The 56247-nt window shown below is 62.2% G+C and carries 57 protein-coding genes (1 of these 57 only partly in view); 25 read left to right on the plus strand and 32 right to left on the minus strand.

What is annotated here, in order from left to right; genetic code table 11:
* Positions 1-345 precede the first annotated feature (345 nt).
* From rarD to A8B82_RS07530, 10 genes are all read right to left on the minus strand, one after another.
* Positions 346-1266 carry an EamA family transporter RarD gene (gene rarD / locus A8B82_RS07485; protein ID WP_067290293.1) on the minus strand — a complete coding sequence of 307 codons (921 nt, stop codon included), beginning with the start codon at positions 1264-1266 and terminating at the stop codon, positions 346-348.
* A 68-nt stretch (positions 1267-1334) separates the two neighbouring features.
* Positions 1335-3779 (minus strand): GcvT family protein, encoded by a 2445-nt coding sequence (locus A8B82_RS07490; RefSeq protein ID WP_067290295.1) that lies wholly within the window; start codon positions 3777-3779, stop codon positions 1335-1337.
* 11 nt (positions 3780-3790) lie between these two features.
* A complete protein-coding gene (locus A8B82_RS07495; protein ID WP_067290297.1) occupies positions 3791-4672 on the minus strand; it encodes a homocysteine S-methyltransferase family protein in 882 nt (293 codons plus the stop codon).
* Positions 4669-5304 carry a LysE family translocator gene (locus A8B82_RS07500; protein ID WP_067290299.1) on the minus strand — a complete coding sequence of 212 codons (636 nt, stop codon included), beginning with the start codon at positions 5302-5304 and terminating at the stop codon, positions 4669-4671. Before A8B82_RS07500 ends, A8B82_RS07495 begins: the two co-directional genes overlap by 4 nt.
* Positions 5301-7748 (minus strand): GcvT family protein, encoded by a 2448-nt coding sequence (locus A8B82_RS07505; protein ID WP_067290301.1) that lies wholly within the window; start codon positions 7746-7748, stop codon positions 5301-5303. Before A8B82_RS07505 ends, A8B82_RS07500 begins: the two co-directional genes overlap by 4 nt.
* On the minus strand, positions 7741-8124 hold the full coding sequence (locus A8B82_RS07510) for a GFA family protein (RefSeq protein WP_067290304.1): 384 nt from the start codon (positions 8122-8124) through the stop codon (positions 7741-7743). The genes A8B82_RS07505 and A8B82_RS07510 overlap by 8 nt, the downstream gene beginning before the upstream one ends.
* A gap of 3 nt (positions 8125-8127) precedes the next feature.
* Entirely contained in the window at positions 8128-8748 is a 621-nt protein-coding gene (locus A8B82_RS07515) for a LysE family translocator (RefSeq protein WP_067290306.1), read from the minus strand.
* A 9-nt stretch (positions 8749-8757) separates the two neighbouring features.
* Positions 8758-9330, minus strand: coding sequence for a helix-turn-helix domain-containing protein (locus A8B82_RS07520; protein WP_067290308.1), 573 nt, complete (start codon positions 9328-9330; stop codon positions 8758-8760).
* Between the two features lie 65 nt (positions 9331-9395).
* Positions 9396-9854 (minus strand): GAF domain-containing protein, encoded by a 459-nt coding sequence (locus A8B82_RS07525; protein WP_067290311.1) that lies wholly within the window; start codon positions 9852-9854, stop codon positions 9396-9398.
* Positions 9855-9872: 18 nt separating this feature from the next.
* Complete coding sequence (locus A8B82_RS07530) at positions 9873-11045, minus strand: thiolase family protein (protein ID WP_067290515.1); 1173 nt, start codon at positions 11043-11045, stop codon at positions 9873-9875.
* 93 nt (positions 11046-11138) lie between these two features.
* Between A8B82_RS07530 and A8B82_RS07535 the strand changes: the two genes are divergently transcribed.
* From A8B82_RS07535 to A8B82_RS07545, 3 genes are all read left to right on the plus strand, one after another.
* A complete protein-coding gene (locus A8B82_RS07535; protein ID WP_067290314.1) occupies positions 11139-11477 on the plus strand; it encodes an STAS domain-containing protein in 339 nt (112 codons plus the stop codon).
* Between the two features lie 10 nt (positions 11478-11487).
* Positions 11488-11964, plus strand: coding sequence for an ATP-binding protein (locus A8B82_RS07540; protein ID WP_067290517.1), 477 nt, complete (start codon positions 11488-11490; stop codon positions 11962-11964).
* A 402-nt stretch (positions 11965-12366) separates the two neighbouring features.
* Complete coding sequence (locus tag A8B82_RS07545) at positions 12367-13944, plus strand: gamma-glutamyltransferase family protein (RefSeq protein ID WP_067290317.1); 1578 nt, start codon at positions 12367-12369, stop codon at positions 13942-13944.
* A 115-nt stretch (positions 13945-14059) separates the two neighbouring features.
* Here A8B82_RS07545 and hspQ read toward each other — a convergent pair whose 3' ends face one another.
* Complete coding sequence (gene hspQ / locus A8B82_RS07550; protein WP_067290320.1) at positions 14060-14386, minus strand: heat shock protein HspQ; 327 nt, start codon at positions 14384-14386, stop codon at positions 14060-14062.
* 281 nt (positions 14387-14667) lie between these two features.
* On the opposite strand from hspQ, the gene A8B82_RS07555 reads away from it, so the two are divergent.
* Positions 14668-15252, plus strand: a complete 585-nt coding sequence (locus A8B82_RS07555) for a transglycosylase SLT domain-containing protein (protein WP_067290323.1) — start codon at positions 14668-14670, stop codon at positions 15250-15252.
* Between the two features lie 67 nt (positions 15253-15319).
* Here A8B82_RS07555 and A8B82_RS07560 read toward each other — a convergent pair whose 3' ends face one another.
* From A8B82_RS07560 to A8B82_RS07575, 4 genes are all read right to left on the minus strand, one after another.
* The gene (locus A8B82_RS07560) at positions 15320-15919 is read right to left on the minus strand and encodes a LolA family protein (RefSeq protein ID WP_201120764.1); all 600 of its coding nucleotides are present in this window, start codon (positions 15917-15919) and stop codon (positions 15320-15322) included.
* A gap of 222 nt (positions 15920-16141) precedes the next feature.
* Positions 16142-19129: a DNA translocase FtsK gene (locus tag A8B82_RS07565; protein ID WP_067290326.1), complete on the minus strand. Its 2988-nt coding sequence runs from the start codon at positions 19127-19129 to the stop codon at positions 16142-16144.
* Between the two features lie 17 nt (positions 19130-19146).
* A complete protein-coding gene (locus A8B82_RS07570) occupies positions 19147-20334 on the minus strand; it encodes an aminotransferase class I/II-fold pyridoxal phosphate-dependent enzyme (protein ID WP_067290329.1) in 1188 nt (395 codons plus the stop codon).
* A gap of 117 nt (positions 20335-20451) precedes the next feature.
* Positions 20452-21780, minus strand: a complete 1329-nt coding sequence (locus A8B82_RS07575; RefSeq protein ID WP_067290332.1) for an amidase — start codon at positions 21778-21780, stop codon at positions 20452-20454.
* An 80-nt stretch (positions 21781-21860) separates the two neighbouring features.
* Between A8B82_RS07575 and A8B82_RS07580 the strand changes: the two genes are divergently transcribed.
* Positions 21861-23087: an FAD-dependent monooxygenase gene (locus A8B82_RS07580; protein ID WP_082899184.1), complete on the plus strand. Its 1227-nt coding sequence runs from the start codon at positions 21861-21863 to the stop codon at positions 23085-23087.
* A 12-nt stretch (positions 23088-23099) separates the two neighbouring features.
* Here the strand turns inward: A8B82_RS07580 and A8B82_RS07585 are convergent, their stop codons facing one another.
* From A8B82_RS07585 to A8B82_RS07605, 5 genes are all read right to left on the minus strand, one after another.
* Entirely contained in the window at positions 23100-23282 is a 183-nt protein-coding gene (locus tag A8B82_RS07585) for a Trm112 family protein (RefSeq protein ID WP_067290337.1), read from the minus strand.
* Positions 23279-23923 (minus strand): LON peptidase substrate-binding domain-containing protein, encoded by a 645-nt coding sequence (locus A8B82_RS07590; protein ID WP_067290339.1) that lies wholly within the window; start codon positions 23921-23923, stop codon positions 23279-23281. Before A8B82_RS07590 ends, A8B82_RS07585 begins: the two co-directional genes overlap by 4 nt.
* A 27-nt stretch (positions 23924-23950) precedes the next feature.
* Complete coding sequence (locus A8B82_RS07595; protein WP_443069331.1) at positions 23951-24889, minus strand: tetratricopeptide repeat protein; 939 nt, start codon at positions 24887-24889, stop codon at positions 23951-23953.
* Between the two features lie 31 nt (positions 24890-24920).
* Positions 24921-25709: an exodeoxyribonuclease III gene (locus A8B82_RS07600; protein ID WP_067290342.1), complete on the minus strand. Its 789-nt coding sequence runs from the start codon at positions 25707-25709 to the stop codon at positions 24921-24923.
* A 263-nt stretch (positions 25710-25972) separates the two neighbouring features.
* A complete protein-coding gene (locus A8B82_RS07605; protein ID WP_067290344.1) occupies positions 25973-26659 on the minus strand; it encodes a response regulator transcription factor in 687 nt (228 codons plus the stop codon).
* A gap of 165 nt (positions 26660-26824) precedes the next feature.
* Here A8B82_RS07605 and ribA point away from each other — a divergent pair, with 165 nt between their 5' ends.
* From ribA to A8B82_RS07615, 3 genes are read left to right on the plus strand one after another with little or no spacing between them, the layout of a single operon-like run.
* Complete coding sequence (gene ribA / locus A8B82_RS07610; protein WP_067290347.1) at positions 26825-27913, plus strand: GTP cyclohydrolase II; 1089 nt, start codon at positions 26825-26827, stop codon at positions 27911-27913.
* Between the two features lie 9 nt (positions 27914-27922).
* Complete coding sequence (locus A8B82_RS24765) at positions 27923-28066, plus strand: GFA family protein (RefSeq protein ID WP_443069332.1); 144 nt, start codon at positions 27923-27925, stop codon at positions 28064-28066.
* Entirely contained in the window at positions 28063-28557 is a 495-nt protein-coding gene (locus tag A8B82_RS07615; protein WP_067290349.1) for a L,D-transpeptidase family protein, read from the plus strand. The genes A8B82_RS24765 and A8B82_RS07615 overlap by 4 nt, the downstream gene beginning before the upstream one ends.
* A 9-nt stretch (positions 28558-28566) precedes the next feature.
* On the opposite strand, the gene A8B82_RS07620 is transcribed toward A8B82_RS07615, so the two are convergent.
* Positions 28567-29220, minus strand: a complete 654-nt coding sequence (locus tag A8B82_RS07620; RefSeq protein WP_067290352.1) for a YggS family pyridoxal phosphate-dependent enzyme — start codon at positions 29218-29220, stop codon at positions 28567-28569.
* Positions 29221-29323: 103 nt separating this feature from the next.
* Positions 29324-30250, minus strand: a complete 927-nt coding sequence (locus A8B82_RS07625) for a porin (protein ID WP_067290355.1) — start codon at positions 30248-30250, stop codon at positions 29324-29326.
* Between the two features lie 289 nt (positions 30251-30539).
* On the opposite strand from A8B82_RS07625, the gene A8B82_RS07630 reads away from it, so the two are divergent.
* The 5 genes from A8B82_RS07630 (at position 30540) to A8B82_RS07650 (ending at position 35525) form a co-directional block, all read left to right on the plus strand.
* Positions 30540-31028: a DUF3576 domain-containing protein gene (locus A8B82_RS07630; protein ID WP_067290358.1), complete on the plus strand. Its 489-nt coding sequence runs from the start codon at positions 30540-30542 to the stop codon at positions 31026-31028.
* An 84-nt stretch (positions 31029-31112) separates the two neighbouring features.
* Positions 31113-33659, plus strand: coding sequence for a leucine--tRNA ligase (gene leuS, locus A8B82_RS07635; protein ID WP_067290526.1), 2547 nt, complete (start codon positions 31113-31115; stop codon positions 33657-33659).
* Entirely contained in the window at positions 33646-34128 is a 483-nt protein-coding gene (gene lptE / locus A8B82_RS07640; RefSeq protein ID WP_067290360.1) for an LPS assembly lipoprotein LptE, read from the plus strand. Before leuS ends, lptE begins: the two co-directional genes overlap by 14 nt.
* Positions 34125-35123 carry a DNA polymerase III subunit delta gene (holA, locus tag A8B82_RS07645; RefSeq protein ID WP_067290363.1) on the plus strand — a complete coding sequence of 333 codons (999 nt, stop codon included), beginning with the start codon at positions 34125-34127 and terminating at the stop codon, positions 35121-35123. Before lptE ends, holA begins: the two co-directional genes overlap by 4 nt.
* A 117-nt stretch (positions 35124-35240) precedes the next feature.
* Positions 35241-35525, plus strand: a complete 285-nt coding sequence (locus A8B82_RS07650; RefSeq protein ID WP_067290365.1) for a hypothetical protein — start codon at positions 35241-35243, stop codon at positions 35523-35525.
* Here A8B82_RS07650 and A8B82_RS07655 read toward each other — a convergent pair.
* From A8B82_RS07655 to A8B82_RS07670, 4 genes are all read right to left on the minus strand, one after another.
* Entirely contained in the window at positions 35515-36693 is a 1179-nt protein-coding gene (locus tag A8B82_RS07655; protein WP_067290368.1) for a TIGR03862 family flavoprotein, read from the minus strand. The genes A8B82_RS07650 and A8B82_RS07655 overlap by 11 nt on opposite strands.
* Positions 36690-38021 carry a mechanosensitive ion channel family protein gene (locus A8B82_RS07660; protein ID WP_067290529.1) on the minus strand — a complete coding sequence of 444 codons (1332 nt, stop codon included), beginning with the start codon at positions 38019-38021 and terminating at the stop codon, positions 36690-36692. Before A8B82_RS07660 ends, A8B82_RS07655 begins: the two co-directional genes overlap by 4 nt.
* A 228-nt stretch (positions 38022-38249) precedes the next feature.
* Positions 38250-38864 carry an enoyl-CoA hydratase/isomerase family protein gene (locus A8B82_RS07665; protein ID WP_067290370.1) on the minus strand — a complete coding sequence of 205 codons (615 nt, stop codon included), beginning with the start codon at positions 38862-38864 and terminating at the stop codon, positions 38250-38252.
* Entirely contained in the window at positions 38861-39610 is a 750-nt protein-coding gene (locus A8B82_RS07670) for an SDR family oxidoreductase (protein WP_067290372.1), read from the minus strand. The genes A8B82_RS07665 and A8B82_RS07670 overlap by 4 nt, the downstream gene beginning before the upstream one ends.
* A gap of 149 nt (positions 39611-39759) precedes the next feature.
* Here A8B82_RS07670 and A8B82_RS07675 point away from each other — a divergent pair, with 149 nt between their 5' ends.
* From A8B82_RS07675 to lpxK, 7 genes are all read left to right on the plus strand, one after another.
* Positions 39760-41286 carry a hypothetical protein gene (locus A8B82_RS07675; RefSeq protein WP_067290374.1) on the plus strand — a complete coding sequence of 509 codons (1527 nt, stop codon included), beginning with the start codon at positions 39760-39762 and terminating at the stop codon, positions 41284-41286.
* A 255-nt stretch (positions 41287-41541) separates the two neighbouring features.
* Entirely contained in the window at positions 41542-42417 is an 876-nt protein-coding gene (locus A8B82_RS07680; RefSeq protein WP_161489433.1) for an alpha/beta fold hydrolase, read from the plus strand.
* Between the two features lie 113 nt (positions 42418-42530).
* Positions 42531-43877 (plus strand): TldD/PmbA family protein, encoded by a 1347-nt coding sequence (locus A8B82_RS07685; protein WP_067290379.1) that lies wholly within the window; start codon positions 42531-42533, stop codon positions 43875-43877.
* The gene (locus A8B82_RS07690) at positions 43864-44640 is read left to right on the plus strand and encodes a 3'(2'),5'-bisphosphate nucleotidase CysQ (protein ID WP_067290388.1); all 777 of its coding nucleotides are present in this window, start codon (positions 43864-43866) and stop codon (positions 44638-44640) included. The genes A8B82_RS07685 and A8B82_RS07690 overlap by 14 nt, the downstream gene beginning before the upstream one ends.
* A 51-nt stretch (positions 44641-44691) precedes the next feature.
* Positions 44692-44934: a DUF4170 domain-containing protein gene (locus A8B82_RS07695; protein ID WP_067290391.1), complete on the plus strand. Its 243-nt coding sequence runs from the start codon at positions 44692-44694 to the stop codon at positions 44932-44934.
* Between the two features lie 7 nt (positions 44935-44941).
* Positions 44942-46168, plus strand: a complete 1227-nt coding sequence (locus A8B82_RS07700) for a 3-deoxy-D-manno-octulosonic acid transferase (RefSeq protein ID WP_067290394.1) — start codon at positions 44942-44944, stop codon at positions 46166-46168.
* Positions 46168-47157, plus strand: a complete 990-nt coding sequence (gene lpxK, locus A8B82_RS07705; RefSeq protein ID WP_067290396.1) for a tetraacyldisaccharide 4'-kinase — start codon at positions 46168-46170, stop codon at positions 47155-47157. The genes A8B82_RS07700 and lpxK overlap by 1 nt, the downstream gene beginning before the upstream one ends.
* A gap of 57 nt (positions 47158-47214) precedes the next feature.
* Here the strand turns inward: lpxK and A8B82_RS07710 are convergent, their stop codons facing one another.
* From A8B82_RS07710 to A8B82_RS07720, 3 genes are read right to left on the minus strand one after another with little or no spacing between them, the layout of a single operon-like run.
* Positions 47215-48327, minus strand: a complete 1113-nt coding sequence (locus A8B82_RS07710) for a CaiB/BaiF CoA transferase family protein (RefSeq protein ID WP_067290398.1) — start codon at positions 48325-48327, stop codon at positions 47215-47217.
* Entirely contained in the window at positions 48327-48998 is a 672-nt protein-coding gene (locus tag A8B82_RS07715; RefSeq protein WP_067290401.1) for a DsbA family protein, read from the minus strand. Before A8B82_RS07715 ends, A8B82_RS07710 begins: the two co-directional genes overlap by 1 nt.
* A gap of 22 nt (positions 48999-49020) precedes the next feature.
* Complete coding sequence (locus A8B82_RS07720; protein ID WP_067290403.1) at positions 49021-49527, minus strand: DUF721 domain-containing protein; 507 nt, start codon at positions 49525-49527, stop codon at positions 49021-49023.
* 83 nt (positions 49528-49610) lie between these two features.
* Between A8B82_RS07720 and mutY the strand changes: the two genes are divergently transcribed.
* From mutY to A8B82_RS07735, 3 genes are all read left to right on the plus strand, one after another.
* Positions 49611-50696: an A/G-specific adenine glycosylase gene (gene mutY / locus A8B82_RS07725; protein WP_067290406.1), complete on the plus strand. Its 1086-nt coding sequence runs from the start codon at positions 49611-49613 to the stop codon at positions 50694-50696.
* A gap of 48 nt (positions 50697-50744) precedes the next feature.
* Positions 50745-51896: an alkane 1-monooxygenase gene (locus A8B82_RS07730; RefSeq protein WP_067290408.1), complete on the plus strand. Its 1152-nt coding sequence runs from the start codon at positions 50745-50747 to the stop codon at positions 51894-51896.
* Between the two features lie 176 nt (positions 51897-52072).
* Complete coding sequence (locus A8B82_RS07735) at positions 52073-52798, plus strand: DUF1194 domain-containing protein (protein ID WP_235604639.1); 726 nt, start codon at positions 52073-52075, stop codon at positions 52796-52798.
* 127 nt (positions 52799-52925) lie between these two features.
* On the opposite strand, the gene A8B82_RS07740 is transcribed toward A8B82_RS07735, so the two are convergent.
* The 3 genes from A8B82_RS07740 to A8B82_RS07750 form a co-directional block, all read right to left on the minus strand.
* Complete coding sequence (locus tag A8B82_RS07740) at positions 52926-54026, minus strand: site-specific DNA-methyltransferase (protein ID WP_067290533.1); 1101 nt, start codon at positions 54024-54026, stop codon at positions 52926-52928.
* 115 nt (positions 54027-54141) lie between these two features.
* Complete coding sequence (locus A8B82_RS07745; protein WP_067290540.1) at positions 54142-54747, minus strand: ribonuclease HII; 606 nt, start codon at positions 54745-54747, stop codon at positions 54142-54144.
* Positions 54748-54899: 152 nt separating this feature from the next.
* Entirely contained in the window at positions 54900-55418 is a 519-nt protein-coding gene (locus A8B82_RS07750; protein ID WP_235604640.1) for a hypothetical protein, read from the minus strand.
* A gap of 166 nt (positions 55419-55584) precedes the next feature.
* Between A8B82_RS07750 and A8B82_RS07755 the strand changes: the two genes are divergently transcribed.
* Both A8B82_RS07755 and A8B82_RS07760 read left to right on the plus strand, forming a co-directional pair.
* On the plus strand, positions 55585-55875 hold the full coding sequence (locus tag A8B82_RS07755) for a hypothetical protein (RefSeq protein ID WP_067290413.1): 291 nt from the start codon (positions 55585-55587) through the stop codon (positions 55873-55875).
* A 1-nt stretch (position 55876) separates the two neighbouring features.
* Positions 55877-56247 carry the 5' portion of a winged helix-turn-helix domain-containing protein gene (locus tag A8B82_RS07760; RefSeq protein WP_067290416.1) on the plus strand. The gene runs 304 nt beyond the window's last position, so only the first 371 of its 675 coding nucleotides appear in the window; the start codon lies at positions 55877-55879; the stop codon falls past the right edge of the window.

The following is a 56247-nucleotide window of genomic DNA, read 5'->3' on the forward strand; positions in this document are numbered from 1 at the left end:
CGCTGCAGCTCCCGCTGACAGCAGCCACAAACCTTGGACTTTGCTGCCGTTCGCAAAGCCGCGCATCGTTGGGCCGTGGCGCGGCGATCCGACCTCAGTGATTGGCAGTTTATGGCAGCCACGCACCTCCTAACTATCTGTCAGACACTACAGAAGCCAAATCGCCGTGCCGCGGGACGGCCCGTCATGTCGCAGACATGCCTCTGGCATGATGCGCGGCGGCCTGTGGCCTTGATTCCGCGCGGGTGGAATGCGGCAAGGGCTCCTCCCCGCCCATCGCCGCGATCTGCGTGAAGGTCCGGTTTCCCAGCAAAAACCTGAACCAGGCATTTCGGTTGCCACCGCTCAGCCCGCATTCGCCGCCCGCATCTGGCGCAGCATCGCCGTGGAGTAGATCACCAGCGCGAGCCAGATCATCGGAAAGGCAATCGCGCGGGCGCGGCCAAAGGGTTCTTCGAACACCAGCACGGCACAGAGGAAGATCATCGTCGGCGCGATGTATTGCAGGATGCCGATGGTAGACAGCCGCAACAGCTTGGCCCCGTTGGCATAAATCATCAGCGGCACCGCCGTGATCACGCCACAGCCGACCAGCAGCCAGAAATCGCGCCCGAAGTCGAAGCTGAAATGCGACGTGCCGGTGGCTGTCAGATATGCCAGATAGCCCAGCGCGGGCAGGATCAGGATCAGCACCTCCAGCAGGAACCCCTGGTTGGGTCCGATCGGCAGGCTTTTCTTGCACAAGGCATAAAAGCCCCAGGACACCGTCAGCCCCAGCGCGGCCCAGGGCATCCGGCCCGCGTCGACCGCCAGCACCAGCACCGCGCAGGCGGCAAGTGCAATGGCCACCATCTGCGCGCGGTTCAGCCGCTCTCCCAAAAGGACCGCCGCCAGGAAAATGCTGAACAGCGGGTTGATGTAGTACCCCAGCGCCGCATCCAGCGCGTGGCCCGAGTTGATCGCCCAGACATAGATCCCCCAGTTGATCGAGATCAGCGCCGCCGTCACGCAGCCCATGCCCAGCATCCGGGGCGACCTCAGCGCCTCGCGCAGGGCGTCGGTGCGGCGCAGCACAATCAGCACGGCGGCGGCAATCGGCAGCGACCACAACACGCGATGCGCCACGATCTCTGCCGCCGGGATATGCGACAGCAGTTTCATGTAAAGCGGCAGGAACCCCCACAACCCATAAGCGGTGATGGCAAAGCCAAGGCCCAGGGGCGTGTCTTCGTTTGTGACGGGGGTCAGGCTGTCGGGGTTGCGCATCTGTAACGGTCCTTTGCGCCTAGGGGTAGGCAACCCGCCGGGCGGAGGGAAGGATAACTTTGTACCCGTTACATTTTCGCCCGCGCGCCTGTCGGATCATACATCGGCTTCAGCGAGGCCTCTGCCCTGACCCGCACGCCTGCCACGTCGATCTCATAGGTCGAGGCCAGCAGATCAGCCGCCGTTTCCCCGACGCAAGGGACATAGCCCATGCCCATCGCGCCGCCCAGCGCATGGCCATAAGCCCCGGAACTCAGGAAACCGACGATCTGGCCGTCCCGCAGCACCGGCTCATTGTGATAGAGCAGCGGTTCAGGATCGGTCAGGCGGAATTGCAGCATCCGCCGGTCCAGCCCCGCCTCACGCTTGCGCAGCACGGCGTCGCGCCCGATAAAGTCCGACTTGTCAGTCTTCACGGCAAAGCCAAGCCCGGCTTCCAGCACATGATCCTCTGACGTGATGTCATGGCCAAAGTGGCGGAACCCCTTTTCGATGCGGCAACTGTCCATCATGTGCATGCCACACAGGCGCAGGCCCAGGTCCTGCCCGGCCTCTGCCAGCACCTCGAACACATGGGCGGACTGATCGGCGCTGACATAGATTTCCCAGCCCAATTCGCCCACATAGGTAACCCGGTGCACGCGGGCCAGCCCCATGCCGATCTCGATCTCCTGCGCCGTGCCAAAGGGGTTCACCGCATTGGAAAAATCATTCGGTGACACCTGCTGCAACAGATCACGCGCGCGCGGCCCCATCACGGCTAGCACCCCTTCGCCCGCCGTCACATCGGTGATCACGACGTTGAAATCACCCTGATGGCGGCGCATCCATGTCTGATCCGCCAGCCGGGTCGCGGCGGGGGTGACCACCAGATAGGCCAGTTCGGACAGGCGGGTGACGGTCACATCCGCCTCGATCCCCGCATGATGGTTCAGGAACTGGGTATAAACGATCTTGCCCAGCGGCACGTCATACTGCCCGCCGCCGATGTGGTTGAGGAATGCGCAGGCATCGCGCCCCTCCACCCGGATCTTGCCAAAGGAGGACATGTCGTACATGCCGACATGCTCGCGCACCGCCATGTGTTCTGCGGCCACGTTGTCAAAGAAGTTCTGCCGCTTCCAACTGTAGTGATAGGCGCGGTCCTGCCCCGGTTCGGCGAACCAGTTGGCGCGCTCCCAGCCTGCCAATTCGCCCATGACGGCACCACGTTCCAGCAGATGGGCATGGAACGGGCTGCGCCGCACGCCGCGCGCGGTGGCCTTTTGCCGGTAGGGGTAGTGATCGGCATAAAGCAGGCCCAGCGTTTCGATGGACCGCCGGGCCAGATAGCGGCGGTTGCCCTGAAACGGCTGCATCCGGCTGATGTCCACATCACCCAGGTCAAAAGGCTTTTCGCCCGCGTCCATCCATTGCGCCAGCGCCATGCCTGCGCCCCCCGCCGACTGGATGCCGATTGAGTTGAAACCGGCCGCGACCCAGACATTGTCCATCTCCGGCGCAAGGCCAAGGTGATAGGCGTCATCGGGGGTAAAGCTCTCGGGGCCATTGAAAAACGTATGTATCCCCGCCTCGGCCAGCATCGGCATGCGGTTCACCGCCGCCTCTAGGATCGGCTCGAAATGGTCGAAATCCTCAGGCAATTGGTCAAACTCGAAATCCGCAGGAATGCCGTCCAGCGCCCAGGGTTTGGCCTGCGGCTCGAACGCGCCCAGCAGGATCTTGCCCGCGTCTTCCTTGAAATAGGCGCATTCGTCCGGCACCCGCAGGACCGGCAGTTGGGTGAGGCCCGCAATCGCCTCTGTCACGATGTAGAAATGTTCGCAGGCTTGCAGCGGGACGTTCACGCCCAGCATCTGCCCCACCTCGCGGCCCCACATGCCGGCACAGTTCACCACCATGTCGCAGGCGATATGCCCGCTGTCGCCGCCCTGTTCCCAATCGACCCCGGTGATGCGGCGGCCTTGCCGGGTCACGCCGGTGGCGCGGGTCCGCTCGAATATCTGCCCACCGCGCTGCCGCGCGCCCTTGGCCAATGCCAGCGCGATGTTGGCCGGGTCGCCCTGCCCGTCCTTGCCAAGGTAGACACCGCCCCTGACCTCCCCGATGTTGAGGTGGGGATATTTGTCCTTCACCTCTGCCGCGCTGATCTCCTCCGCCTCCACGCCAAAGGCGCGGGCCATGGCAGCCTGGCGGTTGATCTCTTCAAGCCGTTCACCGGTCAGGGCAACGGTGATCGAACCGCAACGCTTGAACCCTGTCGCAACGCCCGTTTCGTCCTGCAAGTTGCCGTATAACTCTTGCGAGTATTTCGCGAGCTTCGTCATGTTGGCAGAGGCGCGCAATTGCGCGATCAGCCCCGCAGCGTGCCAGGTGGTCCCGGAGGTGAGTTGTTTGCGTTCCAGCAGTACCACGTCCTGCCACCCCAGCTTGGTGAGGTGGTAAGCGACGGAACAGCCGATGATGCCGCCCCCGATGATGACAACACGGGCCTGGGTGGGGATGACAGCCATATCAGGTGACCTCAGACAATGGAGTGACCCGCCGCACGCAGGCGGCGGGCGATTTCGGCAATATGCGCGGGGCTGACTTCGCAGCAGCCGCCGACGATGCTGGCCCCGGCATCGACCCAGCGCAGGACATGATCGGCGTAGCGTTCCGGCGTCAGATCGCGCCGCATGCTCAGGCTGTCCACGGTTGGCTTGTCCTCCAGAAAGCCCTCGGTAATCTGCTCGAACGCATTGGCGTAGGCGCCGAAGGGCAGACCGGATTGCGCCAGTATCGGCATCGCACTGTCAATCGCCTCGGGGACCGAACAATTGACAAGGACCGCCTGCGCCCGCTCCCGTGCCAGCGACAAAACCTCTGACAACGCCTCGCCCGAGCGCAGCCTCGTGCCGTCCTGATCGTCGACGGTCAGGGCCAGCCAAACGGGCTTGCCCGCTGTGGCGGCCCCCTTCAGGATGCTTGCGGCATGGGTCAGCGAGGCGACAGTTTCACAGATCAGCAGATCGCAATCGCCGGCAAGCAGCCCCGCAATCTCGGCATAAAGAACCGCACCGGCATCTGCGTCCGGATGCAGATCGGGCCGGTAAGAGGCCATCAACGGCCCGATGCTGCCCGCGATACGGGTCGCGCCACTGGCCCGCGCCTCCGCCAGCGCCAGCCTGTGCAACTCCTCGAACCGGTCTTCCAGCGGGGTGCCTGCCAACCTGTCGCGGTGGATGGCATAGGTGTTGGCCGTGGCCAGCGTCGCCCCGGCCTGCGTAAAATCGCGGTGCACACCGGCCACCATGCCGGGGTTGTCGATCATCACCTGCGTGGACCACAGCGGTGTCGGGTTGTCGCCGGAACGGTGGATCAATTCCTGCCCCATGCCGCCATCAAGCAGCGTTATATCACTCATTGCCGTGCCTCGGCGCTCAGGTCGCGGCTGGCCAGCAGGGCTGCCGCGACGATCATCAGCGCGCCGGATATCCGGTTCACCCAGACCCCGCTCAGCGCGCGCAGACGCCCAAGTGTCCGCGTTGCGGTCCACCCCCAAAGCAGCAGCACCGCACCATCGACAAGCAGATAGGTGACCCCAAGGATCAGCAGTTGCGGCAGGACGGCCTGAGCCGGGTCGATGAACTGCGGGAAAAGCGCGCCAAAGAACACAACCGCATATGGGTTGGCGGAGGAGGTCAGGAACCCCTGTCGGAACAGGACGCTCGTGCGCGCCTCGCGGGCAGCACCCGGTTCAACCGCGCCGCCCCTTGTCATCATCAGGCGCACTCCGATCCACCCAAGATAGGCCACGCCAACCCATTTGATGATCCAGATCGCATCGGCAGAGGCCGCGATGATTGCCGTCAGGCCAAAGGCCGCCGCCGTCATTTGCAGCGCATTGGCCGACAGATCACCCGTTATCGTTGCCGCACTACGCCGCAGCCCGTGGCGCAGCGAATTGGAGATGATCAAAAGCTGGCTCGTGTCCGGCGGCGTCAGAAAGAAAGCGGCCAGCACCCCCAGATAGATCAGATATGTCTCGATGCTCATGCGCGCAGCCTTTCGTTTTCAGGGTCCCATAGCGGCTGATCCGGTTGCACCACCGCCGGGCAGAGTCTGCCAAAGATGTTGATCTGCACCTGCGTGCCGGGTGTGGCCAGATCCGCGCGGATGGTGCCCAGCGCGATGGATTTGCCGATCCGGTATCCCCAGTCGCCACTGGTGGTTTCGCCCACCACCTCGCCGTTGTGCAGAACGGTGGACATATAGGGCGCATCCTGATCGCCCGCCTCGACAATCATGGTGACAAAGCGTTTCTTCACGCCCGCCTGTTTCTCGGACAACAGCGCGGCCTTGCCGGGGAAGTCCTGCGGTTTGTCAAACCGGATGAAACGGTCCAGCCCCGCCTCCAGCAGGGAATAATCGGTGGACAGGTCCCCCTTCCAGGTCCGATACCCTTTCTCCATGCGCATCGCGTTCAGCGCATACATGCCAAAGGGTTTCGCCCCGGCACCAAGCACCGCGTCATAAAGCACCGGGATGTCGGCCATCGCCGCATGGATTTCCCAGCCCAGTTCGCCCGCAAAACTGACCCGCGCCAGGGTGCAGTCAACGCCCGCAACCTGAGCAGGTTGATGGCTCAGCCAGCCCAGCGACAGGTCGGCTTGCGTTTCGATCGCGGTGAACAGCGCGCGCGACTTGGGGCCGGTCACGATCAGCGTGGAATAGTCACTGGTCTCGTCGGTCAGGCTCAGCCCTTCGGGCAGGTTCCGCTGCAACAGTTCAAAGTCATGCCACTGCGCAACCGCAGCCGTGATCAGGGTAAAGGCATCCTCCGCCTGCCGCATGATCGACATTTCGGTGAGGATGCGGCCCCGGTTGTCAGGGAAATAGCCCAACGTCATGCGCCCGACCTTGGGCAGGGCACCCGCGATGCGCCCCCGCAGCCATTCCGCCGCGCCCTCGCCGCCAAGGGCGAAGCGCGAGAACCCCGGCAGGTCCAGCACCCCCACCGCGTCGCGGACGGCTTCGACTTCATCCTGAATGCGGATCGCCCAGGGGCCGTTGCGGTCCCAGGTCTGGGTCGCTGCCTCGGACGTGTCGTCGCCTGGCTGCGCAAACCAGTTGGCGCGCTCCCAGCCGTTATAGGCACCCATCTGGCCACCCAACGCAATCACCTTTTCATGGACTGGCGACAGCTTCCTGTCACGCCCCGCAGGCCATGCATGGCGCGGGAAATGCATCGCGTATTCGTGGCCATAGGTTTCCATCGCCTTGGCAAGGCAATGGTCGTGATCGGTATAATCGGTGTAGCGGCGCGGATCGACGGACCACATGTCCATCTCTGTCTGTCCGTGCATGATCCATTCCGACAGCACCTTGCCCGCGCCGCCGCCCTGCGCGATCCCGAAGGTGAAAGAATGCCCTTCAAATGCATTGCGAACCCCCGGCATCGGGCCAACCATGGGCAGCCCGTCAGGGGCATAGGGGATCGGGCCGTTGATGTTGCGCCCCACCCCGGCACTGCCCAGGATCGGCACCCGCGCCATCGCGTCCTCGATGTAATATTCCAGCCGCTCCAGATCGTCGGGGTAAAGCTGAAAACTGAAATCCTCGGGCATCGGATCATCCGGCGTGACCCAATGCGCCTTGCAGTTCCGCTCATAGGGGCCAAGGTTCAGACCGTTCTTGTCCTGCCGCAGGTAATAGGATGTATCCACATCGCGCAGCAGCGGCACCTTATGGCCCTTCTCTCTGGTCCAAGCCTCAAGCTCTGCAATCGGCTCGGTCAGGAAATACTGATGCGACATGGTGACCATCGGCACGGTGCGCCCGCCGAAGGGTTTGAACATCTCGCCCACACGCTGCGCATAATACCCCGCGCAATTGGCGACAAATTCGCAGCGGATCTCGCCCTTCGGGGTCTTCACGATCCACTCGTCGCCGTCGCGGTCGATGCCGATGGCCGGGCAGAACCTTTCAATACGCCCCCCCGCATCCCGCGCCCCCTTGGCCAGCGCCTGTGTCAGCTGTGCCGGATCAATGTCACCATCCAGCGGGTCCCAAAGCCCCCCCATAAGATCATGGGTTTCCATGAAGGGATGCCTTTCCTTCAATTCGTCCGGTGTGCAGACGGTCATTTCCAGACCCTGGTACTGCCCCATGGAGGCCACGCGTTCGAATTCCTGCATCCGTTCCTTTGAATGGGCCAGCCGCACGGAGCCGGTGACGTGGTAATTCATCGGATAGCCCACGTCCTCGCCCAGAGTGCGGTACATGGCGGCGGCATAGCGCTGCATGTTCATCACCGCCCATGAGCCCGCAAAGTTCGGCACATTGCCGGCCGCGTGCCAAGTGGACCCCGCGGTCAGTTCGTTCTTTTCCAGCAGGACGCAATCGGACCAGCCCGCCCTGGCCAGATGATAAAGGGTCGAGGCACCCACGACGCCGCCGCCGATGATGACAACACGGGCGGTTGTGGGGAACTCACTCATCTGTCCGTGCCTTCTCTGGGTCGATGCCCGGAATGTCATAATAATCGCCCTTGTCGGCGGTGAAGATGTGCCGTTCCAGATGCAGACCGGTTTCCCCGTCCAGAGCGCCCAGCGCCACGCCGATTTCATCCTCGTCGTTGCTCTTCCAGAACAGGAAGGACCCGCAGGTCGGGCAAAAGCCGCGTTTGGCGCTGTCAGATGCCGCGTACCAGCGCACCGGGCCGGTCATCCTGAACCCCGCCATCCAGACGTTCACGGACGCCCAGTAATGGCCCGATTGCTTGCGGCACTGGCTGCAATGGCAGGCCGCCGGGTCGCGTGCCGTCCGGTCTGCGGTGAATGTGATCTTGCCGCACAGGCAGCTGCCTTTGAGCATGGTTCAACTCCTTGTCGGGGTGGTGGCAGTGCCCAGCAGGACACCGTAGATGATGAAACAAAGCGCCATGACCCGGCGCACCCAGATGTTAAAGACCGCCCCCAGCGCCGCCCGCCCGATGCCCGCGCCAAGCGCGGTAAAGGTGACATAGCTGAGCGCCGTCAGCGTCAGCGCGGTGGGGAAAATGACCACCATCTGTTCCCAGATCGGGACGTTCGGCTGCACAAACTGCGAAAAGGCGGCAAGATAACCTGCGACGGACTTGGGGTTGATCGTGGCGATGGCAAGCGCCCGGAGGTAGACCGACTTTGCAGGCCGGTCCGAAACCGTGACCGGGGTTCCGGCCATCACCCATCCGCGTATCCCGAGATAGATCAGAAACCCCGCGCCAATCCATTTGGCCACCGTAAACGCCGTCTGCGACGCGGCAAGCAGTGCCGTGACCCCAAGCACGGAAAGCAGCAGGAACAATGTGGCTTGCGTGAGGATTGCCAGCACCCCGATCAGGCCGCGCCGGAAACCAATGGTCATGCCGTTGGTGATGCAATTGACCGCATTCGGCCCCGGCGTGGTGACAAATACCAGCCAGAAAAGGGCAAATACGGTCCAGGCTTCAAAGCTCATGTCATTTACCTAATACACCGGCGGCGCGATCACCCAGATCGCCACCGCCGGGGTGTCGAAAGGGTTGGACCAGCGGAACGCCTCGCCGCGGATGCGAAAACTGTCACCGGGGTTCAGCAGATGGGCCGTGCCCTCGATCTCGACCTCCAGCTTGCCAGAGACAAGATAGCCGACCTCCTGCGTGGGGCGGCTGACGGGTGCCGTGATCCGGCTGTGGGGTTGAAAGGTGGAATGCACCACCTCGAAATCATCCGTGAGGTCGGGGGACAGCAATTCTTCGACCAGCCCGGCGACATCAGAACCGATGGGCCGCCGTGCGCCCTGCCGCACCACATAACCCGCCTCATGCGCAGGGGCCGCGGCGTGGCGAAACAACATGGAGACAGAAACCCCGAGACAGGCCGCGATATGGCGCAAATCAGTGATCGACGGGTCGGAGATACCCCGCTCAACCTGGCTCAGCCAGCCGACGGAGCGGCCAAGGGTGTTGGCCATCTCCGTCAGGGTCAGATCCCGGCTCTTGCGCAGGGCGCGCAGGTCCGCTCCGAGGGAAAAAGGTGGGTCTGGCGGGCTGTGCTGCATGATACCTGGGGTGAAATTTACGACTCCATTTTCACGCTAGACCCCTGATATGAAATTTTCCAGCATTATTTCACGCACCCGAAAACCGAATGCAATATGTCGCCAAGGGCGGTGGCATCCACCTGCGAAAAGGCATCCGACTGATTGCTGTCGATGTCGAACACCGCGATCAGCCTGCCGGTGCCATCGCGAACCGGCAACACCAGTTCCGACCGTGTGGTCGAGGCACAGGCAATGTGACCCGGAAAGGCATCCACATCCGGCACCAGTTGCACCTTGCCCTCCCGCGCGGCGGCCCCGCAGACACCACGGGAAAACGGGATGCTCAGGCAGCCGTGGCCGCCCTGATAGGGACCGATCTTGAGCAACTCCGGCGCGACAACCCGGTAAAACCCGGTCCAGTCGAAACGGTCATCGGCATGATGCACCTCACAGGTGACCGTGGCCATCAGGGCAACGGCATCGGCCTCCCCTTCGGTCAGCGCCGCGATGGTCCGGGCCAGGGTGGCGTAGTCAACTTGCATGGGGCGTTTCCTAAGAAATTACAGGCGTTCAATCGCAATGGCGGTGCCTTCGCCGCCGCCGATGCAGATCGCTGCAATGCCGCGTTTGAGATTGCGTTTCTCCAGGGAGTTCAACAGCGTGACCATGATCCGCGCGCCCGATGCGCCAATGGGATGGCCCAGCGCACAGGCCCCGCCGTTGACGTTCACGATCTCATGGTCCAGCCCCATTTCATGCATGAAGGCCATGGGCACGACAGCAAAGGCTTCGTTGACCTCCCACAGGTCGACATCTTCTTTTTTCCAGCCGATCCGGTCGAGCAGTTTTGTCGCTGCGGGCACCGGGGCCGTGGTGAAAAGGCCCGGTTCCTGCGCGTGGCTGGCATGGCCCAGAATGCGCGCGCGGATGTTGAGGCCCTGCGCCTGTGCCGCCTCTTCCGAGGAAAGGATCAACGCGGCGGCCCCGTCAGAGATCGACGATGAATTGGCCGCTGTCACCGTGCCGCCCTGACGGAAGGCCGGTTTGAGCTGCGGGATCTTGTCGGGCTGGGCCTGCGCGGGCTGTTCATCGGCGGCCACCATTGTGCTGCCCTTGCGCGAGGTGACCTCGACGGCGGCGATCTCATCGCTGAAGGCACCGCTGTCCTGTGCCGCGATGGCGCGGGACAGCGACGCCAGGGCATATTCATCCTGACGTTCGCGGGTGAACTGGTAGGTCTCGGCGCAATCCTCGGCAAAGGTGCCCATGAGGCGGCCCTTGTCATAGGCGTCTTCGAGGCCATCCAGGAACATGTGGTCGATCACCGCCCCATGGCCAAGCCGCGCACCGCCGCGCATCTTTGGCAGCACATAGGGCGCGTTCGTCATGCTTTCCATGCCGCCCGCCACCACAACATCGGTCTGGCCCAGCGCGATCTGGTCAAAGGCAATCATCGCCGCTTTCATGCCGGAGCCGCACATCTTGTTCAGGGTGGTGGCGGGCACGTCCTGGCCCAGACCGGCGGCGAAACCGGCCTGGCGGGCGGGGGCCTGTCCCTGACCGGCGGGCAGGACGCAGCCCATCAGGACCTCCTGAACCACGGCGGGCCCGGCATTTTCCAGCGCCGCCCGGATGGCATGGCCACCAAGCTCTGACGCCGTGAGCCCCGCGAAGGCCCCCTGAAACCCACCCATCGGGGTTCGGGACGCACCTGAAATCACGACATTCCGCATCATATTCTCCTCTTTGTCCGCGCCGTTGGTTACCTGTTGATAATCTTTGGCGATTATCTAACGGCGTCATCATCTGGTTCTAAAGGTCTGTCTATGGAAGTTTCCGTCAAAACAGAAGCTGACTTCTGCGTGGTCGCTTTGCGTGAACAGCGGATCGACGCGGCTGTCGCGCTGGATTTCAAGGACACAATGCGCCAGGCCGCACAGGATGGGGACCAGAACATCATCCTGGACCTCAGCGAAGTCACTTTCATCGATTCCAGCGGCCTGGGCGCGATTGTGGCCACGATGAAGTTTCTCGCGCCGGACCGGTCCCTGATCCTGGCCGGAATGACCGCGCCAGTAGACCGGGTTTTCAAACTGACCCGGATGGATTCAGTCTTTGCCATCTTCCCAACGCTTGGTGCCGCCTTGAGCGGACAACATGCATAAGCAGGGGACCATGACCAGATCGACGGCCCTGTCGCCGGAAACATCACCCTTTCCATTCGATATTCGCTTCAACAGCAGCAAGGCCGCTGTCCGCCAGGCGCTGGCAGAGGTGCGGCAGGAACTGGCCCCTCTGGGGCTGGATATCGAAGAGCTGCAAATTGTGGAACTTGTGCTGGCCGAGGCGCTGAACAACATCGTCGAACACGCCTATGCGCAGCCAGTACCGGATGACATGATCACCATCTGTGGCGACCACCGGGCAAACGGTTTGCATTTCCGGATCGTGGACCGGGGCGGGGCCATGCCGGACGGCAAACCGCCGCTGGGCAACACCCAACCCATCAGCGCCGAGATCGAGGACCTTCCCGAAGGCGGCTTTGGCTGGTTCCTGATTCGTGACCTTGCCAAAGACGTATGTTACCGCCGCATCGGAACGGAAAACCGGTTGGACCTGCGACTGGCGATTGCATTGGACTGGCGGGAATAACCGGTCTCGCCGCATTTGTCGGGAACCGGCCATGCCGCAGCAGGCAGGGCGGGGGGCAGACCCGGCAATCGCCCCAATTTCGGACCGGACCGCCAAAAGGCCTCATTGTGATCATATTCGCGCCACCGTTGCGGGGCATTTTCCGTCTTGTAGCTGCATATGGCTTCCCTCGGCGCTGCGTTTAATAGCCCCCACCCAGTGCGTGGCGTCGAGGTACTTTCCCAAACATTCTCACCCGACATCGGCAGCCCTGCGACAACGCGCGAAAGCGTTTCGGAATATACCTGAATCACTTGTTCGCTGCCTCTCCCTTCGGTCGAACGCGAAAAGTGACGTGCGATGTTTCAAGTTTATCCCGAAACGCTGTAGGTTGCCTTGAAACGATTTATGTTGGGATAAACTATGCGCGATTTTCACCTGCCCGGACGCTCACCTGTACTTGCGGCAAACGGCATGTGCGCGACGTCACACCCGCTGGCTGCCAAGACGGCGGTCGAGATGCTGGAGCGGGGCGGCAATGCGATGGATGCGGCCATTGCCGCCGGTGTCCTGCTGGGCATCTGCGAACCGCAGATGACCGGGATCGGTGGGGATTGCTTTGTTCTTTACACCCTGCCCGGCAGCAAGGATGTGCATGCGCTGAACGGATCGGGCCGCGCGCCTTCGGGGGCCGATGCAGCGCTTCTGCGTCAGCGCGGGGACACCAGCGTGCCGTTGTACAGTGCGGATGCGGTTACCATCCCCGGCGCGATCGACGCCTTTTGCCATCTGTCGGAAACTGCCGGCACGGCGGGGCTGGACGCGGTTCTTGCCCCGGCCATCCGCTATGCCGACTCCGGCGTGCCGGTCGCGCCGCGCGTCGCCTTTGACTGGGCGCGCGAAACGGAAAAGCTGAAGGGCGCGGCGCGGGATCATTTCCTGATCAACGGCAAGCCTCCTCAGGTGGGTCAGAATTTCCGCGCACCCGGTCAGGCCGAGGTGCTGCGGCGCGTCGCCAAGGACGGCAGAGATGCGTTTTACACCGGCGAAATCGCGGAAGATATGCTGCGCGCCCTCAAGGATCAGGGTGGTGTGCACAGTGCCGAGGATTTTGCCGCTGTCGCCGCAACGTCGGCCACCCCCATCGCCGGTGCTTACAAGGGCATCGACGTGGTCGAGCACCCGCCAAACGGACAGGGTGCAACGGCGCTGCTGATGCTCAACATTCTTGACCAGTTCGATATCGCGGGCATGGATCCGTTGGGGGCCGAGCGTATCCACATCGAGGCCGAAGCGGCCAAGCTGGCCTATGACGCCCGCAACCGTTTTCTGGCGGACCCGGATCACACCGCCAAGCTGGATCACATGCTGTCATCCGACACCGCGCAGCGGCTGGCCGCGCTGATCGACCCAAAGCGCGCGATGGATGCCCCCGCTGCCCTGTCCGAACAGGTCCACAAGGATACGATCTACATCACCGTGGTGGACAAGGACGGCATGGCGGTTTCGCTGATCTATTCCATCTTCCATGGCTTCGGATCGGGCATCGCATCCGAGAAATTCGGCATCCTGCTGCAAAACCGGGGGGCCGGATTTACCCTGGAGGAAGGCCATGCCAACGAGTTGAAAGGCGGCAAACGCCCAATGCACACGATCATTCCGGGCATGATCCGCGAGAATCGCAAGGTGATCATGCCCTTTGGCGTCATGGGCGGGGCCTATCAGCCCTGCGGCCATGCGCGCTTTGCCTCGAACCTTCAGGATTTCGGCATGGACCCGCAAAGCGCCATCGACGCGCCGCGCGCCTTTTCCGATCAGGGGGTGCTGAAAGTGGAACGGGGATACCCCGACGCGGTCCGCGCGCAGTTGAGCGACATGGGCCACAAGGTAGAGATCCCCGATGCTGCCATTGGCGGCGCACAGGCCATCCTGATGCGCCCGGACGGCATCCTGGAAGGGGCCAGCGACCCCCGCAAGGATGGATGCGCGCTGGGGTACTGACCGGCGCGCCTGCGGCGTCCATCGCAACCGCAGAGAAGGGAAAGGTAACCCATGGGTTACTTAATAACTTGTTAATAATAGATAAATTTTGGTTAAGCCGAAGGCTTGCGAAGCATCAGTTCAACTGGAAATGCAGGGGATAGGACCCATCGGTGAAGGGGCCGAACAGGTCGGGAATATCGGGGTGATCCACCGGTTCCCCGGAATAATCCGCGACAAGGTTCTGCTCTGACACATAGGCCACGTAGTAGCTTTGATCATTTTCCGCCAGCAGGTGGTAGAACGGCTGATCCTTGACCGGGCGGTTTTCCTTGGGAATCGATTCATACCATTCATCGGTATTTGCGAATTCCGGGTCGACGTCAAAGATCACCCCGCGAAACGGGTGTTTCTTGTGCCGGACAACCTGCCCGAGATGATATTTCGCGCGTGTACGTAGCATAACATTGCAGCCCCTACCTTTCGTTAGTAGTCGGTTCAAGGGGCATTTGTCCAATCACGCATGAATCGGCAAAGGAAACAAACTGTTGCCCCCCGTGCTTGAGGTCATGAGAATCGTGGCACTTGGCCCCCCCCCCCGCCGGGCCCAAGCCGCGCAGGGGGAAAGCGGGAAAGGGCGCATTTCCGCTTTTACCAACTGTTCTGCTGTAAAATTTTTGATGTGATCCGCCATCAAAATAGCGTATGCTGTGACAAAATAAAAAACGACCAAGCGAGAGGCAAATGAGCAAAACTCTTCGCGCTATGATAATTGTACTGATGGTCGCCTCCTGCGGGGGCGGGCAGTCGTCTGCGCCGAACGACCTGGACAACGCCTGTACAATTCTCAGAGAGCGCCCCGAATACTATAAGGCGTTCCGCAAGGTGGAACGCAAATGGGGTGTGCCGGTGCATGTGCAGATGGCCACCATCCACCAGGAAAGCAAGTTCGTATCGGACGCGCGCACGCCGTTCAAATACGTGCTGGGCGTGATCCCGATGGGGCGGCAATCCAGTGCCTTTGGGTATTCCCAAGCGCTTGATGCCACCTGGGAAGAATACCGCAACGCGCAGAACCGCCGGTCCGCCAAGCGCGACAGGATCAATGACGCCAGCGATTTCATGGGCTGGTACATGAACCAGACCCGCGACCGCAACGGCATTGCCCTGCACGACGCGCGCAACCAATATCTGGCCTATCACGAGGGTCACACAGGTTATGCGCGGGCCAGCTACAACAGCAAATCCTGGCTGGTTGCCGTGGCCGGCAAGGTCGAGGCGCGTTCGCTGATGTATCAGCAGCAGATCGCAGGTTGCCGTTTGCGGTGACGTGACAGCCCCGGTCAGCACTGGCCCGGTCAGCACTGGCCCCGGTCAGCGCCGGGGCCGGTACGACCTACCTTGTGGGCGCGCTGCCCGGACTGCCCGTGTCGAACAGGCTGTTGGGCAATGATCCGCCCTTTTGCAGGTCCCCCAGCACCACGGTTGTGACCGAACCGTTGCCGTCATTGATGATCCATTGGCGCAGTTCCACCGGGTTGCCGGTGAACTTCAACTGGATGTTGCCGTATTGCGGGTTTTCAGGGTCCTGTGCCGTCACCACCGTGGCGGTGCCGTCATAGGAATGGCCGGTGACCATATTGGCGCGTGCCAGGTCCACCTGTTTGGCCAGGATGATCGACAGCGGGGTGCGCGACAGCGGATAGCTTTCTGCGGGCTGGTTCGACTTCTTGTCATAGATCACCACGGTATTCGCGCCGGCGACCACCAGCGCGGATTCAGGCGGGTTGTATTCGAACCGCACCTTGCCCGGCCGTTTGATATAGATGGTGCCGGTGCTGATCGACCCGTCATCATTGATCTGGGTAAAGTCGCCCTTGGCGGTCTGAAGCTGGTTCAGATAGGCCGATATGTCGTTCAGCGGCAGTTTTTGCGCCATTGCCGCAACGGGGCTCAGCAGGGCAAGTGCAAGTACGATGGGTTTCATCAGTCGCATTGTGATCTTCCTGTGTTTCAGTTGGAACAGACATAGGGCGGAACCCGGTGATATGCGATATCAGGTCGCGGTTTTCTGCTTACCGGCGTGACGCATTGCCTATCGGGGGTGGTGTCAGGCCCCGGCAGTCAGGGCCGCAGTACGTCGCATAAAAAAGCCGCCGGTTGGCGTGACCGGCGGCTGTTGGCGCATCTAGCGAACAGGGCTTGAAGGAGGTAAGCCTTATCCCTGTTCCGGCACCAGTATCTCGCGTTTGCCCACATGGTTGGCTGGAGAGACGAGGCCCTCGTCCTCCATCTGCTCCACCAGGCGGGCGGCCTTGTTGTAGCCGATGGCCAGCTTGCGCTGGATGTAGGATGTCGAACACTTGCGGTCCTTGATCACCACCTGCACGGCGGTGTCATAAAGCGCGTCCTCGCCATCGGTATTGCCGCCTGTGTTCAGCCCCAGCACCGCGTCGATGTCGCTTTCCTTGTCATCGGCCGGGCCTTGCACCACGCCGGAGACATAGTCAGGCTCGCCGAACTGCTTGAGGTGGTTGACGATTTCCTCGACTTCCTCGTCTGATACGAATGGGCCATGGCAGCGGGTGATCTTGGCCCCACCCGCCATATACAGCATGTCGCCCATGCCCAGAAGCTGCTCGGCACCCATCTCGCCCAGGATCGTGCGGCTGTCGATCTTGGAGGTCACCTGGAAGGAAATCCTTGTGGGGAAGTTCGCCTTGATCGTGCCGGTGATCACGTCGACCGAGGGGCGCTGTGTCGCCATGATCAGGTGGATGCCCGACGCCCGTGCCATCTGGGCAAGGCGCTGGATGCAGGCTTCGATTTCCTTGCCCGCGACCATCATCAGGTCGGCCATCTCGTCCACGATGACGACGATATAGGGCAGCGCCACCGGGGTTGTTTCCTCGGTCTCGAAGATCGGTTCTCCGGTGTCCTCGTCAAAGCCGGTCTGAACGGTGCGGCTGAAGAGTTCGCCCTTGGCCAGCGCATCGCGCACGCGGCCATTATAGCCTTCGATGTTGCGCACGCCCATCTTGGACATCTTGCGATAGCGTTCTTCCATTTCGCCCACGGTCCATTTCAGAGCGACAACGGCCTTTTTGGGGTCGGTGACAACCGGGGACAGCAGGTGCGGGATGCCGTCATAGACGGAGAGTTCCAGCATCTTGGGGTCGATCATGATCAGGCGGCATTCCTGCGGTGTCAGCTTGTAGAGCAGCGACAGGATCATCGTGTTGATGGCCACGGATTTACCGGACCCGGTGGTCCCCGCGATCAGCAGGTGGGGCATCTTGGCGAGGTTCGCCACAATGGGATCACCGCCGATGTCCTTGCCCAGCGCCAGCGGCAGGCGTTGGTTGCCATCGCCAAAGTCGCGGCTGGACAGGATCTCGCGCAGGACCACCTTTTCGCGGTTCTCGTTGGGCAGTTCGATGCCGATCACGCTGCGCCCCGGCACGGTGGAGACACGGGCGGAGAGCGCGGCCATGGAGCGCGCAATGTCGTCGGCCAGACCGATCACGCGGCTTGCCTTGAGGCCCGGTGCCGGTTCCAACTCGTACATGGTCACCACGGGGCCAGGGCGCACCGCGACGATCTCGCCCTTGACGCCGTAGTCATCCAATACCGTTTCCAGCATCCGCGCGTTCTCTTCCAGTGCCTCGTCGCTGAGGTGCAGGCGCTGCACGGTGTCGGGGCTTTCCAGCAGGTTCAGCGGCGGCAGTTCGAAACCGGGATGGGTGTCTTCGAAGGTCAGGGTCGGCTGGGCTTCGGCCTGGGCCTGTCTGGAGGGCTGCACCGGTTTGCGGGTCGGTTGCTGCACCACGACGCGGCGCGGCTCGGCCACGGGGATGGAGGGGGTTTCCGGTGCGGCCTGGTGCAGCGGCAGGACATCGGGTTGCCCGGCGGTGTCAGCTTCGTCGTATGAATCGTAGCTGTCGTCCACCGGCGCGTATGACAGCGGTTCCTCTGCCACGGGTGGTTGCGCTGCCATAGTGGCGGCGCCGGTGCCAGAGATCGACAGACGGGATGCCGTCAGAGGCGGCTCTGCCCGGCCGGCCTGCGCGGCTTGCGATGTCAGGGGCGGCTCGGGCGGCAATTGCCCGGCAGGTGCGGTTTTCAACAGCAGCGGATCAGGCCCCCTGCCCCGCCCCCGCGTGAGCGGTGCGGTTGTCGGCGTATGTACCGCCGTGGTGCTGCGCACGCGATTCTTGATCACATCCGCGATCTTGGACTTGATGCGGTCGCTGCCCGGTTCTTCCTCTTCCACCACGGCGTCGGAATATGTTTCCACCAGTTCGGGCTCCGGCATCGGGTCGGGGCGTTTGATCAATCCGGGCATACGGCCCAGCAGGCTGGATTTGGCCGGTTCGACCTGCGGATGGGTTTCAAGCACCGGTTCGGCACGGGGCATGTTGCGCTGGACCGCCACTGCCGACACTTCCTGCTGTGCGGCAAAGGCCGCGTTCTCTTCTGCCTCGATGCGCAGACGTTCGCGCCGCTCGGATTGGCGGGCCTGCAAGGTCTGGGCCGCATGCACGGCACCGGACGCGCCGCGCCCCATGATGTTCATCATCGTGGCATAGGCCATGATGGTGCCCACCAGCAGGAAGCGGCCAATGCGGTTCAGTTCGGCCCTGGTGAAACCGAGCACAAAAGCGCCCAGTGCCAGAATGCCCAGCCCCATGACCACGGACATGAATTTCACGGTAAAGGTCGATCCGATCGGCAGGATCGTCAGGATCGCGCCCATCACGGTATCGCCAAACAGACCACCCAGACCAAAGCTGTGGGTCTGAAGCCATTCCGGTCCCGGTGCCAGGGTTGCGGCATAGATCGAGCCAAGGGCCACGGCAATCGGCGCAAAGATCAATCGGCCCAATGCGCGGTCCTGTCCCCAGTGCAGTGCAAACCGCCCCCCCCAGAACAAAAGGATTGCGGCCAGCCCCCATGCGCCCCAGCCCACGATCATGAACAGCGGTGCGGCGATGGAGGCGCCCATGCGGCCCATCCAGTTCTGCACCGGCGCATCGGTTGAGACCATCCAGTTGGGATCGTCCGGCGTGTAGCTGCCGATCATCATTGCGGCCATCACGCCCAGCATGATCAGCGCCAGACCCAACAGTTCCTTGCCGCGTTTTTCCAGCGCCTCGGTCATGTTGCTGTCCAGCAGGGGGTCACGCCCACGGGTCTGATATGCCATTGCTCGTTTCCTCGTTCTCAAGTCGGATAAAGGCAGTCGCGGATCAGTTCCAATCCGCGTGCCGTTTCATCTTTGGGGGCCACCAGGGCGACCCGGATGTACTTTTTACCGGGGTTTCCCACCCCTTCAACGTCCTGCGCCAGATAACCGCCCGGCAAGACCTTCACGCCAGTTTCTTTCCACAGCTTCAGGGCTGCGGCCTCGTCGTCCTCGACCGGAAGCCAGAGGAAGAATCCGGCCTCCGGGCTGTGATAGCCGGGCACATTGCCCAGGATGCGGTCCGCGATCCGGTATTTCTCAAGGTAAAGCGCCCGGTTTTCAACCACATGCACCTCGTCGTCCCAGACAGCGGCGGCGGCGGCCTGCAAGGGCAGCGGCAGCGGTGCGCCTGCGTAGTTGCGCAGCTGCTTGACCTCGCGAATGGTCTCGGGGCCGGAGGCGACAAAGCCGGAGCGCAGGCCCGGCAGGTTGGAGCGTTTCGACAGCGAATGAAAGATCACCACGCGGTTGCGGTCGGTGCCCAGTTCCTCGGCCACCTGCAATGCGCCGACGGGCGGCGTGTCGCGGTAGATCTCTGAATAGCATTCATCGGCAAAAATCTTGAAATCGTGCTTTTCGGCCAGGTCGATCAGCCTGGTCCAGTAGTCACGCGATGCGACAGCGCCCTGCGGGTTGGCGGGCGAACAGATGTAGCAGGCCGTGGTCCGGTTCAGGATTGCGGGATCAACGCTGTGGAAGTCGGGCAGATGCCCGGTTTCCTCGGTGGCATTGACCATGATCGGGTCCGAATTGCCGGAAATCGCGCCAATCATATAGACCTGATAGAAGGGGTTCGGCATCAGGATGGCAGGTTTCTGGCCGTCCTTGGTTTCGGGGCAAAGGGCAATCACCGCGTTGTACAGACCTTCGCGGGTGCCGTTCAGGGCCATCACTTCACTGTCGGGGTCCATGTCCACGCCATAGCGGCGCTTGATCCAGCCCGCGATAGAGGCGCGCAGTTGCGGCGAGCCATCGTTCGGAGGATAGCTGTTAAACCCTTCCGCAGCTTCGACAATCCTGTCCGTGACCCATGCCGGGAAGGCATGTTTCGGCTCCCCGATTGTCATCTGGATCAATGGTCCACCACCTTCGTGCACGTCCAGAAGGGCGCGCAGGCGCGGCCACGCATGGGCCGGAAGGTTCGAAAACCGCTCAGGATAGAACATTACAACTGCCTCGGATCGGGATCGTTATCGCCCCGTTTGTTTCAAAGTACCCAAGGTGCTGCCTGCCGTCCAGAAAAACCGGCGCAAGCTCAGCGTGTTGTGGTATTTAGGCCAATCTCAGACCAGCATTTCCTCGACCGCCGCGCCAAGTCTCAAAAGCTGTTCTTCCATATGTGGGGGGCACATCAGCATCAGACCACAAGAGGGAGTATCCGTCGGCAGGGTGAGCGCGCATAATCCCATCAGGTTGCCGATGCGGGTGTTGCGCAGGGTCAAGAGATTTTCAGAGACATAATAGTCATGGTCTTGTTGCAGTTTCGCAAGCGACGGCGGCAGCAGGGCGGCGGTCGGCAACAGGACCGCGTCGTAACCCGCGACTGCCGCGTCATAGCCTGCGCGCAACGCGTCCAGCTTTGCCCATGCCGCCACGTAATCCGGCCCGGAAAAGCCTTTGCCCAGGCGAAACCGTTCCAGAATCTCGCTGAACATCGCATCGGGGTTCGCCTCGATCACATCGCGCCACAGGCCGTAAGCCTCTGCCGTATATAGACAACTGCTGAGCGGCATCGCCTCTGCCACCTCGGGAATGTCGATTTCGGTGATCTGGGCTCCGGCCTCTGTCAGGCGGGCAATCGTCGCCTCGAATGCGGCGGCGGGGGTCTCGCGGAGGTCGTCCATCGCGGTGGTGCGCAGGACCGCGAAACGGCGCCCTTCCAGATCACTGTGACGCAGATCGGCAGATTTTTCCCCAGCCATGGCGGCAAGCAGCAGGCTGGCGTCCTCGACCGACCGGCACAGCGGGCCAATTGTGTCGAATTTCAGGGCCAGCGGGACAACACCCTCAAGGCTGAGCCGCCCCGATGTTGTCTTGAGCCCCACCAGATCGTTCCAGGCGGCAGGAACACGCACCGAGCCGCCGGTGTCAGAGCCGATGGCGGCAGCGGCCAGCCCGAAGGCCACCGACGCCGCAGCGCCGGAGGACGACCCGCCGGAAACGGCGTTTTCATCGTTGATGCAGGGCGGTGTCGCGGTGCTGGGGTTATGGCCGAGGCCAGAAAAGGCCAGTTCGCTCATATGGGTCTTGCCCAGACAGACCAGCCCGGCGGCAGTCGCATTGGCCAAAACCACCGCATCGCGGTCCGGCACGCGCCCTTCCAGCAGTCTGGACCCGGCTTCGGTCGCCGTGCCTGCGGTATCAAAGAGGTCTTTCCAGGAGATCGGCACGCCGTCGAGCGGGGACAGCCGTTGCCCCGCCCTGGCGCGGACGGCGGCGGCGCGGGCCTCTGCCAGGGCGCGGTCGGCGGTGACGCGGGCATAGATGCGGTCCCGCAGGGGGTGCGCCGCGATGGCATCCAGATAGGTCTGGCACAGGGCCACCGGATCAATATTCTTTGCCGCGATGCCGCGCCCCAGATCCGCGGCGGTCATGGTCAGCCAGTCTTGCATGTTAGGTCCCCTGATTTTCGCAGACGGTAGCGACCACAGCGCGCATGGACAATCCCCGAGCGACCGCCATATCAAGGGGCATGAAATTCGATACCGATATTGCCATCATCGGCGGCGGCCTGAATGGCCCGGTCCTGGCGCTTGCACTTGCCGGTTCGGGGCTGCGGGTGACGTTGATCGACGCGCTTGAGATCAAGATCCGCAGGAATGCGGGCTTTGACGGGCGGTCCTATGCGCTGGCGCTGTCTTCTACCCGGATGCTGGAGGCGCTTGGCCTTTGGCAGGGGATCGCGGATCAGGCCCAGCCCATGCTGGAGATCAAGGTGACAGACGGGCGCGCGGGCGACAGGCCGTCACCGATGTTCATGCATTTCGACCATGCCGAGATCGAGGAAGGCCCGATGGGCTTTATGGTGGAAGACCGGCATTTGCGGCGGCATCTGCTGGATGCGGTCAAGGCGGACAAGCGCATCCGCCAGATGAACGGCGAAACTGTCATCGGCCAGAGCGCGGATGCCGCCGGCATCACGCTCACGCTGGCCAGCGGCGGGTCGCTGCGGGCGCGCCTTGCCGTGGGGGCCGATGGGCGCAGCACGGGCACCGGACGGCGTGCGGGGATCGGGCGGGTTGAATGGGCCTATTGCCAGACCGCGCTGGTATGCGCGATTGAACATGCGGCACCGCATCACGGTATCGCGCATCAGTTGTTCATGCCATCCGGGCCGCTGGCCATCCTGCCGCTGCGCGGCAACAGATCCGCCATCGTCTGGAGCGAGACGGCCGAGACCGCCAAGGCGATCAACGCGCTGTCCGATGCGGCCTATCTGGAGGTGTTGCGGCCACGGATCGGTGATTTCATGGGAGAGATCGGTCTGGCAGGGGCGCGCTATACCTATCCGCTGAGCCTGTCGCTGGCGCAGAATATGGTGGCACAGAGGGTGGCCCTGGTCGGCGATGCGGCCCATGGGGTGCATCCGATTGCCGGACAGGGGTTGAACGCGGGGCTGCGGGATGTCGCGGCATTGGCAGAGGTGATTGCCGATGCCCGGCGGCGCGGCGAGGACCCCGGTTCTGACGCGGCACTGGCGCGCTATCAGGAATGGCGGCGTTTCGACAATGCGTCGCTTGCTCTGGCGACCGATAGTTTCAACCGTCTGTTTTCGAACGACAACCCGGTGATCCGTTTGGCGCGCGACATCGGGATGGCCGCCGTGAACGCGCTGCCCGGCCTGCGGCGCGGTTTCATCCGCGAAGCTGCCGGTCTGACCGGAGAGCTGCCAAGACTGATGCAGGGCAAGGTGCTGTGATCCGAAGAGGGGTCAGCCCAGTTTGCGGGCTTCGTCGATCAGCATGACCGGGATGCCGTTTCGGATCGGATAGGCCAGACCGGCGGCCCTTGAGATCAGTTCCTGATTTTCCGCATCATATTCCAGCGTTGTCTGATTGCGCGGACAGATCAGGGCATCCAGCATGCGGCGGTCAAAGATCGGGGTCTCGGTCATTGTATCAATCCTTCGTCATGGCCGCCGCGCATGGCGTATTCGATCAGGGTCACCAGGGTCTCGCGCCGGGTCTGGAGCGAGGGTGCCTCAAGCAGGGCCTGTTTGTCCTCTGCGTCGAAGTCGAGCATCATCGAAAGTGAATTGATCAGCAATTCATCTTCCGCCTCTTTCAGCGTGCTCCAGTCGGCGGAAAGGCCGCGGGTTTCGAAATAGCGGCCCAGCAGGTCCATGAGGGGTTTGCGGCTGAAGTTGGCGTCCTGTTCCTCGTCGCCCAGGTCGCGTTCAAAACCGTCCCATTTCACGTCGCATCTGCGGTAGGGGCTGAAGCCCTCGACCTCTTTGATCACCCGAAAGCGGGACACGCCGCTGAGCGTGATCATATAGCGGCCATCCTCGGTTTCGGAGAACTGGGTGATGCGCCCGGCGCAACCGATGCTGTGCAGACCGGGCCCCTGGCGGCCCGGCACCGGGTTGGGCTGGATCATCCCGATCAGCCTGCCATCGGTCTTCAACGCGTCGGCAATCATCTGCAGATAGCGCGGTTCGAAGATGTGCAGGGGCAATCGCGAGCGGGGGAGAAGCAAGGCTCCCGCCAGTGGAAAGATCGCGATCGTATCTGGCAGCTCTGTTTGCTTTATCATGGCCTAGCACCTAGCGCATGCGCAGGATCAGGCAAATATCATCGAGCTTAATTTGCGACGCCCGTTCAAGACCACGGGATCGTTGGGTTTCAGCGCATCGAAGATCGTGAACAACTGCGTTTTCGCGGCACCGTCGTTCCATTCGCGGTCGCGGCGGAACAGATCCAGAAGATGGGTCACCGCCAGTTCGGCATCGCCCTTGGCATAAAGCGCCTGGGCCAGGTCGAACCTTGCCTGATGGTTGTCGGGTTCCGCGTCCACGGTGGCGGTTAGTTCGGCAACCGGGCCTGCGTTTTCCGCCTGCCGTGCCAGTTCGAGCTGGGCAAAGGCGGCTTCCAGTTCCGGGGCTTTGGAAATCTCGATCGGGGCACCGTTCAGCAGGGCCTCGGCCTGGTCCAGTTCGCCCATTGCGATATGGGCGCGGACCATGCCGCCATAGGCACCGGCGTGTTGCGGGTCTTCGCCCAGAATGGCAACGAAGGTCTGTGCCGCATCCGCAGCCGCGCCTTCGGTCAGCATGTCCTCTGCCGCCTCCACAGCTTCGGCCAGCGCATCGCCCGGCGCTTCGCCACCGGCAGCCTTGATCACCTTGTCGACAAAGGCCTTGATCTCGGATTCCGGCAGGGCCCCCTGGAAGCCGTCGATTGGCTGGCCCTTGTAAAAGGCATAGACGGTCGGGATCGACTGGATCTGCAGCTGGCCCGCGATCATCTGCGCCTCGTCCACGTTCACCTTGGCCATCTTCACGGCACCCTTTGCGGCGGTCACCGCAGCCTCCAGCTGGGGGCCCAATGTCTTGCAGGGGCCGCACCAGGGGGCCCAGAAATCCACGATCACCGGTGTTGTCTGCGACGCCTCGACCACGTCGGTCATGAATGTCGCTTCGCTGACATCCTTGATCAGGTCGGCGTCGGGTGCGTTGGCGGTCAGGTTCAGTTCCATGGTCTTGTCCTCGCGTGTCAGCATTTGACCTTATATGAGCGCTTGGGCGCGTGAATCAAAGGTCAAAGGTTGCAAAAACCGGCGCGTGGTCGCTGGGTTGCTCCCATCCCCGCACGGCGCGCTGGATGTGGCTGGAGTGGGCGGCGTTGGAAATATCCGGCGTGGCCCAGACGTGATCGAGGCGACGGCCCTTGTCTGCCGTATCCCAATCAGCCGCGCGGTAGGACCACCAGCTGTACAGATTGCCCTGCGGAATGTCCTTGCGGGTGATGTCGACCCAGCCGCCCGCATCCTGTGTGGCACCCAGGGCTTCGACCTCCACCGGGGTGTGGCTGACCACCTTCAGCAGTTTCTTGTGATCCCAGACGTCGTCCTCTCGGGGGGCGATGTTCAGATCGCCCACGAGAATCGCCTTTTGCGGCTTTTCGCCATGAAACCAGTCGCGCATTTCTGCCAGATAATCCAGTTTCTGGCCGAATTTCTCGTTGATTGTCCGGTCGGGTTTGTCGCCACCGGCGGGCACGTAGAAGTTATGGATGGTTGTGCCGTTCTCCAGCCGGGCCGCGACGTGGCGGGCATGGCCGAGGGTCGCGAAATCGCGGTCCCCGGCATCTTGCAGCGGCAGTTTGGACAGGATGGCAACGCCGTTGTAGCCTTTTTGCCCGCGCGCGACCATGTGGGTATATCCCGCCTGGCTGAATGCCTCTGTCGGGATCTTGTCGACCGGGCTTTTGCATTCCTGCAGGCACAGGATGTCCGGCCCATGTTCAGCCAGCATTTTCAGGACAAGTCCTTCGCGGAGGCGGACCGAATTGATGTTCCAGGTGGCAAGGGTGAATGGCATGGGATGCTCCGTCTGTGACCTTGGGCAGGTTAACCGCTCGGGCGGGGGAGCGCCACCAGGTCACGTCCTCCCTGCCGGACATATTCGCCGGACGAGGTAGATCATAGCGAAGAAAAAAGGCCGGGCACGAAGCCCGGCCAAGTCCAACAGGGAGGTATGTGCCAATACCCGGGCACAAGCTTCGGGGTTCAAACCGAGCAGCGGGTCATGAAAACCCCGCCTCTCGTAGGGGTAACCGCAGAACCCTGATTTGGTTCCGGCGGTCAGCTCATTAATCTGTAGCCACCGGATTCGGTAACAAGAAGGCGCGCATTTGACGGATCTGGTTCGATTTTCTGGCGCAGGCGATAGATGTGGGTTTCCAGCGTGTGGGTGGTTACGCCCGCGTTATAGCCCCAGACCTCGTGCAGCAGCACATCGCGCGGGACGACGCCATCATTGGAACGGTAAAGAAACTTCAGGATATTGGTTTCCTTTTCCGTCAGGCGGATTTTTTTGTCGTCTTCGGTGACCAGCATCTTCATCGAGGGTTTGAAAGTATAAGGCCCAAGCTGGAAAACCGCATCTTCGGATTGCTCGTGCTGGCGCAGCTGGGCGCGGATACGGGCCAAGAGGACCGGAAACTTGAACGGTTTGGCGACATAATCGTTGGCACCGGCATCCAGACCCAGGATGGTATCTGCATCGCCGTCATGCCCGGTCAGCATCATGATCGGGCTTTTCACACCCTGTTTGCGCATCAGCCGGCAGAGTTCGCGGCCATCGGTATCGGGCAGGCCAACGTCCAGGATGACCAGATCATAGATCGCCTCTCTGGCACGGGCCATGGCGTCGGCGCCGTTGCCTGCTTCGAAGACGTCAAAGTCCTCTGTCATGATCAACTGCTCGCTCAGCGCCTCGCGCAGGTCCTCGTCATCATCGACGAGCAGGATTTTCTTGAGCTGGGCCATCTTTAACCTCCACACTATTTTGTTAACAGGTGTGCCTTGCGTCCGGGTTCGACAAGGTTTGGCATGCTGGCTTCACGGCCTCGTGTGGCAGAGCGCCGCAATGTTTCAATTCAGAGCCATGTGGCATAGTTAAGTTTCAATCGCCTTTCGGAGTTGTAACACAATATGGCCCTGGCCCCCGACATTATCGAACAACTGGCCCGCGCGCGGGCGGATTTACGCATGGGCATCCCGGTTGTCCTGCTGGATGCAGAGCCTGTGCTGGTGCTGGCCGCCGAAACGCTGACCGCGCAGCGGCTGGCCGATGTTCTGGCATTGGGGGGGGAGCCGGTTCTGGCAATCACCGCGCGCCGTGCCCAGACGCTCAAGGCGCGTGCCTATGACGGGGATCTGGCGCGGGTGATTCTGCCGGAGGACGCGACACCGGCCTGGGTGCAAAACCTGGCCGATCCCGCTGACGACCTGCGCGCGCCGATGAAGGGCCCGTTGAAATGCGCGCGGGGTGGGGATGTGGCCGCGCATCGCGCCGCCCTGCAGCTGATCAAGACAGCGCGCCTTTTGCCCGCCGCGCTGATCCTGCCGCTGGCAGATGCCAAAGACTTTGCCGCGCGGCATTCCCTGACGGCGCTTGACCTTGCCGCGGTGACCCCTGCGCTGGCCGAACGCAGCCCCTTGCATCCGGTCGTCAATGCCCGTTTGCCGATGGAAGTGTCAGAGGCGGGCCGGTTGCATATCTTCCGCCCCGAGGATGGCGGCGAGGAGCATTATGCCGTCGAGATCGGACGGCCAGACCGGGCAAAACCCGTGCTGGCGCGGTTGCATTCCGCCTGTTTCACGGGGGACCTGATGGGCAGTCTGAAATGTGATTGCGGCCCGCAATTGCGCGCCGCGCTGGCGCAGATGGGGGCCGAGGGGAACGGCGTGCTGCTCTATCTCAATCAAGAGGGGCGTGGGATTGGGCTGGCCAACAAGATGCGGGCCTATTCCTTGCAGGATCAAGGGTTTGACACCGTCGAGGCGAACCACCGACTGGGGTTCGAAGACGATGAACGCGACTTCCGGCTGGGGGCGGATATTCTGAAATCCATGGGGTTCTCAGCCGTGCGCCTTCTCACCAACAATCCGCGCAAGGTCGAGATGATGGAATCCTCTGGCATCAAGGTGGCCGAACGCGTGCCGCTGGCGGTCGGGGAAAACCGCCATAACGCTGGCTATCTGGCGACAAAGGCCGCAAAATCAGGGCATCTGTTTTAGGGGGCGACCATGGAAGGCCGATGCTCTTGCGGGGCGCTGCATTACAGGGGGACGGCCGTTCCGGTGTGGAAGCTGCAATGCCATTGCAGGGAATGTCAGTATATCCCGGGCGGGGGGAAACCCTGTCATGATGAGATACCTGTGTGCAAATGACCCCCGATGACCTGGTCCTGACCCCCATTGGCCTGCGGTTTCAGGGGCGGCTTTACCCTTGCAGCATCGGCAAGGGGGGTCTGAATGGACAAAAACGCGAGGGCGATGGTGCCACGCCGAAAGGGGTCCACAAGATTGTCGGGATGCTGTACCGGCCCGACAGGCTGGCCTGCCCGGTGAGTTGGGCCGTGCCGATCGGGCCGGGGGACCTGTGGTCCGATGATCCGGCAGCCGGGGATTACAATACGATGGTGCGCGCGCCCTACCCGCACAGTCACGAGATGCTGCGGCGCGCGGACTCGCTTTATGATCTGGTGATCCTGACAAACTGGAACTGGCCCCACGCGGTTGCCGGGCGCGGCTCTGCCATTTTCATTCACCAGTGGCGCAGGCCCGGATACCCGACCGAAGGCTGTATCGGCCTGCGGCGGGCCGATCTGCATGCCATTGCGCCGATGATCCGGCAGCGTACACGGCTGATCGTGGCCTGACGCCGGGCCTTATCCCGGCACTCTTTCCCCGAAAATGGCGGATCCGACCCGCACATGGGTGGCACCCAGTGCCACGGCGCGTTCGAAATCGCTGCTCATGCCCATGGAAAGGCCCTGTAACCCGTTGCGTGCCGCGATCTTTGCCAGCAGGGCGAAATGCAGTGATGGTTCTTCGTCCACCGGGGGAATGCACATCAGCCCCCGTACAGGCAGATCGAGATCCCGGCATTCGGTGACAAAGGCATCGGCATCGCCGGGCAGGACACCTGCCTTTTGCGCTTCCTCGCCGGTGTTCACCTGGATGAACAGATCGGGGCATTTCCCCTCTTCCTGGGCCAGCCGGGCGAGGGCACGGGCCAGCTTGGGCCGGTCCAGGGAGTGGATCGCATCAAACAGGGTGATCGCCTGCCGCGCCTTGTTGGATTGCAACGGGCCGATCAGGTGTAGATCGACGCCGGGAAATTCGGCGCGGAAATCGGGCCATTTGCCCGCAGCCTCCTGCACCTTGTTTTCACCAAAACAGCGGTGGCCCTGCTCAAGCACATGACGCACCCGCGTGTCCGGCTGCACCTTGCTGACGGCGATCAGGGTGACGGAACCGGCTTTGCGCCCGGCGTCTGTCTCTGCCTTGGCCAATCTGGTGGTGATATCTGTCAGACCCATGATGTTCCCCTTGCTGCCCTGGGGCGCACAGAACAACACGGTGGCAGAAATGAAAAGGGGCAGACCCGAAGGCCTGCCCCAAACTCACGTGTATGAGTTCAACTTAGAAGTTGAAGCGCACACCGAAGTCAACCAGCGTCGCGTCGGAACCTGTGGAGGAGATACCGCCACGGAGGGACGTACCGCCACCCATGTCGTGGTTGAAGTCAACACCGTAGGATGTTTCAGCGAAGTAGTCCGCGTCAGCAACGTAGGCTTCGATGTTTGTGGCTGCGCCAACATCAAAACGACCGGACAGAACCCAGTGATCGCCTGTACCACCAGCGCCGATTACGCCATTGTCATCGCCGTTTTTGGCGTATGCCAGGTTCACGTCGGCAACGCCGAAGGAACCGCCAACTGTGACTGTCCAGTCGGTGTCACCCACGAAGTCGGAGTCCTGTGCGCCCAGAGCGAATGTCCAGCCGTTCCATGTGTACGCGATGTGACCCGCGATACGGTCGTTGGCCGGACCGGTGGGGTTGGTTGCGGACACGTGGACTGCCAGATCACCAGCGGAGTACAGAACTTCGATACCGTTGGAGCCCGAGCTACCCAGGCCTTGGCCGTTCTGGTAAGCATCGCCACGGAAGTTGTAGGCAACGTAGTCATAGGAGTGACCGGTCAGACCAAGGTCGATGGGGTACTGACCAGGCATGAATTCCAGCGCGCCGTAGATGTTACCAACACCAACTTCGAAGCCGCCGGAGCGGGCGAAGAAGCGTGCGCCGTTGAAGCCCGGAGCGACGGCGACGGCTGCGTCACGCTCTTCGGATTCGAAGTGAATGGTACCACCGAACACGACACCAGCGTCGGATTCAGCAGTTGCATTCACGATCAAACGCAAACGGCTTGTGATGTTTGTTGTGTCACCAGCTGCTGTGTCTGTGTACAGGATACCAAAGCGGCCATAACCACCAAATGTAACGTCTGCTGCTGCAACGCCGGCGGTCGCGACCAGGGCTGTTGTAGCGAAGAGAACTTTTTTCATGAGTTTTCCCTCGGTTTGAATTCATATGCCCAGACCGGGGAATCCGGAAAGGGTATGAAGGGTGTTTGCACCCAACCCCCCCCTCCTTGCAAGAAGCCTGAAACGCTCAGGGGCAATGTCGCTGCCAATGGTGCAGCTTTGCCACAGTTTTATCTCAGCCCGGCCCTTCTCGGGCGTATCCAAGACCGCAAAGCCCATATTCGACAGGGGAATCACTGCGCTACATATGCCTTGCCGATGGTGCAGCACTTGGATAGACCATTGTGCAAACAGGCAAAGGAAAGCTGAAATGGCATACAGGACCGTTTGCAAAGGCGCAGTGGCACTTCTTATTGTTGCGAGTCTCGGCGCTTGTGGCCTGGGGCGGGAAGCAACACAGCGCGCAGCGACATACAGCAATACCAACAACCCCAACGTGATCGAGACCGACCCGGACAATACGATCTGGTCGATTTTCAACCGCAAGAGCGGTGACACGAGAGTTTCGGTAAACAAGTATCTCTGGTCTGCATCGCTTGAGGTCCTCAATTTTCTGCCGGTTCAGTCCATCGACCCATTCACAGGCGTGATCGTGACAGGCTATGGCAGGCCACCCGGCGGCGGCTCGGCCTATCGCGCAACGGTGCTGATCGACGATCCGGCGCTTGATGCGCGGTCCCTGAACCTGGCGCTGCAAACCCAGGGCGGGCGCACCGTGAACACGGCCACCACCCGCGCGGTAGAAGACGCCATCCTGTCCCGCGCCCGTGAGATGCGTCTCGCCGACAATAAATTCTGATCCCGAACACGATCCACGACTTCTATGCGCCGGGCCCAGTGACATGAACGGCCCGGCGCAGTCCGTTTGAACGAAGGCCAAGCCATGACCCGCTATACTCCCGCCGAAATCGAAGCCCGCTGGCAAGCTGCCTGGGAAAAGGATGGCATTTTCCGCGCCGTCCGCGATGTCTCCAAGCCGAAATATTACGTGCTGGAGATGTTTCCCTATCCCTCGGGGCGCATCCACATGGGGCATGTGCGCAACTACACGATGGGCGACGTGATCGCGCGCTACAAGATCGCCACCGGGCATAACGTGCTGCACCCGATGGGCTGGGACGCCTTCGGGATGCCTGCGGAAAACGCCGCCATGGCCATCGGTGGCCACCCCAAGGACTGGACCTATGGCAACATCGACGACATGCGCGGCCAGATGAAGCCGCTGGGCCTGTCGATCGACTGGTCCCGCGAATTCGCCACCTGCGATCCCGAATACTATGGCCAGCAGCAGGCGCTTTTCCTCGACTTCCTTGATGCGGGGCTGGTGTATCGCAAGAACGCCGTGGTGAACTGGGACCCGGTCGATATGACTGTGCTGGCCAACGAACAGGTTGAGGCAGGGCGCGGCTGGCGCTCTGGCGCGCTGGTGGAACGGCGCGAGCTGACGCAGTGGTTCTTCAAGATATCGGATCATTCAGAGGAACTGCTGAATGCGCTCGACGGGTTGGACAACTGGCCCGCCAAGGTCAAGCTGATGCAGGCCAACTGGATCGGCAAGTCGCGCGGGCTGCAATTTGCCTTCTCCACCATCGAGGCACCGGACGGCCATGACCGGATCGACGTTTATACCACGCGCCCCGATACGCTGATGGGCGCGTCCTTTGTCGGTATCTCGCCCGATCACCCGCTTGCCAGGGCGCTGGAGCGGGAGAATTCGGATATCGCTGACTTCTGCGCCGAGTGCCGCAAGGGGGGCACGACGGAAGAGGCCATCGAGACCGCCGAGAAGCTGGGGATGGACACTGGTATCCGCGTGCGCCACCCGTTCGACACGGCGCATGAACTGCCCGTCTATATCGCCAACTTCATCCTGATGGATTACGGCACCGGGGCCATTTTCGGCTGTCCGGCCCATGACCAGCGCGATTTCGAATTCGCGACCAAATATGGCCTGCCGATCATTTCGACCTTTCTGCCATCAGAGGACGCGCCCGAAACCCTCGAAGAAGCCTTTGTGCCTGCCAAGGACGAGAAGGTCTTTTACAACCGGGGATTTGCGGGTGAAGCGCACCAAACCGGCAATGAGGCCATCGACGCCGCGATTCGCTTTTGCGAGGAAAACGGCGTGGGCCAAGGCGTGACCAAGTTCCGCCTGCGCGACTGGGGTCTGAGCCGCCAACGGTACTGGGGCTGCCCGATTCCCGTGGTGCATTGCGATACCTGCGGCGTGGTCCCCGAAAAGAAAGAGAACCTGCCGATCGAACTGCCCTATGACGTGGATTTCGACACGCCCGGCAACCCGCTGGACCGTCACCCGACATGGCGTGACTGTGCCTGCCCGTCCTGCGGTGCTGCGGCGCGGCGCGAGACGGACACGATGGACACCTTTGTCGATTCGTCGTGGTACTTCGCCCGGTTCACCGCACCCCGCGCCGAAACGCCGACAAACATGGAAGACGCCAAATACTGGATGAATGTGGACCAGTATATCGGCGGCATCGAACACGCGATCCTGCACCTGCTCTATTCACGTTTCTTTGCGCGGGCGATGCAGATCACCGGTCACCTGCCGGAAAGCGCCATCGAGCCCTTTGACGCGCTGTTCACGCAAGGGATGGTGACGCATGAGATCTACCAGACGCGCGATGCGAATGGGCGGCCCGTCTATCACCTGCCCGAGGATGTGAGTGACGGTAAGCTCTCTGACGGCACTGCCGTTGAAGTCATCCCCTCCGCCAAGATGTCGAAGTCCAAGAAAAACGTGGTCGATCCGCTGCACATCATTTCGAACTACGGGGCGGATACCGCCCGCTGGTTCGTGCTGAGCGATTCGCCCCCGGAACGGGATGTGGAATGGACCGCCTCGGGCGCAGAGGCGGCGTTCAAACACCTGGGCCGGGTCTGGAACATCTGCGACCGGATCGCACAGATGGAGACCGATGCCAGCGGAGACGGCGACGCGGAGTTGCTGCGCGCCATGCACAAGACCATCCATGATGTGACGATGGGCGTGGAATCCTTTGGTTTCAACGCCGCGATTGCCAAGCTTTATGCATTTACCGCGACCCTGCAAAAATCCAAGGCGGGCCAGGCCGCGCAGCGCGAAGCGATCATGACGCTGGCGCAGCTGATGGCCCCGATGACCCCGCATCTGGCCGAGGACATCTGGGCGCGCCAGAACGGCGAGGGCCTGATTGCCACCGCCCCCTGGCCAAAGGCGGACGAGGCGATGCTGGTGGATGATACGGTGACCCTGCCGATCCAGATCAACGGCAAACGACGGGCGGAAATCCAGGTGCCTGCCGACATGTCAAAAGAAGAGGTTGAAAAGATCGCGCTGGCCCATGAAGCTGTGATCAGGACCCTGGATGGGGCCACCCCGAAGAAGGTCATCGTAGTGCCCGGACGGATCGTGAATGTCGTTGCTTGACCGACGCACCCTTTTGCTTGCCCCGCTGGCGCTGGCCGCCTGCGGGTTTGAGCCGGTCTATGGGCCCGGCGGCAGCGGTACTGCGCTGCGCAACCGGGTGCTGGTGGATGAACCGAATGATCGCAACGGCTATCTGCTGACTCGCGAGATCGAGGAACGGCTGGGACGTGCCAACCCTGCGGGCTTTGGCCTGGCGGTCAAGATCGCCACGACCGAAGAGCGCCTTGCCATCGATTCGGCGGGCAACACCACCCGGTTCAACCTGCTGGGCGCGGTGGATTTCGCGCTGCGGGATCTGACCACGGGCCAGATCGTGACATCCGGCACCGTCGAGAACTTCACTGGCTATTCCGCCACCGGCACAACTGTTGCAACGCTGGCCAGCGCGCAGGATGCACAGGAACGCCTGATGCGCATTCTGGCCGAGCAGATCATCGCAAGGCTTTACGCCGCGCAGATCCCCGCATGAAACTGTCCCCGCGCGAGGCCAACAGCTATTTCACCAAGCCGGATGCCGGCAAGACCGGCCTGTTGATCTTTGGCAGCGATGCGATGCGTGTCGCCCTGAAACGGCAGGAATTCCTGAAATCGCTGCTGGGGCCCGATGCGGAAGAGGAAATGCGCCTGACCCGCATTCCTGCGGCCGAGTTGCGCCGTGACCCCGCGATGTTGCTGGACGCGATCAAGGCCGTGGGGTTCTTTCCGGGGCCGCGTGCGGCCTTTGTCGAGGATGCCAACGACAATGTGGCGAAACCTCTGCTGGATGCGCTGGTGGACTGGCAGCCCGGCGATGCGCAGATTGTCGTGTCGGGGGGCGACCTCAAGAAGACCTCCAAAGTGCGCAAGGCCTTTGAGAGCCACCCGAATGCCTATGCCGTGGCGATCTATGACAATCCGCCCGACCGGGCCGAGATCGAGCGGCTGTTGTCCGAGGCAGGATTGCGGCCCGAGCCCGATGCCATGGGCGCGCTGAGCGAACTGGCCCGCACGATTGATCCGGGCGATTTCCGCCAGACGCTGGAAAAGCTGTCGTTATACAAGCTGAACGATTCCACCGCCCTGACCGGACAGGACGTTGCTGCCTGCGCGCCGACATCGACCGAGGCTGATGTGGATGACATCCTGCACGTGGTGGCCGAAGCCCGCGCGGGCGACATCGGGCCGGTGATGAACAAGTTGCAGGGCCAGGGGGTGAACCCGGTGACGCTGACCATCATGGCGATCCGCCATTTCCGCACGCTTTACCGCATTGCCGCATCGCCCGGCGCGCCGATCTATGGGGTGCGTGACCGGGACCGGGCCATGCGGCAGGCCAAGGCCTGGGGCGCGGCAAAGCTGGAAACCGCGCTGACGGTTCTGACAGACACCGACCTGACCCTGCGGTCGGCCGCACAGACCGCACCGGCGCTGGCGCTGGTCGAACGCGCCTTTATCCGCCTTGCGATGCTGGGTGCCCAGCGCTGACCCCGGCACCCTGCCCGCGCGCGGCAGGATGCGAATACATTCTGGCTGGTCGACGAATTTGACGCGATTATCCGGGCAGCAGCCAAACACGATTTTGCTTTCCCTCAGGACTGGCGGGTGCCTGAGATCAAGGACAGTCTGAAGACGGCGTTGCTGCGCTCTGCCGACGTGCCGGCGGATCGGCTGGAAGGGTCATGCCTGGAGGGAGACAAGATGACCCATGCGGACATTCTGGGTGCATGGGCCGCAATGATGCGGGACCGGCCCGCGTTCAAGGCAGCGCAGGAGAAGGTTGCGGAATCCAGAAGGCTTTCCATCTTCCATCGCGTCGCGTTGCAGAAGAGCGGTTCAATGGCAATTGGCGGCGGCCTTGGATGGCAGGGTCTGCGGATTAATGCTTGACCCAGGCTGCCGCCTGCTGCCCTGCCCAGCGCCCGGTCGCAAGGCAGGCATTGATCAGATAGCCCCCTGTCGGTGCCTCCCAATCCAGCATCTCCCCTGCCACAAAGACCCCCGGCAGGTCGCGCAGCATCAGATTGTCATCGAGCGCACCAAATCGGACACCCCCGGCGGTCGAGATCGCCTCAGCCATCGGGCGCAGCCCCGCGTGGCGGATCGGCAGCGCCTTCAGCACCCGCGCGGTGGCCCTCAGACCCTCGGGCAGGGGGCGCGCCATTTCCTGTATCAGCGCGATCTGCGCCGGTGTCAGGTTCAACACCTTCCGCAGGTGGTTGGACAGGCTGGCCTTGCCGCGCGGCTTTGCCAGGCGCGTCGTGATCTCTGGCACAGAGAGGTCCGGCAGCAGGTCAAGCGACAGATCATGCCCTTCGCGCAGCCCGCGCGAGACCGCATAGATGCCGCCGCCCTCCAGCCCCCCTGCGGACAGGCTCGCCTCCCCCCGCGACTGGAACGGACCGGCGGACCATGCACCGCCTTTGATCGGCGCGCCAAAGTGTCTGACCATATGGTCAGACCAGTCCACCGCTACCCCGGCATTCGCGGGGGTAAAAGCCGCCAGGTCGACACTCCGAGCGTGCAATATCTCCGCCCATGTGCCGGTTGCGCCCAGTCGCGGCCAACTGGCGCCACCAAGGGCCAATACGGTCACATCCGCCTGCACCGTCCCGGCACCCTCCGGCGTCTGAAATGCCAGTGCATCGCCCTGCCAACCCTGCCAGTGCCACCGGGTCCTGATCTGCACCCCAAGCCCGGCAAGGCGTGCCAGCCAGGCCCGGAGCAGCGGTGACGCCTTCATCGAGGTCGGAAAGACCCGGCCTGTCGAGCCGGTGAAAACATCCTGCCCCAACCCGCGCGCCCAATCCTGCACGGCGCTTGCGTCGAATGCCGCGATGATCGGGGTCAGCGGGGCACGGGCCTCGGCATAGACTTCCATGAAAGGCGTGGGCGGCTCGTCCTTTGTCAGGTTCAGGCCGGATTTCCCGGCCATCAGGAACTTGCGGCCCACCGATGGCTTGGCGTCGCACAGCGTGACCTCAAGACCGGCACGCCCCAGCATCTCTGCCGCCATCAGACCAGCCGGGCCTGCGCCGATCACGACGGCACGGCTCATGCCCCTGCCCTGGGCAAACCACCTTTGATCTCGACCACGCGCTGGGGATAGGGAATCTCGATATTCGCGTCCTTGAGTGCGTTCCAGACCAGGAACAGCACGTCGGAGGTGTATTTGTTCGGCCCGTCATCCAGCCCGTTCACCCAGAACTCCACCGCGAAATCCACACCGCTGTCGCCAAAACCGCGCAGCTCGCAATCGGGCGGGTATGGTGCATCCAGCACTTCCGGGTGTGTGGCCACTGCGGCCTCGACCAGGGCGGGCACCCTGTTGATATCGGTGTCATAGCTGACAGAGAATGCTGCCTCGTATCGGTTGGCCGATCCGGCATCGGAGTAATTTGCCACGCGGGTGGTGATGAAATCCTCGTTCGGCACCACAATCCAGCGGCCATCGAAGGTTTCCAGAATGGTGGCACGGGCCATCATCTTGACGATCTTGCCCGCTTCGCCCCCGTCAAGTTCCACAAAATCACCGACGGTCGCCTGCCCCTCGACCAGCAGGATCACCCCCGAGATGAAATTCGACGCGATCTTTTGCAGGCCAAAACCCAACCCCACCCCGATCGCACCACCCAGAACGGCCAGGGCACCCAGGTTGATGCCCATGATGTTCATCAGCAACAGGAAGGCGACGGCAAAGATCGTGAACTCGACTGTCTTGATCAGCAATTGCCGGATCGAGGGGCGCATTTCCTCGTTCTGAGCGATGATCTGCGTGGTCTGGGTGTTCGACCATTGTCCCAGCCAGAACAGGAATGTCCCGGCAATGACGCCCCGTGCGACCGTGATCAGCGAAAAGCGGATATTGCCGACGCCCACGATGGTTTCGGTCAGCGCGGTGTTCACGACTTCCAGCAGGCCCAGGGCATAGATCGCCATGATCGGCAGCAGGATAAAGCGCCCCATGGTCTTGAGCAGCGGATCGGTGATGATGTCGCGCACCAGCGCCCGCGCGGCCAGAAACAGGAACAAACGCTTGCCAAAGGCGATGACAGCGCCAGAGTCGAACAGGGACCTGACAATGCTTTCTCCGATTCCTGTCAGCGCATAGGCCATCAGCGGAGAGAGCAGCGGCAGAAACAACAGGACAAACCGGCGCGGCGCGGCAAAGATGTTGGCACTGTCGCCGGGGTCGATCACCCGCTGCAATGCAGGTTTCAACCGCGCCGAGATCAGCGTGGCAAGCAGCCATGCCGCCACAAGCAGTGCAAACTGAGACCACGCCGCCGGGCTCAACAACCAACTGAGCGCAAGTTCCCAGCCCTGCACGGCATAGCCATAGGCCTGCTGCACGATTTCAGGCTGCGCAGAAAGGTCGAACTCCATCACCATTACCTTGTTTCATTCAGCAAATACGCCATCCTCATGCCCGGACGGCAGCAAAGGATCAAGGATTTTGCATAGGGTCAGAACGTACCGCACCCGGTTTGCCGTCTCTCAAGGCGTGGGATTCCAGCAAAGGTGCCGCACAGACAGGACATGTCCGCTGTGAAACCCTGCGCCGAAAAAAATGCCGACAGCTTTGTCGCGTCCTGCCTGCAATATCCACAGGCTCTAACCTCCGCAGCACATCCGCTTGATCCCGGCCGCGATCTCGGGCCTGGCGGCCACAGTGTCGGCCGTGAGGTCGCGGGCATGTTCCAGCAAGGCGTCGGGCGCGACAATCCGGTCGATCAGGCCAAAGGAAAGCGCGTCTTCCGCCGTGATCTTTTGCCCGCCCATCAGGATCAGCTTGGTACGTGCGGGCCCTATGAGGGCCGCCATGCGCACCGGGTCGGACGGCTGCGGCAGGAACCCCAGCTTCATCACCGGATAGAAGAACTTTGCCTCCGGCACCGCGATACGGATGTCGCAGGCCAGGGCCATGCCCATGGCACCGCCCGCAAGGGTGCCGTTCAGCGCCGCGACGGTCAGCCCAGGCAGGGCCGCAATCGCGCCGGACAGGCGTTCCCATATGTCAGAAGTGGCGAGGCCTGCGCGGGCGGCCTCCAGATCGGCACCGGCGCTGAAAACACGGCCCGTGCCGGTCAGGATCACCGCCCTGGCCTCTGTCGCCGCCTCCATCACCTCCGCCAGCTCGCTGAGCATGGCATGGGTCAGCGAGTTGGCCTTGTCGGGGCGGTTGATGGTGACGGTCCAGATGTCACCCGCGCGGTCACAGAGGATCATATCAGACCCACGGCGCGGCGGATGTCCTCGTCCCGCAGCGAAATCTCGTCACCCTTGAACCGGTCGGCTTCGACACTGCACATCCACAACAGGCACCGTGCGGGCCAGTCGGCGGGAATATGGTCTTCCCAGGCCAGCTTGCTGACCGGATTGATGCCGGAGGCCTTGATCTCGCGCTGCATCTGCGTCGCAACGGTGCCGGGCGAAAGGCCAATGGCGCGGATGCCGTGTTCGGCCTCTTCCTTGTCAAGGCAGCGGTTCAACATGTTGACCGCCGCCTTGGAGGCGCAGTAGTGGCTCCAGCCTTCGATCGCGCCATGGGCCGCCCCGGAGGAGATCGTCAGGATCGACCCGCCGCCCGCTTCGCGCATCGCGGGCAGCACCGCATGGATGCCGTTGAACACGCCCTTGAGGTTGATGTCGATCACCTGCCCCCAATCGGCGGGATCAACGTCAGCGAGACGCGAAATGGGTTCGATCACGCCGGCATTGTTGATCAGCACGTCCAGACTGCCGAAGGCGCTTTGCGCGGTAGCGACCGCCGATGACATTTCGCCGTATCGCGCCACATTGCAGGGAATCGCAATCGCCTTGTCTCCGATTTCCCCCACCAGATCGCTCAGCGCGTCCTGTGACCGCGCCAGCAGTACCACATTTGCCCCCGCTTGGGCGAAAACCCGCGCAGTTTCGGCGCCGATGCCACGGCTTGCACCTGTGATCATAACTGTCTTGCCGGTCATATCCATTGGATCACTCCTTTGATCGGGGGATGTTTTGCATAGGGTCTTTGCCCTGTGGTAAAGCTGTGAAATGCGATGGTCCACCCCCGTGCGGTACTTGACCCTGCGCGCCCTTTGTCAGAGGCTCTGGCCACATTTGCGATAAGGATATTCTCATGTTTCGTCTGAACTCCGCTTCTTTCGGTCTCGCGTTGCCCGCGATGCTGTTGTCTTCTGCCGCTTGGGCCGATCTGACCCCGACACAGGTCTGGGGCGACTGGCGCCAGTATATGGAGGGCATGGGCTATGGCATCAGCGCCTCCGAAAACGAGGCAGGTGGCAACCTGACCGTCAGCGATCTGACCCTGGACATGCCGATGCCCGATGAGGGCGGCGCGGTCACGATGACCATGGGCACCTTCGAATTCGTCGCGAACGGCGATGGATCGGTGGCAATCGTGATGCCTGCAACGCTGCCCATGGCAATTTCCGCCACCGGCAGTGAAACCGATCCCGGCTTTACCATGAACCTGGACTACACCCAGTCCGACCATACGATGACGGTCAGCGGGACGCCCGAGAGCATGACATATGCCTATGATGCGGGCACCATTGGTCTGAAGCTGACAGAGCTGATCGTGGATGGCAAAAGCTATGGCGAGGAAAATGCCAAGATCGACGTCGTTGCGACCGACTTTACCAGCCGGACAACAATGACCATCGGTGACATGCGCAGTTATGAACAGACCGGACAGATCGGCGGCGTCACCTATGACCTGTTTGTGCATAACCCCGAACAGACGGGCCAGCTTGCCATGGTCGGCAGCATGTCCGAACTGACCCTTGAGGGGGGTGGCATGATCCCGCGCGACAACCTGGATGCATCGGATATGGCGGCGATGATCGCGGCGGGCTTCGATGTATCGGGCAACATCACCTTTGGCGCCGGCAATACCGACATCAATTTCCAGGATGAGACCGAGGGCGATTTCGCCGCAACCACATCTTCGCAGGGTGGCGATCTGAGCGTTGAAATGGGTCCGGGCGGCATTGCCTATGCCGGGTCGCAGAAAGACACCAAGATGAACATCAAGGTGGCCGATCTGCCGTTCCCGATCGACCTGAGCATGGCGCGCTCCGGTTTCAAGCTGGAAGCGCCCGTTGTCAAATCCGACGACCCGCAGGATTTTGCCTTTGGGATCACGCTGGGCGATTTCGTCATGTCCGACATGATCTGGGGTATCTTTGACCCCACCGGCCAGTTGCCGCGTGACCCTGCAACCGTCGAACTGGATCTCAGCGGTCAGGCCAAACTGCTGGTCGACTACATGGACCCCGAAGCGGCAGCAAACCTTGCTGGCCCTCCGGGCGAGGTCAACGCGCTGACGGTGAACACGCTGGTGGTGGATGCCGCCGGTGCGCGCCTCGAAGGTCAGGGTGACGTGATCTTCGACAACACGGACCAGACCACATTCCCCGGCATGCCGAAACCTGTGGGCGCTGTCGACCTGTCGCTGGTGGGCGGCAACGGGCTGATGGACAAGCTGGTTGCGATGGGCCTTTTGCCCGAGGAACAGGCAATGGGCGCGCGGATGATGATGGGCCTGTTCGCAGTGCCCGGCACCGAACCGGACACTCTGAGTTCAAAGATCGAATTCACCGAAGATGGCCAGGTCTTGGCCAATGGGCAGCGTATCAAGTAAGCTGCGAGCTTCGAATTGACCAAGAGGCGCGGCGCTGGCCGCGCCTCTTTTCATTTGCAGTGTTCCCCCGGCTGTCGCATGCCGCGCAATTCTGACTGTTCCCGGCGGATTTTCTGAATTCGGTCAGGAAGCCGTGGCAAGCAATCCTGACCCGACTGCCATGCATTTCCGACCCAGACCGGACCCTTGGCACAGGGTGCGCTGGCGGACAATGCTGCCGTTCGCAAAGTTCAGGCACATATGCTATTGTCCTGCATGCTTGACCTCAATGACACCACCACGATCGAGGTGAACGGAACCAGCCTCGCCACATTCCAACAAGGTAGCGGCGACCCTGTCACGCTTGTCCACGGTGGTGTTTCGGACCTACGAAGCTGGTCCGGTCAGATGTCCGCATTGTCGAGGAAATTCCGGGTTCTCTGCTATAGTCGCCGGTTTCACGCACCGAACGCCCCCATTCCGCCAGACCAGCCGGATACGTTTCAAACCCACGTGGACGATCTGGCCGCGCTGATCGACCGCCTTGGGACGGCTCCAACCCATATTGTGGCGCATTCGTGGGGCGGCCTGATTGCACTCGCCCTGGCGACGCAACGCCCCGAGATGTGTCGAAACCTGGTTCTGATCGAAGCACCGAGCGTAACCGTTCATCTGGAAATCCCGCCAAAACCGCTGCAATTGCTAAACCTGTTCCTTTCGAACCCGAAACTTGCCTTTGCGATCGCGAAGCTGGGTGCAGGAACATTTGCGCCTGCGGAAAAGGCATTTCGAAAGGGGGACGACAAAGCCGCCATTGCACACTTTGGCCGGGGCGTTTTGGGGGATCGGGCATTTGATGGTCTCTCTGAAGAGCGCTACCAGCAGGTCTGGGACAATCGAGGGCCGGACAGAGCGCAGGCTTTATATCACGGCTTTCCCGATTTGCGTAACGCACCGCTCTCGCGTGTCACGATGCCCGTCCTGTTGCTCAGCGGAAACTCAAGCCCGGTTGTATTTCGGCGGTTGAATGATGCTTTGGCTGACAGGCTGCCCAATGCGATCCATCGCATAATACCCAATGCGTCGCATATCGTTCAGGAGGATGCCCCTGATGAAGTAAATGCCCAGATAGCAGGATTCCTGAAAACGTAAGTTGGACCCGATCCCGCCATTCCTGCGCCCGGAGCACGCCAATCGGGCCGCTGCCCTTGCCCTTGTGACCATTGGCGATTACCTCTGCGCCTACCCCGATTGGAGCCTGCCTCATGTCACAGCCCCTCGATGCGCTGACCAAATCCCTGTTGCTTGCCGCCGGCAAGGCAGGCGCGGACGCGGCAGATGCCAAGGCCGTGCGCGCGACGTCTGTTTCTGTCGATGTGCGCGGCGGTCTGCTGGAGCAGGCCGAGCGCGCGGAGGGCACCGACATCGGCCTGCGTGTCTTTGTGGGAAAACGATCTGCCACGGTTTCGGCGTCGGATACATCTGAACGCACGATGGAGGAAATGGCCGTGCGCGCGGTAGCCATGGCCCGCGAGGCCCCCGAAGACCCCTATGCCGGGTTGGCCGAGCCTGAGCAGCTTGCACGGGGTTGGGACATCGAAGCCCTGCAACTGGTCGACCCGGCAGAGGAACCCTCGCCCGAGGCCCTGCAAGAGGACGCGGCCGCCACCGAAGCTGCGGCGCTGGCCGTCAAGGGCGTCAGCCAGGTGCAATCCGCCAGCGCCGGATACAGCGCGCAGCAGATATTTCTGGCCACGACAAACGGTTTCGAAGGCGGCTATGGCCGCACCAACCGGGGGCTGTCCTGTGTTGCCATCGCGGGCAGCGGCAGCGGTATGGAACGTGATTATGATGGCGACAACCGCATCTTTCAATCGGACCTGCGGGATGCCGACGACATTGGCCGGACCGCGGCGCAGCGCGCCCTTGCAAGGCTTGATGCGCGCAAGCCGCCCACCGGAGCATATCCCGTCCTTTTCGACGAACGCGTCGCATCCTCGCTAATCGGCCATCTGCTGGGCGCAGTGAACGGCAACGCCATAGCGCGCGGCGCGTCATACCTGCGTCACGCGCTGGGGGAGGCCGTCCTGCCCGATCACCTTTCGCTGATCGAAGATCCGCACCGCCCCCGTGTCGGCGGGTCGCGCCCCTTCGACGGCGAAGGATTGCCGACCCAGCGCCGCATGATCGTGGAGAACGGCGTGCTCACGGGCTGGACGCTCGACCTTGCCACCGCGCGCAAACTGGGCATGGCACCGACCGGCAACGGGGCGCGCAGCACCTCTTCGGGGCCGTCGCCCACCACCTGGAATGTGGCCCTGACCCAAGGCACGGCCAGCCGTGACGACCTGATCCGCGAGATGGGCACCGGTCTGCTGGTCACCTCGATGATCGGGTCGACGATCAATCCGAACACGGGCGATTATTCGCGCGGGGCCAGCGGCCTGTGGGTCCAGAACGGCGAGATCACCCATGCGATCAACGAATGCACCATTGCGGGCAACCTGCGGGACATGCTGCGTGCGATTGTCCCCGCCAATGACGGGCGGCCGCACCTGAGCCGGGTCGTGCCGTCCTTGCTGGTGCCGGGGATGACCCTTGCCGGCGCGTGATCTGCCCCTGCTGATCGACGCCGCCCGCATTGCCGGACGTGTCGCCACCAGCTTTGTCGGAAAGACGGCGCGGCGTTGGGACAAACCGGGCGATGCAGGCCCGGTGACCGAGGCTGACCTGGCGGTGAACGATGTGCTGCAAACAACCTTGCGGCTTGCCCGGCCCGATTATGGCTGGCTGTCGGAAGAAACCGAAGACACCACCGAAAGACTGGGCAAGGACAGGGTGTTCATCATCGACCCGATCGACGGCACCCGCAGCTTTGTCGAAGGGTCACACACCTGGGCGCACTCCCTGGCCGTGGCAGAGGCAGGTGTGGTTACGGCAGCGGTCGTGTTCCTGCCGATGCGGGGCAAGCTCTATGCCGCTGCAAAGGGTGAGGGGGCGACACTGAACGGCGAAGACATGCGGACAGCGCAGCAGCCCGACCTGTCGCAAACCACGGTGCTGGCTGCTAAACCCGCGCTGATGGAACATTTCTGGAAATCCCGCAGTGCCCCGACCTTCAAACGCAGCTACCGGCCATCGCTGGCCTATCGCCTGGCGCTGGTGGGACAGGGCCGTTTCGACGCGATGCTGACCCTGCGCCGCAGCTGGGAATGGGACATCGCGGCCGGAGCCCTGATCGTGACAGAGGCAGGCGGCACCTGTTCCGATCAGACGGGCCGACCGCTGGTCTTCAACAATGCCGATCCCCGGCTGAACGGAGTGGTCGCCGGCGGGGTGCCTGCGCAGGCGGCCCTGATCGCCGCACTTGCCTGAAACGTTTCTTCTGGTACGACAAGGATACTCCCAAGTGACAAAGGAAATTCCATGACACAACGCTTGCACCTCGTTTTCGGCGGTGAACTGGTCAATCCCACGGACACCGCATTCAAGAACGTCGATGACATCCATATCGTCGGTATATTTCCGAACTATGCCACCGCATTCGACGCTTGGAAGAACGAGGCACAACGCACGGTGGACAACGCGCATATGCGCTATTTCATTGCCCACCTGCACCGCCTGCGGGACGAGGAAACACCCGCCTCGCCCACCGAAGAGCTGGGCTGAACCCGCAATGGCGCGGTCGCTGGGGCTCGCGGCGTATCGTGCCATGGTCCGGCACGGGGTGGCCGATGTGGTCCCGCCCGATGTGCCGCGCCCGACCGGTGAGCTGGTATGGGTTCGCGCCGCTGAGGCCGGGAACCTGCTGGCCGTCCGGGACCTTGCCTTGCGGCTGTGTGCGGTGCGGGACGGGTTGAATGTGCTGATCACCCTGCCGGAGGGGGCGGACATGACCGCGCTGCCGAACACGGACAACAACGTGATCGTCCAGCCCGTGCCAAGCGAACACCAGTCGGCGGTCAAGGCGTTTCACGATCACTGGCGCCCCGATAGCTGCATCTGGGTCTGGGGCGCACTGCGGCCCAATCTGGTGCTGGAGACCGGCGCACGGAACTGTCCCATGTTCCTGATTGACGCCGACACCCGTGGTTTTGACGGCCGCCGCGATCGTTGGCTGTCAGATCTGACCTACCAGATGCTGTCACAGTTCGACTATGTTCTGGCCCGGTCCGAGCCGGGGTTGCAGCGGTTGCTGCAACTTGGCCTTTCGCGCCAGCAGATCGAAATCACATCACCCCTCCTGGCAGGAGGCCAGGCGCTGCCCTGCGTGGACTCGGATCTGACAGAACTGTCTACAGTCATCGGCGGCAGGCCGGTTTGGTTTGCAACCCAATTGCAAGCCAAGGAATTCCCCACCGTCCTTTCAGCCCACCGCCAGGCCATGCGCCTGTCGCACCGGTTGCTGCTGATCCTGCAACCGGCAGAGCCGGAAACAACCGCCGAGGCGATCGAGCTTGCGCAGGCACGCGGTTTCGCGACCGTGAACTGGAGCGATGGCACCTTTCCCGACGAGGCAACGCAGGTTGTCGTTACCGATGACCCCGGCGACCGTGGGCTGTTCTTTCGACTGGCTCCGGTATCCTTTCTGGGCTCGTCCCTGGTGCAGGGCGAAAGCGGCTGTGACCCCTTCGACGCGGCGGCCCTGGGGTCTGCCGTGCTGTACGGTCCGAAGGTCCGGCATTTCATGGGGTCCTACACAAGGCTGGCGGTCGCAGGTGCAGCGCGGATCGTCAACGATGCCGACGCGCTCGGCACCGCCGTTTCACGCCTGATCGCCCCGGATCAGGCCGCGACGATGGCCCATGCGGGATGGGATGTGATCAGCCAGGGTGCCGCGCTGATGGACCGGGTGACCGATCTTGTGCAGGACGCGCTTGATGATCAGGTCAGGGCGCAGTGATGCGGGCCCCGGATTTCTGGCATCTGCCCCGGCCCGACTGGCGCGCACGGCTGTTGCAGCCCCTTGGCACGCTCTACGCACGGGCGACCGCGCGCCGTCTGGCCCGGGGCACGCGCGCGCGGCTGGAGGTGCCCGTGGTCTGTGTCGGCAACATCAACGCGGGCGGGACCGGCAAGACACCCACGGTCATGGCTGTTGTGGATCACCTGCGGAACCTGTTTCACACACCGCATATCGTGTCGCGCGGCTATGGCGGAACCCTGGAGGGGCCCGTGCAGGTCGACCCATCGCGCCACAGCGCTGCTCAGGTCGGAGACGAACCGCTGCTGCTGGCGGCCTTTGCCGAGGTCTGGGTCGCCAGGGATCGCGCCGCCGGAGCCAGGGCCGCGCAACAGGCAGGCGCCACCGTGATCGTGCTGGATGACGGGTTCCAGAACCCGGCGCTGCACCATGATCTGGGCATTGTGGTGGTGGATGCGGAAAAAGGATTCGGCAACGGGTTGTGCCTGCCTGCGGGCCCGCTGCGTGAACCTGCGGAGGTCGGGCTGGGCCGGGCAGATATTTTGCTGTCGATCGGTGATTCTGCCGCACAGGCCAGCTTTGCGGCACCGACCCTGCCGCCTTCCGTACCGCATGTGCAGGCCGCCCTTGCCCCCTTGCAGACCGGTATGAACTGGGCGGATACCACCGCCTTTGCCTTTGCCGGGATCGGCCACCCGGAGAAATTCTTTGCCACGCTGCGCGGGCTGGGGGCGACGCTGGTCCATGCAGAAGCGCTGGACGATCACCAGCCGCTGACCGCTGCGCTGATGACACGGCTGGAGACAGACGCCCGCGCGCGCGGCGCGCAACTGGTCACGACGGAAAAAGACGCGGTCAGGCTGCCAGACAGCTTCCGCAGCAAGGTGATCACCCTGCCGGTGCGTTTGCAATTCGCCGAGGGAAACGCGCTGTTCGAAGCTCTGGACGCGCTGCCACGTCCCGCGTGACACAGCGGAATTTTCGAAAATTCCGGCCCGATCTTTTTGAAAAGATCGGTCGGCCGGTCAGTTGTCCTCGCCCAGCTTCGGAGCCGGGCGGTGCAGCGCCAGTTCGGCATCCGAAAAGGTGAACGGCGAGCGCAGCCCCGGAACCCCGTCCAGTTCGATCTGCATGCCGCGCGCCACCACCTGCGGGTCGGCCATGACATCGGACAGATCGTTGATCGGCCCCGCCGGCACATTGTTCGCCTCGCAGGCCGCCAGCAGATCGTCCCTGCTGCGCAACCGCGTTGCGCCATTCAGGCGGCGGATCATCTCGGGCCGGTTGGCCACACGGTCGGCGTTCTTGGCATAATCCGGTGCCTCGGCCATCTCATCCAGCCCCAGCAGGCGGCACAGACGCTGGTACTGGCCATCATTGCCGGTTGCGATGATCAGGTGACCGTCTGCACATTCGAACACTTCGTAGGGAGTCAGGTTGGGATGCGCGTTGCCCATGCGCCCAGGCGGTTTGCCGGTGGTCAGGTAGTTCATCGCCTGATTGCCCATGATGGCCACCGCGCAATCCAGCAGTGCCATGTCAATGTGCTGACCCCTGCCGGTCTGGCTGCGCTGGTGCACGGCGGCCAATATCGCGGTGGTCGCGTAGATGCCCGTGAAGATATCGGTGATCGCCATGCCCGATTTCTGCGGCTGGCGGTCCGGTTCTCCGGTGATCGACATCAGGCCCGACATGCCCTGAATGATGAAATCATACCCGGCCCGATGGGCATAGGGGCCGGTATGGCCGAAACCTGTGATCGAGCAGTATATCAGATGCGGGAACTCGTCCTTGAGGCTGGCATAGTCCAGCCCGTATTTGGCCAGCCCGCCGGTCTTGAAATTCTCGATCAGGATATCGGCATCCGCCAGCATCGCCTTGACCTGCGCCACGCCCTCATCGGTCCGGAAATCGGCGGTGACAGACGCCTTTCCCCGGTTGGTGGAGTGAAAATAGCTTGCCGACTGGTCCTCATCGCGGGTGACGAAGGGCGGGCCCCACTGGCGGGTGTCATCGCCGGCAGGGCTTTCGACCTTGATCACGTCGCATCCCAGATCGGACAGGGTCTGACCGGCCCAGGGCCCGGCCAGGACCCGTGCCAGTTCTATGACCTTCAGGCCTGCAAGCGGTGCGCTCATCAGCTGCCAAGCTCGGCGTCGATCAATGTCTTGAAGTCGGCGTAGGACATGTTCGATTGCTTCGTGCCGTTGATGATGAAGCTGGGCGTCGAGGTGACGTCATCGCCCTCGCGATTCTCGGCTTCCCAGGCGACCAGCGTCTGCGCCGTGTCGGCATCCTGAAGACAGGCGTTCAGGGTGTCGTTGTCCATCCCCGCAAGGCGGCCGATCTTGCGCAGCCCTTCGACGATCGCAGCAGGCTCGCCGCCGCGGACCCAGTCGGACTGACCCTTGTAGATCAGATCCGCAATGCCAAAGAACTTCGCTTCGCCACCGCAACGCGCCACCATGGAGGCCCAGAGGCCGGGGCGGTCGAAATAGACTTCGCGGTAGATGAACCTGACCTTGCCGGTGTCGATATAGTCGGCCTTGAGCTGCTTGAACGGCCCCTGATGGAAGGCCGCGCAATGCGGGCAGGTGAAAGAGGCGTATTCGATGATCGTGACCGGCGCATCCGCGTCGCCCATCACCATCTCGGTGATGGTGGAGGTATCGACATCCGCATCGCTGGATTGGGCATTCGCCGCGCCGACGATGGCAGTCGAACCGGGTGTTGACGAGTTGCGTGTCAGCGCCCAGCCGCCCAGCCCCGCGACGGCGACACCGCCCAGAATCAGATTTCTACGTTGCATGTGATGTTCCTTTGTCAGCTCTTCAGCGGTTGTTCTTGTTCAATATGTTCTCGCCCAGACGCGCAAGGGCCTCGCGCAATCCGTTGTCCGAAACCTGGCCCGCCGCCGCAGTCGCTTTTGCGCGCAGTGCCGGATCAGGTGCCGCCTTGGACTTGGGGCTTTGGTGGGCGAATGCAACCTGCCCTTCGGCAAAACCGGTTGCAGCAGTCTGGGTGATGCGCACCCGCGCGATGGCGTTGTAACCGTAGATCGCGTTCACCTTGGCGCGCAGTTTTTCCTTCTGCATCTCCAGCATTGGGGCATGTGACCCGGTTGTCAGCAGGGTGAGCGTCGCGCCCAGCCCCCCCCGGCCATAGCTGACCTCGACGGGTTGGCAGATATCCGCAATGTCCTCGCCCGCAACTTCGACCCATTGAGTCAGCAGCCGCGACTGCGCAAACCCACGCGATTCGGATGCCTTCCGGATCTGGCCGGACAGAAGGCTGTCGGTGCGTTTGAAACCATAGGTTCCGGTGCGGCGCGGTGGCATGGGCTTGTATCTCCGAACGTGCGGCATACCATAGCGGTCTGGTGCAGTTGCGCCACCCCATGACCGCCGAGGACCTATAAACATTGCGTGAAACATCGTCCCCCGGCAATCTGCCGCGCCTGCTGCTGGAATGGTACGACGTCCATGCCCGCGCGATGCCCTGGCGCACCGGCCCCGCAGACCGCAAGGCAGGCATCCGGCCCGATCCCTACCGCATCTGGCTGAGCGAGATCATGCTGCAACAGACCACTGTTGCCACGGTGCGGGACTATTTCGCACGCTTCGTCGCACGCTGGCCCACAGTGGCGGACCTGGCCGCTGCGGAGGACGCCGATGTGATGGGCGAATGGGCCGGGCTGGGCTATTACGCGCGGGCCCGCAACCTGCTGAAATGCGCGCGGGCTGTGGTCGCGCAACACGATGGTGTCTTCCCCGCCGATCATGCGGCCTTGCTGGCCCTGCCGGGGATCGGCCCCTATACGGCGGCTGCCGTGTCCTCCATCGCGTTTGATCTGCCCCACACCGTGCTGGACGGCAACGTCGAGCGGGTGATGGCGCGGCTTTACGACATCCACACACCCCTACCCGTCGCCAAACCGACGCTGATGGAAAAGGCGGCGGCACTGACACCGCGTGACAGACCGGGCGACTATGCGCAGGCGGTGATGGATCTGGGTGCCACGATCTGCACCCCGAAATCCCCCGCCTGCGGGATCTGCCCCTGGCGGGATCCCTGCAAGGCGCGGCGCGAGGGCACCGCGCCGCTGCTGCCAATGAAAACACCAAAAAAGCCCAAGCCGGTGCGCCACGGCACGCTGTACCTGGCGCAGCGGATTGATGGCGCGTGGTTGCTGGAAACGCGCCCCGACAAAGGGCTGCTGGGCGGCATGCTGGGCTGGCCCGGCTCTGACTGGCTGGACATTGCGACCAAGCGGCCCGAAGGCACGCCGCCTGTCCCGGCCAATTGGCACGATCTGGCTGGCGAAGTGCGGCACACCTTTACCCATTTCCACCTGCTGCTTTCGGTCAGGATAGCCCGCGTGGCATTGGACGTGCAGCCCGATCGCGGCGACTTTGTTCAAAGGCAGGACTTTCGCCCTTCCGATCTGCCAACTGTGATGCGCAAGGCGTTCGATTTGTCGCAGGCAGAGCATGTCACGGGCCTTTGACCGCCAGGCAAGCTGCGCTAGGGTCAGCTTGCAAAAAGAGAACCTACCATGACCCTGCAAGGCAAAATCGTATCGCCAAAGGATCTCGCCCGCGCGACGCGGGCGCTTCCGTTCTGGTTGTCGCTGGGATTGATCCCGCTGGCTTGGGTCACCGCAATCCATGGCGGCTGGACAGTGATCCTGCTGCCACTGACAACATGGTACCTGTTCACGCTGCTGGATGCGGTTGTGGGGCTGAATCTGGACAATGCGGATCTCACTGCCTCTGAAAGCGACCTGTTCTGGTATCGGCTTGTCACCCTGATCTGGGTTCCTGCACAGTTCCTGACCCTGTTCGGGCTGATCTGGTACGTCCCGCAGGCCGAACACCTTGGCACCTTTGAACGCTTCATGGTGTTTTTCGGGGTCGGTGTGATCACCGGCACGATAGGGATCAACTATGCCCATGAATTGATGCACCAGCGCAACCGGTTGGAGCGGTTTCTGGCGGATGCCCTTCTGGCGATGGTGCTCTATTCGCACTTCCGGTCCGAACACCTGCTGGTGCACCACCGCTATGTCGCGACCCCGCGCGACACCGTGACCGCGCGGTACAACGAAGGGTTCCACCGTTTCTATCCCCGTGTGCTGCGCGAATCGCTGGTCTCGGCCTTTGCCGCCGAAAAGGCGATGCTGGCGCGCAAGGATCTGCCCTGGACCGACCTTTCCAACCCGTTCTTCAAATACTGGGGGTTTCAGGCCGCGCTGCTTGTGCTGGCCCTGTTGCTGGGCGGCTGGTCCGGGCTGGTGCTGTTCCTGGTGCAGGCGGGCGTGGCGATCTGGCAGTTGGAGCTGGTTAATTACATTGAACACTACGGGCTGACCCGCAAACACTTGGGCGATGGCAGATACGAACACGTCCAGCCGCGCCATTCATGGAACGCCGCGCACAGGGCGTCGAACTGGCTGCTGATCAACCTGCAACGCCATTCCGACCACCATTACAAACCCGACAGGCGGTTCCCGGTTCTGCAGAACTATGGGCCTGATGAAGCGCCGCAATTGCCCCATGGTTATCCGATAATGACAATGGCGGCGATGATCCCGCCGCTGTGGCGGCGCATCATGAATCCCAGGGTCCGCATATGGCGGGCGATGTATTACCCGGAAATCAACGACTGGACCCCCTACAACAAACAAAGCACGCCCCAGCCCCGCTGAATGCCGGTTGAATTGATCGTGATGACACGCAAGGGACAATTTACACGGCTGAGGTGACCTCCTAGCGTTTCAGGATGGTCTATTGCCTTCGCCTGATTCCTGGCCTGCTGGCCTTGGTGCTTGCCTGCATGTCGGGCGGTCTTCGTGACGCAAACGCCCAGACCCAGAGAGTTGAAGTGGACCTTGAACTGGTCCTGCTGGTCGATGTCTCCCGTTCCATGTCCGAGGCAGAGCTTGACCTGCAACGCCGTGGCTATGCTGCGGCGCTCGGGTCTTCCGAAGTGTTTGCGGCCGTGCAGTCCGGGCTGCTTCAGAATGTGGCCCTGACCTATGTGGAATGGGCCGGCACGCAGCAGGTCGTGGTGGATTGGCGTGTGGTCACCTCCCGCGCCGATCTGGAGGAATTCGCGCGTCAGGTGACAGCCAGGCTTGATCCCGGTTTGCGGCGCACGTCGATCTCTGGCGCGCTGCACTTCGGGGCAGAGCTGATCGAGAACAACGCCTATGCCGGTCTGCGCCGGGTGATCGACATTTCCGGCGATGGTCCCAACAACCTTGGAGGACCGGTCACCCTTGCCCGTGATGCGGTCCTTTCACGGGGCATCACAATCAACGGGCTGCCCCTGATGACCAGCGACGGTGCCTATTCGCAGTTCGACCTGCCGGACCTCGACATCTATTACCAGACCTGCGTCATCGGGGGCCCGGGTGCCTTTGTCATCCCGGTCACCGACTGGCCCGATTTTGCAGACGCGGTGAAGCGCAAACTGGTGTTGGAAATCGCGGGGCTGACCCCGGCGGCACAGGTGATCCAGGCACAGGCCCGAGATCCACGCGATTGCCAGGTCGGTGAAAAGATCTGGCGCGATTTCTCCGATGGGCAGGGTGGCTTTCTGCCGTGAAACGGGACTAACCGCCAAACGAAAAAGGCCCCGCCACAAGGGCGGGGCTTAGGTGAGTGCCTTTATAGGCGGACCTTCATGTGGAAGGCCGCAGGCACCGGCGGTGTTCGGATAAGGTGAAGGTGTCTCAGTTGGCCATTTCGGACCGGATCTGCTGGCGCAGCACGTCGATGGGCACGGTCTTGCCCTCGCGTTTGAAGCACCAGTAGGTCCAGCCGTTACAGCTTGGCGCGCCCTCAAGATGCGCCCCGACCTGGTGGATAGAGCCTTTGATGTCATCGCCGATCAGCGTGCCATCTGCGCGCACCTTGGCCTTGTGACGGTTGTTCATGGAATACAGGTTCTCGCCCGGGCGCAGCATTCCCCTCTCGACCAGTTGGCCGAAGGGCACGCGCGGCTCGGCGCGCTTGGATGTCGTGGTCTGCAGCGCGTCGCGGTCAAACCGGCGCACATTGGCGATGCGTTTCGTCGCCACCTTGCGATAGGCCTCCTCGCGCTCGATGCCGATGAAATCGCGGCCCAGCATCTTTGCGACAGCACCTGTTGTCCCGGTGCCAAAGAAAGGGTCAAGCACCACGTCACCCGGATTGGTCGAACCGACCAGGATGCGGTGCAGCAGGCTTTCGGGTTTTTGCGTCGGATGCGCCTTGTCGCCTGCATCGTCCTTCAGCCGCTCGTGCCCGGTGCAGATCGGCAATACCCAGTCGCTGCGCATCTGGATGCCTTCGTTCAGCGCCTTCAGCGCTTCGTAGTTGAAGGTGTATTTCGCATTCTCGCCCTTGCCCGCCCAGATCATCGTCTCATGGGCGTTGGTGAACCGCTTGCCCCGGAAATTCGGCATCGGGTTGGACTTGCGCCAGACCACATCATTGAGAATCCAGAACCCCTGATCCTGCAGCGCCGCACCGACACGGAAAATATTGTGATAGCTGCCGATCACCCAGATCGCCCCATTGGGTTTCAGCAGGCGGCGGGCGGCCTTCAGCCAAGCGCGGGTGAATTTATCGTAAACAGCAAAGCTGGCGAACTGGTCCCATTCGTCGTCGACCGCATCCACCTTGGAATTGTCGGGCCGCACCAGATCGCCGCGCAATTGCAGGTTATAGGGCGGGTCTGCAAAGATCAGATCGACGCTGTTCTCCGGCAGGGCATTCATCACGTCGATGCAATCACCGGCAAGGATTTCGTTCAAGGGAAGTGCCACCGCACCCTTTGTCATGGTCTTCATCAATTCTGCCTCTGTGCCCGGTGCATTTTGCACTCGTTGGTTGAGCATCAGGATGAGTCAAAGGCGAATCGCGGTCAATTTCTTTTTTGAATCAAGTGCTTAAGAAATTACCTTGCTACAACATATTGTGTACGGGCTTGAACGAACGTCTATGGTGAGGGGTCACACCAAGATTTTGAAGCGCCGAGATGTGGCTTTTTGATCCATATCCCATGTTGGTCTCCCAGCCATAGCCGGGGTGCTGTTGCGCAAGGGACAACATGACACAATCTCGACATACTTTGGCCATGATTGAGGCCGCCGAAATGCTCTGCGACCGGGCATCGCCCTTGATGATCGTCTCTGCCGGGAGGGTCAGATCGCGGGGCAGCATATTGCCGTCGACCAACGCGTAATCCGCTGGGGTTTTCAGCCCCGCCAGCGCGCGCATCATCGCCAGATGGCTGGCCCGCAGGATGTTCAGCGTATCAATCTCCTCCACGCTGGCATGGGCGATGCTGACATCCGCCACCTGCATGATCTCTTCATACAGGCGCGCGCGTGACCGTTTGGTCAGTTTCTTGGAATCGTTCAGCCCCTCGGGGATGCGCGCGGGGTCCAGCACCACTGCGGCTGCGGTGACAGGACCTGCCAAGGGGCCACGGCCGACCTCGTCCACTCCGGCGATCCGAAGGAACCCCCGACCCTGGGCTGCGTGTTCAAATGAATAATCCGGACTCATGACGCTTCCAAAACGCAAGACGGCCCGCGCCGCAAGGCCCGGACCGTCAGAAACCATCTACTGGTTACATGAAAAGGCGGGGGAAGTGCCCGAACACCTCCCCCAGTTTCCCGCAGGTCAGGGACCTGGCCTGCGAGGCATGACCTGCGGTTTTATCCGCGGGCCAATCTGTATCCCGCATCCCGCAGGCAGCGCGCTTCAAAGCCGCTGCGCAGGCCGTTTGGGGTCCCGAACTTGTATTGGCAGTTCTGGGGCAGGGATTTCACGTGGCGATAGTTGCGCTGCAGGCAGCGTTCGCCGAACATCTGGATTGTGCCGCGACGGGTGTCGAAGCTTTGGAAGCACTGTTTGGGCAGCAGCTTGTTGTTCACATGGCGCGGCAGGGGACGCGGCTGCGGATGATAGCGCGGCGGATTGTGACGCGGCTGGACGCCACGCGGCGGATAATGACGCGGGGGTGTTGTCCGGGGATGGTTGTAGACCGGCGCGGGCTGGTGGTTGGCGCGCTTCTTCTTGTTGTTGTCGTGAATGATCTTGCCCACGACGGCGACGCCGAGGATGGCGGCAAGGGCGCGCACGGTGTCGCGATCACCGGCAAAGGCGGGGGCAGCGCCCATGGCGGTGATCGCGATGGATGCGGCGGCGATGGTGGCGATGAATCGGCGGTACATGTGTCTGATCCTTATTAGAGGGTGCAGACGGGGGCCGCCTGCTGATGGGATCAAACTGGGGTCAGGGGGGCAAGACAGGCAATATCAGGGGAATGTTATCGGATATCAGAACCTCTAAACCCCTTTGGATATTGAATATCAGCGGACAAAAGCGCAGAGATACTACATGAAACACGCCATCCTTTCCATTCTGTCTGCGGGTCTGATCGCTGCTGCCCTGCCTGTCTCGGCGGCGGGGTGTTATGCCGATTACAAGGCCAAGCAAGACAACCCGCTGCGCCTGCACTACGGCGTTGCGCAAATCAACGGGGCCTGCAATGCAGGTGCCGCCAAGGCGGAGCTTTCCGCCCGGCTTTCGGCGCAGGGGTGGACCCTGCTCAACATCCTGTCGGTCTTTGGCGAGGACGGGTTGGCACAGAGGAGAGACAGTGCAGGATCAAACTATCTCCGCTTCTGACATGCGCCGCTTTGGCGGCCGCATTGTGGGTGCCGGAATTACAGCAATTGTCGCGGCCCTGCTGATCGCGGCAGGGCTGCTGTTCTGGTCCCTGCCCGATGCCAATGCCTTCAATGCCGAAGTCACACGTATCTTTGTCGAGAACGATGACCTGACATCCGGTACGGAAATCAAGTTGCTGGAGATCCTGGCACAATCCGGCACCGCCTTTTCCGAAACCCTCAACAGTTATCGCATGGTGATCTTTGTGCTGCTGGTCTTTGCCACGGCGATGCTGGTGGCGGCGCTGGTCTTTCTGATCATGCTGGTTGGTTTCAACCGTCGCATGGCCCAGATCGAGCGGGCGGGCATCCAGGTGAATTCGCTTCTTAT

The sequence above is a fragment of the Sulfitobacter sp. EhC04 genome (genome assembly GCF_001650875.1).
Lineage (GTDB): Bacteria > Pseudomonadota > Alphaproteobacteria > Rhodobacterales > Rhodobacteraceae > Sulfitobacter.

Coding starts and splice junctions, on each gene's coding strand:
- A8B82_RS07680 (WP_161489433.1), top strand. CDS start 41,542: ATGCTTGACCTCAATGACACCACCACGATCGAGGTGAACGGAACCAGC.
- A8B82_RS07500 (WP_067290299.1), bottom strand. CDS start 5,304: ATGAGCATCGAGACATATCTGATCTATCTGGGGGTGCTGGCCGCTTTC.
- A8B82_RS07740 (WP_067290533.1), bottom strand. CDS start 54,026: ATGAAGACCATGACAAAGGGTGCGGTGGCACTTCCCTTGAACGAAATC.
- A8B82_RS07625 (WP_067290355.1), bottom strand. CDS start 30,250: ATGAAAAAAGTTCTCTTCGCTACAACAGCCCTGGTCGCGACCGCCGGC.
- A8B82_RS07665 (WP_067290370.1), bottom strand. CDS start 38,864: ATGATCCTCTGTGACCGCGCGGGTGACATCTGGACCGTCACCATCAAC.
- rarD (WP_067290293.1), bottom strand. CDS start 1,266: ATGCGCAACCCCGACAGCCTGACCCCCGTCACAAACGAAGACACGCCC.
- A8B82_RS07685 (WP_067290379.1), top strand. CDS start 42,531: ATGTCACAGCCCCTCGATGCGCTGACCAAATCCCTGTTGCTTGCCGCC.
- A8B82_RS07540 (WP_067290517.1), top strand. CDS start 11,488: ATGACCAGATCGACGGCCCTGTCGCCGGAAACATCACCCTTTCCATTC.
- A8B82_RS07620 (WP_067290352.1), bottom strand. CDS start 29,220: ATGGGTCTGACAGATATCACCACCAGATTGGCCAAGGCAGAGACAGAC.
- A8B82_RS07655 (WP_067290368.1), bottom strand. CDS start 36,693: ATGAGCCGTGCCGTCGTGATCGGCGCAGGCCCGGCTGGTCTGATGGCG.
- A8B82_RS07515 (WP_067290306.1), bottom strand. CDS start 8,748: ATGAGCTTTGAAGCCTGGACCGTATTTGCCCTTTTCTGGCTGGTATTT.
- lpxK (WP_067290396.1), top strand. CDS start 46,168: ATGCGGGCCCCGGATTTCTGGCATCTGCCCCGGCCCGACTGGCGCGCA.
- A8B82_RS07615 (WP_067290349.1), top strand. CDS start 28,063: ATGACCCCCGATGACCTGGTCCTGACCCCCATTGGCCTGCGGTTTCAG.
- A8B82_RS07745 (WP_067290540.1), bottom strand. CDS start 54,747: ATGAGTCCGGATTATTCATTTGAACACGCAGCCCAGGGTCGGGGGTTC.
- A8B82_RS07715 (WP_067290401.1), bottom strand. CDS start 48,998: ATGCAACGTAGAAATCTGATTCTGGGCGGTGTCGCCGTCGCGGGGCTG.
- A8B82_RS07565 (WP_067290326.1), bottom strand. CDS start 19,129: ATGGCATATCAGACCCGTGGGCGTGACCCCCTGCTGGACAGCAACATG.
- A8B82_RS24765 (WP_443069332.1), top strand. CDS start 27,923: ATGGAAGGCCGATGCTCTTGCGGGGCGCTGCATTACAGGGGGACGGCC.
- A8B82_RS07660 (WP_067290529.1), bottom strand. CDS start 38,021: ATGGAGTTCGACCTTTCTGCGCAGCCTGAAATCGTGCAGCAGGCCTAT.
- holA (WP_067290363.1), top strand. CDS start 34,125: ATGAAACTGTCCCCGCGCGAGGCCAACAGCTATTTCACCAAGCCGGAT.
- A8B82_RS07585 (WP_067290337.1), bottom strand. CDS start 23,282: ATGACCGAGACCCCGATCTTTGACCGCCGCATGCTGGATGCCCTGATC.
- A8B82_RS07530 (WP_067290515.1), bottom strand. CDS start 11,045: ATGCGGAATGTCGTGATTTCAGGTGCGTCCCGAACCCCGATGGGTGGG.
- A8B82_RS07730 (WP_067290408.1), top strand. CDS start 50,745: ATGACCCTGCAAGGCAAAATCGTATCGCCAAAGGATCTCGCCCGCGCG.
- A8B82_RS07490 (WP_067290295.1), bottom strand. CDS start 3,779: ATGGCTGTCATCCCCACCCAGGCCCGTGTTGTCATCATCGGGGGCGGC.
- A8B82_RS07710 (WP_067290398.1), bottom strand. CDS start 48,327: ATGAGCGCACCGCTTGCAGGCCTGAAGGTCATAGAACTGGCACGGGTC.
- A8B82_RS07495 (WP_067290297.1), bottom strand. CDS start 4,672: ATGAGTGATATAACGCTGCTTGATGGCGGCATGGGGCAGGAATTGATC.
- A8B82_RS07570 (WP_067290329.1), bottom strand. CDS start 20,334: ATGTTCTATCCTGAGCGGTTTTCGAACCTTCCGGCCCATGCGTGGCCG.
- A8B82_RS07700 (WP_067290394.1), top strand. CDS start 44,942: ATGGCGCGGTCGCTGGGGCTCGCGGCGTATCGTGCCATGGTCCGGCAC.
- A8B82_RS07525 (WP_067290311.1), bottom strand. CDS start 9,854: ATGCAAGTTGACTACGCCACCCTGGCCCGGACCATCGCGGCGCTGACC.
- A8B82_RS07575 (WP_067290332.1), bottom strand. CDS start 21,780: ATGCAAGACTGGCTGACCATGACCGCCGCGGATCTGGGGCGCGGCATC.
- leuS (WP_067290526.1), top strand. CDS start 31,113: ATGACCCGCTATACTCCCGCCGAAATCGAAGCCCGCTGGCAAGCTGCC.
- A8B82_RS07600 (WP_067290342.1), bottom strand. CDS start 25,709: ATGCCATTCACCCTTGCCACCTGGAACATCAATTCGGTCCGCCTCCGC.
- A8B82_RS07510 (WP_067290304.1), bottom strand. CDS start 8,124: ATGCTCAAAGGCAGCTGCCTGTGCGGCAAGATCACATTCACCGCAGAC.
- lptE (WP_067290360.1), top strand. CDS start 33,646: ATGTCGTTGCTTGACCGACGCACCCTTTTGCTTGCCCCGCTGGCGCTG.
- A8B82_RS07560 (WP_201120764.1), bottom strand. CDS start 15,919: ATGCGACTGATGAAACCCATCGTACTTGCACTTGCCCTGCTGAGCCCC.
- A8B82_RS07630 (WP_067290358.1), top strand. CDS start 30,540: ATGGCATACAGGACCGTTTGCAAAGGCGCAGTGGCACTTCTTATTGTT.
- A8B82_RS07675 (WP_067290374.1), top strand. CDS start 39,760: ATGTTTCGTCTGAACTCCGCTTCTTTCGGTCTCGCGTTGCCCGCGATG.
- hspQ (WP_067290320.1), bottom strand. CDS start 14,386: ATGCTACGTACACGCGCGAAATATCATCTCGGGCAGGTTGTCCGGCAC.
- A8B82_RS07605 (WP_067290344.1), bottom strand. CDS start 26,659: ATGGCCCAGCTCAAGAAAATCCTGCTCGTCGATGATGACGAGGACCTG.
- A8B82_RS07535 (WP_067290314.1), top strand. CDS start 11,139: ATGGAAGTTTCCGTCAAAACAGAAGCTGACTTCTGCGTGGTCGCTTTG.
- A8B82_RS07555 (WP_067290323.1), top strand. CDS start 14,668: ATGAGCAAAACTCTTCGCGCTATGATAATTGTACTGATGGTCGCCTCC.
- A8B82_RS07545 (WP_067290317.1), top strand. CDS start 12,367: ATGCGCGATTTTCACCTGCCCGGACGCTCACCTGTACTTGCGGCAAAC.
- A8B82_RS07670 (WP_067290372.1), bottom strand. CDS start 39,610: ATGGATATGACCGGCAAGACAGTTATGATCACAGGTGCAAGCCGTGGC.
- A8B82_RS07590 (WP_067290339.1), bottom strand. CDS start 23,923: ATGATAAAGCAAACAGAGCTGCCAGATACGATCGCGATCTTTCCACTG.
- A8B82_RS07695 (WP_067290391.1), top strand. CDS start 44,692: ATGACACAACGCTTGCACCTCGTTTTCGGCGGTGAACTGGTCAATCCC.
- A8B82_RS07520 (WP_067290308.1), bottom strand. CDS start 9,330: ATGCAGCACAGCCCGCCAGACCCACCTTTTTCCCTCGGAGCGGACCTG.
- A8B82_RS07580 (WP_082899184.1), top strand. CDS start 21,861: ATGAAATTCGATACCGATATTGCCATCATCGGCGGCGGCCTGAATGGC.
- A8B82_RS07505 (WP_067290301.1), bottom strand. CDS start 7,748: ATGAGTGAGTTCCCCACAACCGCCCGTGTTGTCATCATCGGCGGCGGC.
- A8B82_RS07595 (WP_443069331.1), bottom strand. CDS start 24,889: ATGCTGACACGCGAGGACAAGACCATGGAACTGAACCTGACCGCCAAC.
- A8B82_RS07755 (WP_067290413.1), top strand. CDS start 55,585: ATGAAACACGCCATCCTTTCCATTCTGTCTGCGGGTCTGATCGCTGCT.
- A8B82_RS07720 (WP_067290403.1), bottom strand. CDS start 49,527: ATGCCACCGCGCCGCACCGGAACCTATGGTTTCAAACGCACCGACAGC.
- A8B82_RS07750 (WP_235604640.1), bottom strand. CDS start 55,418: ATGTACCGCCGATTCATCGCCACCATCGCCGCCGCATCCATCGCGATC.
- ribA (WP_067290347.1), top strand. CDS start 26,825: ATGGCCCTGGCCCCCGACATTATCGAACAACTGGCCCGCGCGCGGGCG.